Origin of the sequence: Providencia sp. PROV141 (assembly GCF_028481645.1) — a bacterium.
Taxonomy (GTDB): domain Bacteria; phylum Pseudomonadota; class Gammaproteobacteria; order Enterobacterales; family Enterobacteriaceae; genus Providencia; species Providencia rettgeri.
On the sequence record NZ_JAMPPR010000008.1, the window covers coordinates 115,343 to 173,013 of the forward strand.

At 38.0% G+C, this 57,671-nt stretch carries 60 protein-coding genes (2 of these 60 running past the window's edge); 27 read left to right on the forward strand and 33 right to left on the reverse strand.

What is annotated here, in order from left to right:
• Both PSF09_RS06880 and PSF09_RS06885 read right to left on the reverse strand, forming a co-directional pair.
• On the reverse strand, positions 1–376 hold the beginning of the coding sequence (locus PSF09_RS06880) for an amino acid ABC transporter permease (protein ID WP_102140354.1). The gene continues 389 nt to the left of window position 1, outside the view; 376 of the gene's 765 nt are visible here — the first part of the coding sequence; its start codon is at positions 374–376; the stop codon falls past the left edge of the window.
• Positions 377–442: 66 nt separating this feature from the next.
• Entirely contained in the window at positions 443–1,210 is a 768-nt protein-coding gene (locus PSF09_RS06885; RefSeq protein WP_371031681.1) for a basic amino acid ABC transporter substrate-binding protein, read from the reverse strand.
• A gap of 295 nt (positions 1,211–1,505) precedes the next feature.
• Here PSF09_RS06885 and PSF09_RS06890 point away from each other — a divergent pair, with 295 nt between their 5' ends.
• From PSF09_RS06890 to PSF09_RS06915, 6 genes are all read left to right on the forward strand, one after another.
• Positions 1,506–2,420 (forward strand): AEC family transporter, encoded by a 915-nt coding sequence (locus tag PSF09_RS06890; RefSeq protein WP_272664925.1) that lies wholly within the window; start codon positions 1,506–1,508, stop codon positions 2,418–2,420.
• 93 nt (positions 2,421–2,513) lie between these two features.
• Positions 2,514–3,974: an AMP nucleosidase gene (locus PSF09_RS06895; protein ID WP_371031718.1), complete on the forward strand. Its 1,461-nt coding sequence runs from the start codon at positions 2,514–2,516 to the stop codon at positions 3,972–3,974.
• Entirely contained in the window at positions 3,955–4,518 is a 564-nt protein-coding gene (locus tag PSF09_RS06900) for a GNAT family N-acetyltransferase (protein WP_210838820.1), read from the forward strand. The genes PSF09_RS06895 and PSF09_RS06900 overlap by 20 nt, the downstream gene beginning before the upstream one ends.
• Before the next feature lie 30 nt (positions 4,519–4,548).
• The gene (locus PSF09_RS06905) at positions 4,549–4,971 is read left to right on the forward strand and encodes a helix-turn-helix domain-containing protein (RefSeq protein WP_210838818.1); all 423 of its coding nucleotides are present in this window, start codon (positions 4,549–4,551) and stop codon (positions 4,969–4,971) included.
• A 105-nt stretch (positions 4,972–5,076) separates the two neighbouring features.
• On the forward strand, positions 5,077–6,036 hold the full coding sequence (gene accA, locus PSF09_RS06910) for an acetyl-CoA carboxylase carboxyl transferase subunit alpha (protein ID WP_210838816.1): 960 nt from the start codon (positions 5,077–5,079) through the stop codon (positions 6,034–6,036).
• 45 nt (positions 6,037–6,081) lie between these two features.
• Positions 6,082–6,972 carry a LysR family transcriptional regulator gene (locus PSF09_RS06915; RefSeq protein WP_272683660.1) on the forward strand — a complete coding sequence of 297 codons (891 nt, stop codon included), beginning with the start codon at positions 6,082–6,084 and terminating at the stop codon, positions 6,970–6,972.
• Here the strand turns inward: PSF09_RS06915 and PSF09_RS06920 are convergent, their stop codons facing one another.
• The 6 genes from PSF09_RS06920 to PSF09_RS06945 all read right to left on the reverse strand — a co-directional run bounded on the left by PSF09_RS06920 (position 6,973) and on the right by PSF09_RS06945 (position 10,562).
• Entirely contained in the window at positions 6,973–7,431 is a 459-nt protein-coding gene (locus PSF09_RS06920; protein WP_196718396.1) for an RES family NAD+ phosphorylase, read from the reverse strand.
• A complete protein-coding gene (parS, locus tag PSF09_RS06925) occupies positions 7,428–7,889 on the reverse strand; it encodes a type II RES/Xre toxin-antitoxin system antitoxin (RefSeq protein WP_004910826.1) in 462 nt (153 codons plus the stop codon). The genes PSF09_RS06920 and parS overlap by 4 nt, the downstream gene beginning before the upstream one ends.
• Positions 7,890–7,977: 88 nt before the next feature.
• On the reverse strand, positions 7,978–8,445 hold the full coding sequence (locus tag PSF09_RS06930; protein ID WP_272664922.1) for a DUF1456 family protein: 468 nt from the start codon (positions 8,443–8,445) through the stop codon (positions 7,978–7,980).
• Positions 8,446–8,636: 191 nt separating this feature from the next.
• On the reverse strand, positions 8,637–8,951 hold the full coding sequence (locus tag PSF09_RS06935) for an AzlD domain-containing protein (RefSeq protein ID WP_272683661.1): 315 nt from the start codon (positions 8,949–8,951) through the stop codon (positions 8,637–8,639).
• A complete protein-coding gene (locus PSF09_RS06940; RefSeq protein ID WP_272664921.1) occupies positions 8,948–9,649 on the reverse strand; it encodes an AzlC family ABC transporter permease in 702 nt (233 codons plus the stop codon). Before PSF09_RS06940 ends, PSF09_RS06935 begins: the two co-directional genes overlap by 4 nt.
• Before the next feature lie 58 nt (positions 9,650–9,707).
• Entirely contained in the window at positions 9,708–10,562 is an 855-nt protein-coding gene (locus PSF09_RS06945; RefSeq protein WP_272664920.1) for an AraC family transcriptional regulator, read from the reverse strand.
• A 485-nt stretch (positions 10,563–11,047) separates the two neighbouring features.
• Between PSF09_RS06945 and leuE the strand changes: the two genes are divergently transcribed.
• Positions 11,048–11,689, forward strand: a complete 642-nt coding sequence (leuE, locus tag PSF09_RS06950; RefSeq protein WP_272664919.1) for a leucine efflux protein LeuE — start codon at positions 11,048–11,050, stop codon at positions 11,687–11,689.
• 46 nt (positions 11,690–11,735) lie between these two features.
• Here leuE and PSF09_RS06955 read toward each other — a convergent pair whose 3' ends face one another.
• Positions 11,736–12,194 carry a GNAT family N-acetyltransferase gene (locus PSF09_RS06955; protein WP_272664918.1) on the reverse strand — a complete coding sequence of 153 codons (459 nt, stop codon included), beginning with the start codon at positions 12,192–12,194 and terminating at the stop codon, positions 11,736–11,738.
• A gap of 117 nt (positions 12,195–12,311) precedes the next feature.
• The gene (locus tag PSF09_RS06960; protein ID WP_272664917.1) at positions 12,312–13,196 is read right to left on the reverse strand and encodes a DMT family transporter; all 885 of its coding nucleotides are present in this window, start codon (positions 13,194–13,196) and stop codon (positions 12,312–12,314) included.
• A gap of 95 nt (positions 13,197–13,291) precedes the next feature.
• Between PSF09_RS06960 and PSF09_RS06965 the strand changes: the two genes are divergently transcribed.
• From PSF09_RS06965 to PSF09_RS06975, 3 genes are all read left to right on the forward strand, one after another.
• The gene (locus PSF09_RS06965; RefSeq protein WP_272683662.1) at positions 13,292–14,632 is read left to right on the forward strand and encodes an aminotransferase-like domain-containing protein; all 1,341 of its coding nucleotides are present in this window, start codon (positions 13,292–13,294) and stop codon (positions 14,630–14,632) included.
• Positions 14,633–14,710: 78 nt separating this feature from the next.
• Complete coding sequence (locus tag PSF09_RS06970) at positions 14,711–15,097, forward strand: cytidine deaminase family protein (RefSeq protein WP_272664915.1); 387 nt, start codon at positions 14,711–14,713, stop codon at positions 15,095–15,097.
• A gap of 56 nt (positions 15,098–15,153) precedes the next feature.
• Complete coding sequence (locus tag PSF09_RS06975) at positions 15,154–15,627, forward strand: NUDIX hydrolase (protein WP_272683663.1); 474 nt, start codon at positions 15,154–15,156, stop codon at positions 15,625–15,627.
• Positions 15,628–15,668: 41 nt separating this feature from the next.
• Here PSF09_RS06975 and PSF09_RS06980 read toward each other — a convergent pair whose 3' ends face one another.
• Entirely contained in the window at positions 15,669–16,283 is a 615-nt protein-coding gene (locus PSF09_RS06980; RefSeq protein ID WP_272664913.1) for a LysE family translocator, read from the reverse strand.
• A 151-nt stretch (positions 16,284–16,434) separates the two neighbouring features.
• Between PSF09_RS06980 and PSF09_RS06985 the strand changes: the two genes are divergently transcribed.
• Both PSF09_RS06985 and ddlA read left to right on the forward strand, forming a co-directional pair.
• Positions 16,435–17,319, forward strand: coding sequence for a LysR substrate-binding domain-containing protein (locus PSF09_RS06985; protein ID WP_272664912.1), 885 nt, complete (start codon positions 16,435–16,437; stop codon positions 17,317–17,319).
• Positions 17,320–17,452: 133 nt separating this feature from the next.
• Entirely contained in the window at positions 17,453–18,556 is a 1,104-nt protein-coding gene (ddlA, locus tag PSF09_RS06990) for a D-alanine--D-alanine ligase (protein WP_272664911.1), read from the forward strand.
• Between the two features lie 46 nt (positions 18,557–18,602).
• Here ddlA and PSF09_RS06995 read toward each other — a convergent pair whose 3' ends face one another.
• The 5 genes from PSF09_RS06995 to PSF09_RS07015 all read right to left on the reverse strand — a co-directional run bounded on the left by PSF09_RS06995 (position 18,603) and on the right by PSF09_RS07015 (position 23,329).
• A complete protein-coding gene (locus PSF09_RS06995; protein ID WP_272664910.1) occupies positions 18,603–19,154 on the reverse strand; it encodes an adenylate kinase in 552 nt (183 codons plus the stop codon).
• Positions 19,155–19,272: 118 nt separating this feature from the next.
• A complete protein-coding gene (locus tag PSF09_RS07000) occupies positions 19,273–20,046 on the reverse strand; it encodes a GNAT family N-acetyltransferase (protein WP_109912207.1) in 774 nt (257 codons plus the stop codon).
• 3 nt (positions 20,047–20,049) lie between these two features.
• The gene (locus PSF09_RS07005) at positions 20,050–21,150 is read right to left on the reverse strand and encodes an NAD(P)/FAD-dependent oxidoreductase (protein ID WP_272683664.1); all 1,101 of its coding nucleotides are present in this window, start codon (positions 21,148–21,150) and stop codon (positions 20,050–20,052) included.
• 190 nt (positions 21,151–21,340) lie between these two features.
• Complete coding sequence (locus PSF09_RS07010) at positions 21,341–22,501, reverse strand: MFS transporter (protein WP_272664907.1); 1,161 nt, start codon at positions 22,499–22,501, stop codon at positions 21,341–21,343.
• A gap of 27 nt (positions 22,502–22,528) precedes the next feature.
• Positions 22,529–23,329, reverse strand: coding sequence for an inositol monophosphatase family protein (locus tag PSF09_RS07015; protein WP_272683665.1), 801 nt, complete (start codon positions 23,327–23,329; stop codon positions 22,529–22,531).
• An 88-nt stretch (positions 23,330–23,417) separates the two neighbouring features.
• Here PSF09_RS07015 and PSF09_RS07020 point away from each other — a divergent pair, with 88 nt between their 5' ends.
• The 3 genes from PSF09_RS07020 to PSF09_RS07030 all read left to right on the forward strand — a co-directional run bounded on the left by PSF09_RS07020 (position 23,418) and on the right by PSF09_RS07030 (position 25,821).
• A complete protein-coding gene (locus PSF09_RS07020) occupies positions 23,418–24,188 on the forward strand; it encodes a DeoR/GlpR family DNA-binding transcription regulator (protein WP_272664905.1) in 771 nt (256 codons plus the stop codon).
• Positions 24,189–24,299: 111 nt separating this feature from the next.
• Complete coding sequence (locus PSF09_RS07025; RefSeq protein ID WP_272683666.1) at positions 24,300–25,220, forward strand: alpha/beta hydrolase family protein; 921 nt, start codon at positions 24,300–24,302, stop codon at positions 25,218–25,220.
• A 1-nt stretch (position 25,221) separates the two neighbouring features.
• Complete coding sequence (locus tag PSF09_RS07030; RefSeq protein ID WP_272664903.1) at positions 25,222–25,821, forward strand: LysE family translocator; 600 nt, start codon at positions 25,222–25,224, stop codon at positions 25,819–25,821.
• Positions 25,822–25,861: 40 nt separating this feature from the next.
• Here PSF09_RS07030 and PSF09_RS07035 read toward each other — a convergent pair whose 3' ends face one another.
• Complete coding sequence (locus PSF09_RS07035; RefSeq protein WP_272683667.1) at positions 25,862–26,464, reverse strand: GNAT family N-acetyltransferase; 603 nt, start codon at positions 26,462–26,464, stop codon at positions 25,862–25,864.
• 364 nt (positions 26,465–26,828) lie between these two features.
• On the opposite strand from PSF09_RS07035, the gene yqfB reads away from it, so the two are divergent.
• Positions 26,829–27,158 carry a N(4)-acetylcytidine aminohydrolase gene (yqfB, locus tag PSF09_RS07040; RefSeq protein ID WP_210838397.1) on the forward strand — a complete coding sequence of 110 codons (330 nt, stop codon included), beginning with the start codon at positions 26,829–26,831 and terminating at the stop codon, positions 27,156–27,158.
• Here the strand turns inward: yqfB and PSF09_RS07045 are convergent.
• On the reverse strand, positions 27,155–28,024 hold the full coding sequence (locus tag PSF09_RS07045; protein ID WP_272664901.1) for a LysR family transcriptional regulator: 870 nt from the start codon (positions 28,022–28,024) through the stop codon (positions 27,155–27,157). The genes yqfB and PSF09_RS07045 overlap by 4 nt on opposite strands.
• 96 nt (positions 28,025–28,120) lie before the next feature.
• Here PSF09_RS07045 and PSF09_RS07050 point away from each other — a divergent pair, with 96 nt between their 5' ends.
• Positions 28,121–29,026, forward strand: coding sequence for a DMT family transporter (locus tag PSF09_RS07050; RefSeq protein ID WP_272664900.1), 906 nt, complete (start codon positions 28,121–28,123; stop codon positions 29,024–29,026).
• 36 nt (positions 29,027–29,062) lie between these two features.
• Here PSF09_RS07050 and PSF09_RS07055 read toward each other — a convergent pair whose 3' ends face one another.
• From PSF09_RS07055 to PSF09_RS07075, 5 genes are all read right to left on the reverse strand, one after another.
• Positions 29,063–29,929 carry an SDR family oxidoreductase gene (locus PSF09_RS07055; RefSeq protein WP_272664899.1) on the reverse strand — a complete coding sequence of 289 codons (867 nt, stop codon included), beginning with the start codon at positions 29,927–29,929 and terminating at the stop codon, positions 29,063–29,065.
• Between the two features lie 28 nt (positions 29,930–29,957).
• Positions 29,958–30,479 carry a GNAT family N-acetyltransferase gene (locus PSF09_RS07060; RefSeq protein WP_272683668.1) on the reverse strand — a complete coding sequence of 174 codons (522 nt, stop codon included), beginning with the start codon at positions 30,477–30,479 and terminating at the stop codon, positions 29,958–29,960.
• Between the two features lie 130 nt (positions 30,480–30,609).
• A complete protein-coding gene (locus tag PSF09_RS07065; protein ID WP_272664897.1) occupies positions 30,610–31,599 on the reverse strand; it encodes a D-cysteine desulfhydrase in 990 nt (329 codons plus the stop codon).
• A 15-nt stretch (positions 31,600–31,614) separates the two neighbouring features.
• Positions 31,615–33,042 (reverse strand): Na+/H+ antiporter NhaC family protein, encoded by a 1,428-nt coding sequence (locus PSF09_RS07070; RefSeq protein WP_210838387.1) that lies wholly within the window; start codon positions 33,040–33,042, stop codon positions 31,615–31,617.
• A gap of 175 nt (positions 33,043–33,217) precedes the next feature.
• Complete coding sequence (locus PSF09_RS07075) at positions 33,218–33,760, reverse strand: GNAT family N-acetyltransferase (RefSeq protein WP_272664896.1); 543 nt, start codon at positions 33,758–33,760, stop codon at positions 33,218–33,220.
• A 153-nt stretch (positions 33,761–33,913) separates the two neighbouring features.
• Between PSF09_RS07075 and PSF09_RS07080 the strand changes: the two genes are divergently transcribed.
• The gene (locus tag PSF09_RS07080) at positions 33,914–34,768 is read left to right on the forward strand and encodes a helix-turn-helix domain-containing protein (RefSeq protein ID WP_272683669.1); all 855 of its coding nucleotides are present in this window, start codon (positions 33,914–33,916) and stop codon (positions 34,766–34,768) included.
• Positions 34,769–34,770: 2 nt separating this feature from the next.
• Here the strand turns inward: PSF09_RS07080 and PSF09_RS07085 are convergent, their stop codons facing one another.
• A complete protein-coding gene (locus PSF09_RS07085; RefSeq protein WP_272664894.1) occupies positions 34,771–35,670 on the reverse strand; it encodes a LysR family transcriptional regulator in 900 nt (299 codons plus the stop codon).
• A 116-nt stretch (positions 35,671–35,786) separates the two neighbouring features.
• Between PSF09_RS07085 and PSF09_RS07090 the strand changes: the two genes are divergently transcribed.
• Together PSF09_RS07090 and ada are read left to right on the forward strand one after the other, a co-directional pair.
• Complete coding sequence (locus tag PSF09_RS07090; protein ID WP_272664893.1) at positions 35,787–36,965, forward strand: MFS transporter; 1,179 nt, start codon at positions 35,787–35,789, stop codon at positions 36,963–36,965.
• Between the two features lie 170 nt (positions 36,966–37,135).
• The gene (gene ada, locus PSF09_RS07095) at positions 37,136–38,212 is read left to right on the forward strand and encodes a bifunctional DNA-binding transcriptional regulator/O6-methylguanine-DNA methyltransferase Ada (protein WP_272683769.1); all 1,077 of its coding nucleotides are present in this window, start codon (positions 37,136–37,138) and stop codon (positions 38,210–38,212) included.
• A 258-nt stretch (positions 38,213–38,470) separates the two neighbouring features.
• On the opposite strand, the gene PSF09_RS07100 is transcribed toward ada, so the two are convergent.
• The gene (locus PSF09_RS07100; RefSeq protein WP_210840014.1) at positions 38,471–38,608 is read right to left on the reverse strand and encodes a hypothetical protein; all 138 of its coding nucleotides are present in this window, start codon (positions 38,606–38,608) and stop codon (positions 38,471–38,473) included.
• 152 nt (positions 38,609–38,760) lie between these two features.
• Here PSF09_RS07100 and PSF09_RS07105 point away from each other — a divergent pair, with 152 nt between their 5' ends.
• The gene (locus PSF09_RS07105; RefSeq protein WP_272683670.1) at positions 38,761–40,170 is read left to right on the forward strand and encodes an aminotransferase-like domain-containing protein; all 1,410 of its coding nucleotides are present in this window, start codon (positions 38,761–38,763) and stop codon (positions 40,168–40,170) included.
• Between the two features lie 51 nt (positions 40,171–40,221).
• Here PSF09_RS07105 and PSF09_RS07110 read toward each other — a convergent pair whose 3' ends face one another.
• Positions 40,222–41,469, reverse strand: a complete 1,248-nt coding sequence (locus PSF09_RS07110; RefSeq protein WP_222959670.1) for an MFS transporter — start codon at positions 41,467–41,469, stop codon at positions 40,222–40,224.
• A gap of 532 nt (positions 41,470–42,001) precedes the next feature.
• On the opposite strand from PSF09_RS07110, the gene PSF09_RS07115 reads away from it, so the two are divergent.
• On the forward strand, positions 42,002–43,141 hold the full coding sequence (locus PSF09_RS07115; protein WP_272664891.1) for an MFS transporter: 1,140 nt from the start codon (positions 42,002–42,004) through the stop codon (positions 43,139–43,141).
• 62 nt (positions 43,142–43,203) lie between these two features.
• Here the strand turns inward: PSF09_RS07115 and ydeE are convergent, their stop codons facing one another.
• Entirely contained in the window at positions 43,204–44,394 is a 1,191-nt protein-coding gene (gene ydeE / locus PSF09_RS07120; protein ID WP_222959663.1) for an efflux MFS transporter YdeE, read from the reverse strand.
• Positions 44,395–44,860: 466 nt separating this feature from the next.
• Positions 44,861–46,018 carry an iron-containing alcohol dehydrogenase gene (locus tag PSF09_RS07125; RefSeq protein WP_222959661.1) on the reverse strand — a complete coding sequence of 386 codons (1,158 nt, stop codon included), beginning with the start codon at positions 46,016–46,018 and terminating at the stop codon, positions 44,861–44,863.
• Between the two features lie 432 nt (positions 46,019–46,450).
• On the opposite strand from PSF09_RS07125, the gene PSF09_RS07130 reads away from it, so the two are divergent.
• On the forward strand, positions 46,451–47,335 hold the full coding sequence (locus PSF09_RS07130) for a DUF362 domain-containing protein (protein ID WP_222959659.1): 885 nt from the start codon (positions 46,451–46,453) through the stop codon (positions 47,333–47,335).
• Between the two features lie 43 nt (positions 47,336–47,378).
• Here PSF09_RS07130 and PSF09_RS07135 read toward each other — a convergent pair whose 3' ends face one another.
• Together PSF09_RS07135 and PSF09_RS07140 are read right to left on the reverse strand one after the other, a co-directional pair.
• Positions 47,379–48,257: an alpha/beta fold hydrolase gene (locus PSF09_RS07135; RefSeq protein WP_222959657.1), complete on the reverse strand. Its 879-nt coding sequence runs from the start codon at positions 48,255–48,257 to the stop codon at positions 47,379–47,381.
• Between the two features lie 142 nt (positions 48,258–48,399).
• On the reverse strand, positions 48,400–49,584 hold the full coding sequence (locus PSF09_RS07140) for an MFS transporter (RefSeq protein ID WP_222959655.1): 1,185 nt from the start codon (positions 49,582–49,584) through the stop codon (positions 48,400–48,402).
• Between the two features lie 94 nt (positions 49,585–49,678).
• Between PSF09_RS07140 and PSF09_RS07145 the strand changes: the two genes are divergently transcribed.
• Together PSF09_RS07145 and PSF09_RS07150 are read left to right on the forward strand one after the other, a co-directional pair.
• The gene (locus PSF09_RS07145) at positions 49,679–50,602 is read left to right on the forward strand and encodes a LysR family transcriptional regulator (protein ID WP_262416978.1); all 924 of its coding nucleotides are present in this window, start codon (positions 49,679–49,681) and stop codon (positions 50,600–50,602) included.
• Positions 50,603–50,729: 127 nt separating this feature from the next.
• Positions 50,730–51,266 (forward strand): metallophosphoesterase family protein, encoded by a 537-nt coding sequence (locus PSF09_RS07150; protein WP_272683671.1) that lies wholly within the window; start codon positions 50,730–50,732, stop codon positions 51,264–51,266.
• On the opposite strand, the gene PSF09_RS07155 is transcribed toward PSF09_RS07150, so the two are convergent.
• The 3 genes from PSF09_RS07155 to PSF09_RS07165 form a co-directional block, all read right to left on the reverse strand.
• Positions 51,263–51,892: a helix-turn-helix transcriptional regulator gene (locus tag PSF09_RS07155; RefSeq protein WP_222959653.1), complete on the reverse strand. Its 630-nt coding sequence runs from the start codon at positions 51,890–51,892 to the stop codon at positions 51,263–51,265. The two genes, PSF09_RS07150 and PSF09_RS07155, sit on opposite strands and share 4 nt — an antisense overlap.
• 114 nt (positions 51,893–52,006) lie before the next feature.
• Complete coding sequence (locus PSF09_RS07160; protein WP_222959651.1) at positions 52,007–52,972, reverse strand: threo-3-hydroxy-L-aspartate ammonia-lyase; 966 nt, start codon at positions 52,970–52,972, stop codon at positions 52,007–52,009.
• A gap of 27 nt (positions 52,973–52,999) precedes the next feature.
• A complete protein-coding gene (locus PSF09_RS07165; RefSeq protein WP_222959650.1) occupies positions 53,000–53,389 on the reverse strand; it encodes a RidA family protein in 390 nt (129 codons plus the stop codon).
• 360 nt (positions 53,390–53,749) lie between these two features.
• On the opposite strand from PSF09_RS07165, the gene PSF09_RS07170 reads away from it, so the two are divergent.
• Complete coding sequence (locus PSF09_RS07170) at positions 53,750–57,484, forward strand: DUF4132 domain-containing protein (protein WP_272683672.1); 3,735 nt, start codon at positions 53,750–53,752, stop codon at positions 57,482–57,484.
• Positions 57,485–57,508: 24 nt separating this feature from the next.
• Positions 57,509–57,671: the 5' end (the start) of an ATP-binding protein gene (locus tag PSF09_RS07175; RefSeq protein ID WP_272683673.1), read on the forward strand. It continues 947 nt past the right edge of the window; 163 of the gene's 1,110 nt are visible here — the first part of the coding sequence; its start codon is at positions 57,509–57,511; its stop codon lies off the right edge, out of view.

A 57,671-nucleotide genomic window follows, 5' to 3' on the forward strand; every position in this document is an offset into this window, starting at 1 on the left:
CACAAGATAAAAATGCACCGTAATCGGACCGGAGCATTTTAGCCGTATCAACAGACATAATCCCTGAGGTAACAAATAAGCCATCACGCGGGTTAATAAATAGTGGAACTAAGGCAAAGTGAACAACCATTATTTGAACAAATAGCGGAGTACCACGAAAAGCACTGACATAGAAGCGAACAGGCCACTGTACAAAATAATGTAAAATAGGTTTCCAAATTCCTTGCTCAGCTTTGGCAGTTCTTCCTAAGCCGAGAGTTAACCCCCATAATGAGCCTAAAATAACGCAAATGATGGTTGCTTTTATCGTCATCATTGCGCCTTCAGCAAATAACGGAGCATATTCTTCAATTATTTCCCAACGAAACGCAGACATCTTAATATTTCACCCTGATTTATAACGTGAAAAAGCCATCCAAGGATGGCCTTAAGTTAGATTAAATTATTGTTTTGGTAATTGAGGAACATTTTCATCAAACCATTTCTGGTAAATTTTATTGTAAGTACCGTCTGCAATAATTTTATCTAAGCCATTATTTATTTTTTGCTGTAATTCGCTATTTCCTTTTGCGACAGCAATACCAAAATATTGTTTTTCGAAGTGGTTATCGTAGATCAGTTTGAATTTTTTCTCGGGGTGCGTTTTTATGTAATATTTAATCACACCAACATCACCAACAGCTGCATCAATACCATCTTCAAATAGCTCTTGTAATAAAAGCGGAGTATTGTCGAAACGTTTAATTGATGTGCTGTTTTTTCCGATTACATCAGAAACAACAATGTCACCTGTGCTGGAGTTTACGACGCCTACATTCAGGTCTTTTAAGCTATTTAAATCTTTTACATCAGATGTTTCGCTGATAACGATCGCTTGCTCAGCTGGGAAATAGGGATTAGAAAAATCAACCATATTTTTGCGCTTATCGGTAATTGTAATCCCCGAAATTAAAATATCTCTATCACCTGACGATAAAGTCGCAAAAATCCCTTCCCAAGGAGTATTGACAAGTTTAACGTCAAAACCTTCTGCTTCCGCGATGGCTTTAATGATATCAATATCAAAGCCTTCGAGTTGTTTTTGGCTATTTTCATATTCGAATGGACGGTAAGTTCCACCAGCACCAACCGTATAGCTTTCTTTTGCGTAAACATTCCCGGCGAAGGCTGCCAATGACATACAGCCAGCAAAAACTAATTTTTTAAACATATCAACCTCTTTAATTATGCATTTATAGTGAATAAAAATACATAATATTGCTGTGGTAAGCAAATGATTTTTATATGCCTAAGTGAGATAATTTTAGGGTTCAGTTTTTGTGTGGAAAAAATATTTATTTAAATATAAACAAGAGATAATCGATTAAATCTTGATTGATGCAAAAATGAATAGGAGAAAAGCCAAATATTGAAATAGAGCTTTTTTTACCTATCTGTCACAAAAACTTAACGATAGACTGATTAATATACTTAATTAATACTTCGATAAAACAGATGACGTTCTCATGGATAAGATTTTATTAGTTTTATGGCCATTATTTGCTCTGATTGCAATGGGATTTGTATTACGTCGTTCGACAATAGTTACCACAGATTTTTGGCCGAGTGTTGAAAAGTTAAATTATTTTATTTTATTCCCGGCATTATTAATTAACAGTTTAGCAACAGCACCATTGGATAACCCTAAATTACCCTATTTAGCGAGCGCCATTTTGTGTGTTTTAGCGATGAGTTCCGCGTTAGTTCTCGGTTGTAAATATTTATTCAAAATACCTATCCCACGATTTGGTGCTCACATCCAAGGAATTACGCGTTTTAATACTTATTTAGGGTTGGCCATTGTTGCAGATTTATTTGGTAAAGAAGGCATTGCTATCGCTGCAGTCATTATGGCTGTTTTAGTACCAAGCTGTAATGTCATCGCTGTACTTTCATTATCTTCTGGGCAACAAGTCTCCGTTAGGCAAATTTTATTACCGATCATAAAAAATCCATTAATCATTTCTTGTGTTGTTGGGGTGTTATTAAATATATCGCCTGTCGGGTTACCGTTTGGCTCCGATCAATTTTTAAAATTACTCGCAGCCGCTAGCTTACCGTTAGGCCTAATCTGTATTGGAGCCGCATTACAAACCTCAACGCTGAGAAATGAATTTAAACCCATCATGACATCGACATTATTACGCTTACTTCTTATGCCTATTTTAGCGGTAATAGTGGCGGGTTTATTTTCATTGCCAAACCTTGAAACAACCTTATTAGTGCTATTTTTTGCTATTCCCACTGCACCAACCGCTTATATTTTAACGCGCCAGTTAAATGGAGATAGTCAGTTAATGGCCGGTATAATTACCTTACAAACCGTGGTTGCTGTGTTCACATTACCCATTGTTTTATCTTTTGTAGTACATTTATCGTGAGTACATTAATCTCGATATATTTTGCAACTATCACACTGATACTCTATGTTATCGGAGATGATTTTATCTGATGATAAGGAGTTGTGTGTGTCTTTGGAAAAATGCCAGAAATATGAAAACTTATCTATTGAAGATGTTTTGGATAAACTTTCGTTGTTATATAGCAATGCGATAGACTCATTAAGGGACGCTATTGCTATTTATGTAAAAGAAGGCCGCATACCAGATATTACAGAAAGGGAAAATGGGTTATTCGCTTACCCCGAGCTATGTGTAACATGGGAAGGAAAAGTCGATCATTGTGAAAAAACACGTGCTTATGCACGCTTTGTTAAACGAGGTGATTACACCATTACGGTGACTCAACCAGAGTTATTTCGTGCTTATTTAGTTGAACAGCTGTCTATTTTGCAACAAGATTATGATGTTACTTTTGCTGTTCGCCCTTCAAAAATTGAAATTCCTTATCCTTTTGTCATTGATGGCTCAGACTTAATGTTGGATAGGAGTATGAGCAGTAATTTAGCTGCACATTTTCCTATAACCGATTTATCTCACATTAGTGATGATATTACCGATGGCTTGTATTCTGCTACGGATGAAATGCCACTGTCTCATTTTGATGCATTACGTGTGGATTTTTCATTAGCGCGTTTGAAGCATTATACCGGAACCCCACCTGAACATGTTCAACCTTATATTTTATTCACCAATTATAACCGTTATGTTGATGAGTTCGTGAATTGGGCATGTGAACAGGTACGTGATCCTGAAAGTCGTTATATCGCATTATCTTGTGTAGGGCATAATTATTTAATCGCTGAGAATGCAGACCCACAAATTGCCATTTCTGATTTAACATGGAAAAAATTTCAAATGCCTGCATATCATCTAATCGCTAGGGATGGTGCAGGGATTACTTTAGTGAATATCGGTGTTGGGCCTTCAAATGCAAAGAATATTTGCGACCATTTAGCGGTTTTACGACCACATGCTTGGTTGATGATAGGCCATTGTGGTGGATTAAGAGAAAGCCAAAAAATTGGTGATTATGTTTTGGCACATGCTTATTTGCGTGATGACCATATTCTTGATGATGTATTACCGCCAGATATTCCTATTCCAAGTATTGCAGAAGTCCAACGCGCGTTATATGACGCAACGAAACAAGTTAGTAATATGCCTGGGGAGTTGGTAAAACAGCGACTACGAACAGGAACCGTTGTTACAACAGATGATAGAAACTGGGAATTACGCTTTTTTGCAACGGCTCGCCGTTTTAGTTTAAGTCGCGCTGTTGCAGTGGATATGGAAAGTGCCACAATCGCAGCACAAGGTTATCGTTTCAGGGTTCCCTACGGTACGCTTTTATGTGTTTCGGATAAACCTTTGCATGGTGAGATTAAATTACCGGGCCAAGCAAACAGTTTTTATGAAGGTGCAATTTCTGAACACTTACAAATAGGTATTCGTGCTATTGATTTATTGAGGCAAGAAGGGGATAAATTACATTCAAGGAAATTAAGAACGTTTGATGAACCCCCATTTAGATAGCAAGGAGATGCAATCAATGGCTGTAATACCTGAACTTGAGACAGACAGATTAATATTAAATAAACACCAAGTGAGTGATTTTCCTGCACTTGCGAAGTTATGGGCGACCGAGTCGATGGTTCGCTACATTGGCGGTATGCCATCTAGCGAGCGCGAGTCATGGATGAGAATGTTAGCTTATGGTGGCTTATGGCCATTATTAGGCTTTGGTTATTGGGCTGTCCGCGAAAAAGTAAGTGGCCAATATATTGGTGATTTGGGGTTTGCGGATTTTCATCGCATGGTCGAACCCCAAGTTAAAGGCATTCCGGAAGCGGGCTGGGTCATTGCACCTGAATACCAAGGAAAAGGCTATGCAACAGAAGCGATGCAGGCTGCATTGTCTTGGCTGGTAAAAGAAAATAAGTTTCAGCAATCTATTTGCTTTATTGAGCCGAGGAATTTGGCATCTTTACGCGTGGCTGAAAAGTTGGGTTACGTAGTTGATCGTGAAATTTTTATGAACGGCACAATTACGGTATTATTACGGCAACAACTAGCTTGAGTTGTGAATGTTAGAGCGGGTTATTATTTCATGCATGATGAACTGGATATTTCTCAAGTTAGCCAATTATCAGGTTTAGCGGCATCAACCTTACGTTATTATGAAGAAAGAGGGTTGATTAAACCGATAGGCCGTAAGGGGCTAAAACGGGTTTATCATGGGAAAGATGTTATGACCCGCTTATCTTTAATTGCATTAGGGCAGGAAGCTAAATTTTCACTCGACGAAATTGCTATCATGCTCAATCATAAGGATGGCCCTAATATTGAACGTGGGAGCTTACTCGAAAAAGCCGAGGAGATTGAACAAACCATACAGGGGTTATCTGCATTAAAAAAAGGTATTTTGCACATTGCGAATTGCCCTGAAAAAAACCACTTTTTATGCCCTAATTTTCAAAAAATCATGGAAAATAGTTTAAAATCAAATCAATTGAAGAAAAATCAGCGCTAAATAACTATCCCACTTTTGGTAATAATCAATCCTATTTTTAGGCATGGAATGGGATTGATTCTCTGGTTACACTCCTAAGATTGCAGTTACCATTTTAGGAACGATATGACTCACCATTTTCTTGCATTTGAGAAACCCATTGTTGAACTCAATGACAAAATTGAAGCGCTTATTGCCTTCAAACAGAAAGGGCACCCTTCAGAAATTAAATTAGAGGAAGAAATCCAGCTCTTGAAAAAAAAGAGTCATTCTCTGACAAAAACGATATTTGCATCTCTTGGGGCATGGGAAATTGTTCAATTAGCAAGGCATCCATTAAGGCCTTATCCTCTTGATTATATTTCATTAATATTTACTGAATTTCAAGAATTAGCCGGTGACCGTGCTTTTGCTGATGATAAGGCGCTGGTGGGAGGGCTTGCTCGTTTGGATGGTAGGCCGGTTATGGTGCTGGGGCAACAAAAAGGGCGTACAACAAAAGAGAAAGTTATGCGTAATTTTGGTATGCCATCGCCAGAAGGCTACCGCAAAGCACTCCGTTTAATGAAAATGGCGGAACGTTTCCACCTACCTGTATTGGTATTTATTGATTCTGCGGGAGCTTATCCTGGCGTTGGTGCTGAAGAGCGCGGACAAGCAGAAGCCATTGCACGCAATATTATCGAAATGTCGCGCTTAAAAACGCCCATTATTTGTGTCATTACAGGTGAAGGATGTTCTGGTGGTGCGTTAGGTATTGGTGTGGGGGATCGTATTAATATGTTGGAATACAGTACTTATGCAGCGATATCCCCGGAAGGTTGTGCCTCTATTTTATGGAAAGATTCCCAAAAGGCACAAATAGCAGCGGAAGTGATGGGAATGACTGCTCCACGGTTAAAAGAGCTAGGCATTATCGATACCATTATTTCAGAGCCTTTGGGTGGAGCTCATCGTGACTATCAGTTAGCTGCAGAACAATTAAAACAACAATTACTCACTGATTTAAATGAGTTAATTCAATTAGACATGGAAGTATTGCTAGCAGAGCGGTATCAAAAAATAATGGATTTTGGATACTGCTAATGCTATTAGTTCAGATTAATAGAGAGTGAACTGTAGGGATTAGAAATGGCTGTTGACCTGAACTTATTGAAAGTATTTATTGCTGTTGCGACACAAGGAAATTTTGTCAATGCGGCAAAATTACTTTCAATGCCAACATCGAATGTGAGCCGTTATATTAAACAGTTGGAGCAACAACTTAACAGCCAGTTAATTGAACGAACAACCCGGCAAATGCGGCTAACTGAAACGGGAAATATTTTATTTGAGCAAAGCCAAAAGCTAGTTAGTGAATTAGAGCAGGTTGTGCTGCAAATTTGTCATCCACAACAACTTACCGGAACGTTACGGCTAACTATCCCCAGTGAATTTGGTAGTCTACTATTCGCGGATTTATTAGCGAAGTTTGCATTATTACACCCACAATTAAATATTCACTGTGATACACAATTAATGCCTCAAGATGTTATTAGTGATGATATTGATTTATTACTCACATTTCATCGTGGTCACCTTGAGGACAGTAGCTATCACTCACGTTTAATCAAATCATGGCAAAGTGTTGTAGTTGCCGCTCCCCAATTAATTGAACAAGTAGGAAAACCGCGTTCATTTATGGAATTAGCTAATATGCCGTGTATTTCAAGCTTGAGTGCATTGCAGGGGCAACCATGGATATTTATTGATTCAGAGGGGTTACAGCAAAAAGTGATAGTTAACAGTAACTATCGCGTAAATAGTGGCATTCTAGCTCACGCTGCCGCAATGAGCGGCGTTGGTTATGCCATCTTGGCATTAGAAGGGTGTGCCGAACAGATTACACAGAATAAATTAGTACAAATAGAATTCGATGAGGTATCACCAGCCCCAATAGAACTGAGCGCGGTTTATGCGAGCCGTAGTGCATTATCACCGAAAATAGACACTTTTTTACAGTATTTGTTAGCAAATACTTAACTATGCTAAGCGTGGGTCAACACTAAAATCCAGCGGTTTAACGGTATGTATAGCTTTTTGAAATTGCGGATGCAACGGGTTGATAATTGCATTGTATTCGTAGGGAATAATACAAGAGGGAATTAACAATACTAAGCTATCTTGGTTATTTAGCCATGTAGTACCAATATCCATGGTAGAGGTTGGTGCTGGGTCTTGCTGCCAATCTGTTGGAAGGTGGTCTAACGACAATTTCATTACGTATCTGTCATTGATATCGATGGACAGCAAGCTGAACTGGTTTAACAGTAAGTCTTGATTGATGTGAACGAGTATTTCAAGGGTGGCTAATGAAATACTCGTTGAAGTATAAACAGCGGGAGTTCCTTTATGATTCCAACGCCCGCCGTAGAGCATGGCTCCTTGGCCTGACCATGCATCATGTACAAAACTGGATTTAACCAATCGATACAAAATCATGAAAACACACCATGCTCAATGCGGCCAATCAAATCAATCACCTCAATGGCTCCACTTTCTGTCGCAATAAGCTCAATAGGGCGTAAATGGCCTAACCCTTTAACTGGGTGATTAAGCCAATCACCTGCTGCATGTTTATCTCCATTAAATAAACGCACTGCCGCATCGAACACGCGTACTAGACGAGCAATTCGTTCGCTTTCATCAGCATTAAGGGGTTGGCCTGCATTTTTGCGACGAGCAATATTGCGTTCATTAATACCGGATATCCGTAATAATTCAGTTTTGCTCATTCCTGACCATTCCTGGATATTGTCTAAAACAGAGACAGACAGCCCTTGGCGTAAGAAGTGGGTCAATTCAATACCACGCTCAGCGGGTAACCCTACATGGCGCCATAGTGGTTTAAAAGATGAAGCAGTCGGTTGAAGTGGGGTTGTGGGGATATAGTTTCTCATTTGAATCTCCTGACATTTGTCATCTTCATTATAGACAAATGTCAGAAAAATGCAAAATAAACGAACAAAAAACAAACAGAAGAAATGGTTATTTATCACCACGTAGACGAATTGTCAGGCCTTTTAGGAAGTAACGCAGTAATTGGTCTCCACATTCGCGATAGTTTTTATGTCCAGGCTTACGGAAAACAGCGTTAAGCTCAGGTTTGGATACGCGAAAATCAACAAGCTGATAGATTTCAATCATATCTGTATCTTTTAATTCAAAAGCCACACGTAATTTTTTGAGCATAATATTGTTATTAATGCGGCTATCAACGTCAGGTGCGGGATGATTTTCATCTTTACCACGGCGGTGATAGATTAAACCATTCAGAAAATGCCCCATTACATTGTCATTGCACTCAACATATTCAGGCTCATTGTCTTTTTTTAACCAAGTCACCATTTCTTCTTTTGTAACAGCCAAATCTGCGAGTTTTACGATTTTAACCATTTGGGCATCGCTTAAATCCAACATATAGCGAACACTACGTAAAACATAATTATTAAGCATGGTATTGTATTATCCATTATCTATAAAAGTTAATTGGCTATTTATTGAGTAAGTAAGGCCAATAAAGTATTCACTATGACAATCAATGACAGGGTGAAATTGAAAAGGAATGTATTTTGAGAGGGCCATATTATGAGGGATTAACCAAGATAAAGCAAAGCGTTGAACGATGCTTTATCTTGAATATTAAGTTAACCGATAAAATAAATAAGGGAATAGAAAAATACTAAGGTAAGACCGACAGTTAACAGCATATTTTTCAATACTGAGGCAACAATGACACAGAATAACGCCCCCCATAAATAAGGATTATCTGGGAAGGAGCGTAGATCATGGTTTTCTAATAGGATAACAGGGGCACAAATTGCAGTTAGCAAGCAAGGTGCTGAGTACCCTAGTGCTTGGCGAAGCACGAGGGGAAGACGTATTGGCAACTGTGGTATTAGGAAAATATAACGTAGAGTAAAAACAACCGCTGTTAAGGTAATAATTAAAAGCCAAATCATTTTTCCTCCTTCAATAAACGTGAAACGGCCACTGACACAAACATCCCACCCACACCAGCGATAACAATAGCACTACTGAAGGAGTACATTGAAAGTACGATAGCGACAACGAGTGAAAAAATAACACCACAAAGCGTACTTATTTTTCTTGTTAGTGGAACGACGATTGCAAGTAAAGTTGCAACCACAGAAAAATCGAGATGTAAGCGACTCAAATCGCCCACAATATTGGCCATCGCAATCCCACAAAGGCTGGTGATTAACCAAACCAGATAAAAACTAAACCCAGCACCAAAGAGATAGGGAAAACTTAAGCTTTGCCGTTTAGCTGCGCTAATCGCAAACAATTCATCTGTTAATAAAAAGCCGATACTAAGACGTTGAGGCGTTGTAAAGTCCTTAACTTGGGGGCGTAATGTCAGCCCATAAAGTAAGTGTTGGGAAGTGATAAAAAAAACAGAAATAACAATCGTGATATAGCCTGCACCTGAGTTAAGTAATCCAAGAGTGACTAACTGTGCTGCGCCTGCAAATACCATCGCAGACATCGCCACACTTTGCCAGAAATCGAGACCAGTTTCGACCGCCATTGAGCCTGCTAATACCCCCCATGGAATAACCGCAAGGTTAAGAGGAGCGGTATGAACAGCTCCTGTCATCATTGCTTTTTGCCATTGATTACTTTGTTGTGATGCCATTTAAACTAACCTTGTTGTAATTATGAACACTTTTATAATTTGATTGATTTTAAAGAGATTAAATATTAGTAGATAGAATAAAATTGCTCTTTTCACCGATCCGATGCCGAATAAAATTCCCAGGGGTAACTCCAAGGGCTTGTTTAAAATGCCGAGTGAAATGACTCTGGTCGGAAAAACCACATTGGTTTGATACTTCTGCGGGTGAATTTCCTGCTAATAACAGTTTTTTTGCCTTATGTAAGCGGGCTTGTACTAAGAATGCGTGCGGTGTAATTCCTGTATGCAATTTGAACTGTCGTAGAAAGTGCCATTGGCTAAAACCTGATATTTCAGCTAATTGGCTTAATGAATGTTCTTGTTCGCAGGTGTTTATGAGCAAATCACAAATTTGTTCTATGCGTTTCTTTGCGGGTGTTATTTCTGTTAATTCAACTTTAGTACGGTTGTAACGTAAGGTCAGCCAACTTAAAGAGGATAACAACAAGGTTTCTTTGAAAAGGGTATTACCTGGCTGAGGTAATAGACTAAACAATAAGCGGAGTTGGGCGCTAAGCCCTGCATCCTGTATCACCGCAATAGGAAACCAGGGTACTAGCCCTTGGTGTTCTGTTGTTAAACCTTGTGTGAGTTGGGTAAAAAGTTCTGGAGTAGGGTAAATAGCCTGATAAGACCAGCCATTTTCCATTGCTGATGAGCCTGTGTGAATTTCATCGGCATTAACTAAAATTATATCCCCTTTAGGGGCGTAGTGGTTTTCGCCAGTACGGAAAAATTGTTGTGCGCCTTCTTCGATAACACCAATGCAAAACCCTTCATGACTATGGCGAGAAAATTTTTGTTGATGATAACGAGCTTTGATCATTTCAAGGCCATTGAGTTCCTCTAGATGAAAATAGTTAGCGCTTTCCATGGAATTCCTAAAATAATAGTTATTAATAACCCAATATTTTTTAATAAAATGTTAAAAGAAAATAATCTTAGCTTGCTATTAAATGGGGTGTTTTAATTTCATGCAGTTTTTATCCAACGTTACTTTTAAATAGCACCGACGTTTATGTTATAACGCGAAATCTCACTCAAATCACTATTACTATTTCATTTGTTTTTGTGGTGTTAAATTCTTAATTATCGAAAAATATTAGCATTAATTACTGCTTTGTTCGGTGTTTGTAGTCTGCTTCTGATTAAGCTGATTGATATGGTTTATTATTCCAATTTTACGTGTTGATTCATTCATATAAAACCAGTTTATTTTAATTTATTGAAATTATATTTTGTATTTACATTATTCATTGGTGATATCTTTTATAGGGTAAATAAAGTCTGTATCATAATAGATATAAAGAAACGATGTGAATTTTTTGTTATAACTTTTATTGAGTTAGCGGGTTTCCTATGCTTGAAAATCTCGGTATTACAAACTTATGGACTTATCTTATCGGTGTTATTTTTATTACACTGGTACCAGGCCCTAATTCTTTATTTGTTTTAACTAGCAGTGCGAAATATGGTGTGAAAAATGGTTATAAAGCGGCATTAGGTGTCTTTACAGGAGATGCTATGCTCATTTTTCTATCATTTTTAGGGGTTGCATCTTTAGTGAAAACATCGCCTATCTTTTTTAGTGTTATAAAATACGCAGGGGCGGCTTATTTATTTTATTTAGGGATTAAAACCTTATATAGCGTATTGCATAAGAAAGAAAATACAGGTGATGTTGATTCAATTACTTTAGAAACCAAGAGTACCTATAAAAAAGCCGTTTTTTTAAGTTTACTAAATCCTAAAATGATCATTTTTTATGTTTCATTTTTTATCCAATTTATTGACCCAGCTTATCCAAGCGCGGGTGTGCCATTTTTTATTCTTGGCGCCATTTTAGAAGTCTGTAGCATGATTTATTTATCACTATTGATTTTTGGCGCGGTTGCCGTAACGAATATGGTTAAACATAATAAAAAACTATCTAAATTCTCTAATAGCTGTATTGGCGCTGTATTCTTGATGTTTGGAGCAAAACTGGCACTAACCGCATAATAGTTTTATCAGAAATAGCCGGCCCATGCGCTGGCTATTTTTACCACTAACGTTTCATTACGGTTACCCACTCACCATTCACTAACCTCTGTTCAGCGTCTTCCCAGCCCATTTGGCGATATAGTGCTTGCATATCTGGCGTGTATAAATACAAAGGGGCAATGTTGAATCTATGGTAATACTGGTAAAGTTGTTCAATCAGTTTTGTGCCAATTTTTCTCCCACGAGCAGATGGGATCGTGAGAACTTCGCCTAACCACCACTGAGCACCTGAAACGTCTGGAAGCTCATGCAAAATAATGCTTGCACAGGCAAGTAATTGCCCATGTTCATCAACAAAGCATGACAATATTTGAGGGTTATCTATGTGGCTACGGTTAAATAATCGTTCTTTTATAATGGAAATGTCAGACCACGGCGTTAATGTTGCCCATTCTTGGTGTAATGCAGAGCTGATTTGATCAATTAATTGTGTATCTTGCTGCTGGACAATAACAAATTGCATTTTTAATCATTCCTTGCAATTAAAGAGGGAATTTACAGTCAATTGCTGCCAACTATCATACGATAATTTATCTTCTCTAATCGCGCTTCGAATGCCCCATGTTTTTCAATAAGGAACTCACCCTGCAAATCTTTTGGATGCTGCAACACAAAAGATCACACCACAAGTTGAAATGACCATTAATATATCTACAGTTTCGTGTAGTAGCCATGCTGACAACAACAAACCAATAAATGGCTGTAATAACTGTAACTGCCCTACACCAGCAATACCACCTTCAGCTAAGCCTCTATACCAAAAAAAGAAACCAATGAGCATGCTAAATAATGAAACATAAAGTAAACCTCCCCATGCCTTGCTCGGCACTGCCATTACATTTCCCGGCCATAAGGTAATACACAGCACTAACATAATGGGCAAAGAGATAACTAATGCCCAACAAATCACTTGCCAGCTACCAAGGTGTTTTGACAGTACGGCACCTTCTGCATAACTCAGGCCACATAACAAGATAGCGATTATCATATAGAGGTCACCAAGCAAGCTGCTTTCTCCACCTTGAAATAATGCGAAGCCGATAACAAATAAACTTCCTATTACTGAAAACAACCAAAACATTTTGCGAGGGCGCTCGTGGGCACGCAAAACGGCAAAAAAAGCGGTTGCGAGAGGCAGTAAACCTATGAATACAATTGAGTGTGCGGAACTTACATACTGTAATGCCAAAGCGGTTAACAAAGGGAAACCAATAACCCCACCCATAGAGACAATGACTAAAGGGAGAAAAGTGGCTTTATTAGGGAGTTTTTGGCGTAAAAACAGGAAAATAATGATAGAAATAATGCCTGCAATAGTAGCACGTGCAGCGGTTAAAAAATCTGGACTGAACCCTTCTATAGCCATTTTCGTTGCTGGTAAGGAGCCACTGAAAATAACGACACCAATAAAACCATACAACCAACCTCGTGTAGAAGAGGGTTGTGTTGATACTGTTTGTTCCATAATTTCCTCATTAAATGAATAGGTAAATATCTTGAGTTCGAGAAAATTAATGCAGATAATCATGACAATCAAAAAATTGTCATAGGTACAATCACATGGCTCAGGCACGTTACCAAAAATACGTCGATAAAATGGCAGGGCAGATTTCTCGTGGGGAGTTGAAGCCAGGAACTCGATTGATGACCCATCGCGCATTTGCTAAGCAGGAAGGTATTTCATTGGTGACAGCGTCACGGGTGTATCGTGAGCTTATTGAAAAAGGCTTAGTGAGTGGCGAAACGGGTAGAGGAACTTTTGTCAGGGATATCCATCTGCTACCCGCATTGAGCATTGAACAAGATGTAACACCCGAAATGTTAGATTTAAATTTTAGTTATCCAATTGCAAAAGAGCAAACAAAGTTATTACGAGACTCGTTAAGAGAGCTTTCTATCGGTGGTGATTTGGAGGGGATCTTATATTATCAGCAACATACAGGCCGTCATCATGAGCGAATTGTTGCGGCTAATTACCTAGCACAACAAGGTTTTTCCAACGTATCACCTGATACTATTTCTTTTGTAAGCGGTGCACAGCATGGCCTAACGACTATTATCTTGGGGATGTTTAGCCCAGGAGATTCGATAGCTGTCGACGCTCTTACTTACCCAGGCTTTAAAGCATTAGCTAAGACATATCATATTGAATTAATTTCAATACCGGTATTAGAGGGGGGGCCTGACTTAGCTGCTTTAGAGCAACTGTGTTTGCAAAGAAAAATTCGTGGTTATTATACAATGCCTACAGTGCATAACCCTTTGGGATGGGTTATGTCTTTATCAGCACGTAAGGCTTTGGTAGCAATAGCAAAAAAATATGATTTATTACTGATTGAAGATGGCGCGTATGCGTTTTTGCAACGACCATTGGCAATTCCATTAGCTGTGTTGGCACCAGAAAGAACGTTTTATATCGCGGGATTTTCGAAAAATATTGCTACAGGCTTGCGTGTTGGTATCGTTTTAGCGCCACAACAATACATATCTAACATCGAAAAAGTTATACGTATAACGACGTGGAATACGCCAGCATTAACCACGGCAATTATTTGTGATTGGATAAAAAAAGGGGAAGTTGCCAAAATTGAGCGAAACAAAAGGCAAGATGCGAGAAATAGACAAAAAATCGCTGAGCGAATTTTCACGGACCTCCCTTATATAGCCCATCCCAATAGTTATTTTCTTTGGCTACCGTTGCCTGAAGGCGTCCGTTCAGAGCCAGTGATTAGCGAATTGGCTAAACATCATATCGCTGTGAGTAGTGCTAGCTCTTACTCGACAGCAGTAGCCGTTCCTCAAGCTATTCGTGTCGCCATTAGTACCGTTTCTGATGAGGAGCTTGAAAGCGCGTTGAAAACAATAAAATCAGTCATTCTTTATATGGTGGACTTAGAATAAAGCACAAAAAAATTGATATTATTATATCTAGTTAACGTCTAATACGAACATATCAATAGAATAGTTAGCGGAGAAGTAATGTTAAAACACTTAATTGAAGTAGCAAAGAAATATGCTAAACCTGCAACCTTTAATGGTTATGTAGAAAGTGGTTATGTCGCTTCTGCATTAGAAACAGAAGATGGCGAGATTTATAGTGGCATCAGTATTGATTCTGCCTGTTCACTTGGCTTTTGTGCGGAACATGCTGCAGTTGCGGATATGCTTAAAAATGGTAAATCAGTCATTAAAGCTATTGTCGCCATTGATGCTTCAGGCTGTATTGTTCCGCCTTGTGGGCGCTGCCGGGAATTGCTAAGCCAGTTGTCAGATAAAAACCAGTCAACAGTCGTTGCAGTCAATGAAAACACGCAGGTGACATTAGCAGAGTTAATGCCTTATGACTGGAAGGCCGCAAGGTGTTAGGCTCGAAATAAAAATACAATGTAGAAATAGTAAAATAGAAAAAGGGCAGTGACAGGATGAACGAGGAAGTTAAACATTTTACGGCAACAGCAATGATCCGTAATGAGCATGGTGAGTTTTTATTACACGAGCATCAAAAGCTTGGTTTTTGGTTACCACCGGGTGGCCACATCGAAGTGAATGAAGAGCCACAGCATGCTGTTTTTCGAGAAGTTCTTGAGGAAACGGGGTTAGAGTGCCAAGTAGTCAGTTGTGGTTTCCCGTTTGCATCACAAATCCATGATTCACCCCATACACAAGTACTGCCGCTGCCTATCGCTATCTTAAAAGAATTTATTGTCGATAAAAAGAAAGGCAACCATTGGCATATTGATATGATTTACTTATGTGAGTTATTGCCTTCATCACAACCGCCTTTTGCACCATTTGAATGGGTGCCATTTGAGGCGCTCGCCAAACTCAACATTCCAGCTGATGTGATTGAGTTGGCGAAAGTAGTCAATGAATGTTATCGGTTGCAAGGTAAATAATTATCATGAATGTGGGCATAGGTAGGGGTGTAAGTACAAGATTAATTTACATTAAAGAATAATAAAGATAGTCCCAATAGAATGAGTAGTGTGCCAATTGTTCTATCCATAATAAATTGGTAGTTAAGGATTTTGTTTCGTACTACGGGGGTTGCAAAGAAAATCGCAATTAGACTAAACCAAAGCCAATGAGCGAAAGAAATAAATAGGCCATAACTTAAGTTTAACCAAATTGAGTTCTGTGTACTGATAACTTGGCTGTACACAGAAACCACAAAAAACATGGTTTTTGGGTTTAAAGCATTCGTCAAAAAACCATTTTTAAAAGCATTTAAGGCAGATAATGGCCTTGATGCTGCATTATTCGAGGATATTTTTACTTTATTCGTTAATGATTTAAATCCGATATACACCAAGTAAAATACCCCAATAAGTTTAACAATTAAGAATAATGTTGGTGAATTCATGATGACTAACGTGATGCCAAAAACGGTATAGAACACATGAACCTGTACCCCAATAGCGATACCTAGCGCACACAGTAAGCCTGTTTTAATGCCATAGGTATAACTATTGCGAGTTACCATAGCGAAGTCAGGCCCCGGACTAATAACGGCTAAAATGGTGATGGTCGCAACTGCAATAATTTCATTCATATTAATTTCCTGAAAGGTAATAGAAACAGACTAAAAATGTATTTTCTTTGAAATAATTTGTTTATTTATTGTTTTTATTATCAATGGATTGAATAAAACTAAAAAGCGATTTATCCTGACGCAAATCTGTCAGTTTTTATTACCTATATATATGAAACTACCACCGTTAACATCATTACGTTTTTTTGATACTGCTGCGAAAGCAGGCAGTTTTGTGAAAGCGGCACAAGAGCTAAATGTGACTCATAGTGCGATTAGCCGACAAATTCGTTTATTAGAAGAATACCTTGGTGTTGAGTTATTTGAACGAAGGAACCGAGCTGTTTTTTTAACGGCTAACGGACGAATATTGTTACAAACGACTAGTTCGATATTTGAGCAGCTTAAAGACGGTGTTGAAAAGATAAAAAATAGCACGTTTCCTGATGTTGTTAGCTTGTCATGCGAACCAACAATTGCAATGAAGTGGTTAATTCCTCGACTTACGCATTTTTATCAACAATATCCTCATATTACGGTACATCTAGTTGCAGCAGGTGGTGTTATTGATTTCACAAAAGCGAATGTTGATTTAGCATTGAGGCGTAATGATTTTAAATGGAGTGACAATCTTTGTGCAGTAAAAGTCTGTTCAGAACGTATGGGGGTTGTGGTTCGGCCTGAACTTGATCTTAAGAAAAATTTTGCTCACATACCACAACTGTCGACGACATCTAGACCTAATGCATGGGCAACTTGGCAGAATATAAAAAAAGTTGCTCTTCCAAATAGTAAAACCATTACATATGAGCATTTTTACTTGTGTATTCAAGCTGCATTGGCGGGGCAAGGAGCTGCGCTTGCATCATTTTTGATGGTTGCGGATGAAGTGCAATCAAAGCAATTAGCCGCACCATATGGTTTCATTGAAGATAATTCTGCGTATTATTTATTGTCATCGAAACCTATTGAGCGAGGCAGTGCAGCAGCTACTTTTACCCAGTGGTTAATCGAACAGGTAAGTATCAGCATTGAAACCCTGATTGATGAAAGATAATTAGGCATCAAAAAAAGACGGTTTGATTATAAAGCCAGCGAACCCTAATGAAAAATAAATAATTTATGTCATAAGCATTTCTTTGCGTGCTATATTTCTCTGCTAGGTTTGGTGTTTTATGTCGGAGCAAATAATGAGCAAAATACGAGTAGGTGTTATTTTTGGTGGTCGATCAACAGAACATGAAGTTTCGCTACAGTCCGCTAAAAATATTATCAATGGATTAGATCGTAATAAATTTGATGTATGCCTTTTGGGAATTAATAAAGAAGGGCAATGGCATGAATATAACGAATCTGATTATTTATTGCATGGTGATGACCCGTCTCGTATTGCATTGAATACACCAAAACGTAGCATTGCACTTGTTCCGGGGAAAACTCGAGAGCAATTTATTTCCCTTGAAGATGCGAAACCATTGCCGCAAATTGATGTCATTTTTCCTATTGTCCACGGTAATTTAGGTGAAGACGGTTCGCTGCAAGGCTTATTGCGCATGGCGAATTTACCATTTGTCGGGCCGGGGGTTTTAGGTTCGTCCGCCTGTATGGATAAAGACGTTACCAAAAGATTACTTAGAGACGCAGGCTTAAATATTGCCCCGTTTATTACGGTGCTTAAAAATGAACGTACAACAACGGAATATGAAGCCACAGTGGCACAGCTAGGCTTACCACTATTCATTAAACCTGCAAATCAAGGTTCATCTGTCGGGATCAGCAAAGTCAGCACTAAATCGGAATTTGAAACGGCTCTTGATTTTGCCTTTTTATTTGATACTAAAGTCCTTATTGAAAGTGCAGTAAAAGGGCGTGAAATTGAGTGTGCAGTATTGGGTAATGAAGTACCTCTTGCCAGCCCTTGTGGTGAAATCGTGTTGCACGATAGTTTTTATGCATACCATACCAAATATATTGATGAGAATGGCGCATCTGTCGTTGCTCCTGCACAATTAGATGAGGCGGTGAGTGATAAAATTCGTGAGATTGCTTTATCCGCATACCGCGCATTAAATTGCTATGGAATGTCCCGTGTGGATGTTTTCTTAACGGAAAATAATGACGTCGTTATCAATGAAATCAACACATTGCCTGGTTTTACGAATATCAGTATGTATCCGAAACTATGGCAGCAAGGCGGTATGACCTATCAGCAATTAATTAGCCGCTTAATCGAGTTAGGAATTGAAAAATTTCAACAAACAGCGATGTTGAAAACGGCATGTGATGAGCTTTAATTGCTGAATAATACTATCTCGGTAGTTTTTATGACTGCCGAGATGTTTATTTACTCTGAACTTGAGCCTTCATCTGTTGTAAAAATAAGTTTGTTTCTTTTGGTGAGGTGAGCCGAACAAACTGAATATGGCGTAAATTGAGATTTGCCATATGACTTAGGTTTCTTTCCTTATTTGGATAGTAAGTCTTTAGCAGCCACAAAATTATCGAATCGCGACTGAAAAAGGCATTTTTCCAACGTTCTTTGTTGCCTGTATTTTCCCACAGCTCTTGTCCAGAACGAATGCGTGCTAATGTGCGCGTAATCGACTGATAAAGGGTTCGAGGCAAGGAGTAATCCAACCAAACCACCATGTCGACTTCTTTCCATTTAATGGGTTGAGTCCGTGTATAGTTGCCATCAAGCACCCATCCAGATACCGCTTTATCTAATGCAGCGGTAAGTTTCTGGTTAAGCTCATCATCCGAAGAACCTTGCCAATTTGTTAGCCAATATAAGCTATCTAACTCAATAGAAGGGACATTTAATAACAAAGAAAGTTGCTGGCACAGGGTACTTTTACCGCTGCCACTAGTGCCAATAATATTAATTTTCATATGTAAACATCAGACAATTTTGTCACTAGAGTTGATCTGGAAATGGCTGAATTTGGAACCATTGTATGAACAATGATCCCAGATTAGATGCCTCTACAAATAACACTATTGCTTTAAATTATTTGCACCAGACATAATTGATATAGCGAAATAATGGCTCAAAACCAAATTTTTTATACAGGTCAAATCCTGCTTCTGAAGCATCAAGGAAACAGTGCTCTACACCTTGCTGGCGGCAAAATGCTAAAGCATAATCAATGAGTTGTGATGCATAACCATTACCTTGATGGCTTGGCTCAGTACCAATATCATCAAAACGGGCTAACGTTCCTTCAATTGTCACGGTCATTGAGGTCGCTGGTTCTCCGTTGACGAGCAACACAAGGTGAAATTGCGGTGCACCTTGTTGCAAAGCATCCTCATGATAACGCACATATTCTTTAATAACTTGGTCGTGCTCTTCAGATAAATAAAATGCGGAAACAAGTGGCTTTGCCCACAAAGACAAATCGTGATTCGCTAAAACGATATCGACTTGGTTATCAGGCAGTTCAACCTCATTTTGTTTTGCTAAGGTCAATGCCATTGCAGTGGTGACGCTGTCACGTTTGTAACCTAGTGACTCAGCCTCAGTAACCACCTGCTGGAGCATCTCTTCGGGGATCACTAAGGTATGGTTTTTCTTCTGTGAAACAAACAGGTTGTGAGCCTGCATAAAGGCGTGACTGGTCGAGTCAGGCTGCAAATAAATGAAGTTAAACGCCGGTGAATTAAGGGGCGTTAAATAGCAAATGGTGTGTTGTGCAATCTGGATACTATGTTCACAAATAGATGTCCAAAATGTTTTTTCAATCGATTGATAATGTCTTAAATAGTACAACGGAATATTCATTTGTCAGTTACCTGATACAAAACGAGTTAATCGATATGAGCCTAATGCAGCTTGTTCAATTCCATGCAAGATTTCATCTTGAGCCAATTGGCATATCAAAGGCGCTAGCGTAATCGCAGCGTGCATACTGATAATATATAAACCTTCAAAATCAGCAACTTTTCCGACAATTGGCATCTCATCTTTAGGCATAGGTCGCATTCCTATGAAAGCGTTTTCAAGATTTAACGTGTTACTACCTATAAATGAATTTTTAATCGTTGTAAGGGCGTTTTGTGCGATAGCCACTGCACTGTGTTCGGGCTTTTCGCTAATATAATCTTCAGCACAGAGTATTTTACCTGAACCTGCCGGTCGTAGCTCCATTTGTGGTGTTGAAATGATATGTTGAACCAATGTTTGTTCGGTAGAATCATTGATGTGCGCAATGATAGAAGGAGAGGCGGTAACTGGTAATTCAACATTAAGTGATTGCATAAGGGCAGTTGCGTCTGCGCCAGCAGTCACGATAACCTGTTCAGCTAAAAACGTGTTTTTATGGGTATTTACGCCAATTATGCGTCCATTTTCCTGCAAAATAGTGTGAACTTCCTGCTGAGGTAAATAGACAACACCTTGTTCGATAGCAAGGGATAGTAACGCTTTTGTTGCATGAATCGGGTCAACACTACCTTCATCTGGGCAAAATGCAGCAAGTTCAGGTAAAGCAGACAAGAAAGGTTCCATCTTGTGTACGGTTGATTTGTCCAATAATTCGACATTAAATCCACTTTGTTGGTAGTGGTAGACATATTCTGCAGTTGCTGAATCTGTTTCCTGCCAACTGAGAGCGCCTATCCATTGGATATTTAACTTTCCATTTGTGTGTTTATCGAGTTCATGCCATGCCACGAGGGCTTGTTGTCGAAGTTGATTATATGCATCAGGCCTTCCATATGACACATTCAACCAAGCGAAAGCGTGCTGTGTGACACCTTGGCCAGCGTGTGCTTTATCAAGCAAAATGACCTGCGTATCAGATTGTCTTGATAGATACCAAGCTAATGTTGTACCCACAAAGCCAGCACCAATAATAATAATCTTTTTTTTATGAGTAGGGTTCATTTAGCCTCAGTGTATATATGGAAGTCGCTAGTAGAAAAATCAGATGGAATTTTAATAGTTTAATGAATAATTATATATATGGAATCTATAAATAGAGCACGATTGTTCCCATTTTTATCAGATATGAACAATTGATGAGGGAAAATGGAGTGTAAGGCTACAACGCAGTAGCCTTAAGAGATTCAAAAAATTACACGCGAATAAAACGAGTTACAAAAGCAATAATAACTAATAATGCAGAAATTAATAATAATGCAGTTGCCAAGGATAATTGAAAAGCAACAAAACCAATAGCTGCAGGTCCAGCCAAAATACCTAAATAGCCTAAAGTTGAAATTGCGGGTACAGCAAGAGCCTCTGGCATCGTTTTTTGCTTCCCTACAGCAGAAAACATCACTGGGACTATATTAGATGAACCCGCACCGACTAATGCAAAACCTATGATGGCAAATATGAGATGAGGAGATAAAACAGCAATAACAAAACCAAGGCAAGCGAGTAAAGCACCTAAAAATACGACACGAGCAGAACCGACTCGCATAACAATTTTGTCACCCAATAATCGGCCAATAGTCATGGTTGTGGCGAAAGCCGCAAACCCTAAACCGCCTAAAGTTTCTTTTAATCCATGGTGTTCAATTAAAAATACAGCTCCCCAGTCAAGAACTGCACCTTCAGCAAGAAAAACGGCAAAACAAACAATCCCAATAACTAAAACAATGCCTTTCGGAATAGCGATAAGGGGGCCAGTTGGGGCGTTAGCGTAAGGGATTAAACCGTTATAGCAAGCCGCTAATAGAACCACCGCAACAATTGAAATAATGATTGATGCCATTGTCGCGGAAACACCAAGTAGCAAGATCAAACTCATGGTACCTGCACCTGCTATACCTCCGACACTATAAAAACCGTGAAAACCAGACATAATTGGCTTGTCGGATGATTTTTCAACAATAACAGCTTGGATGTTCATCGCGCAATCTGTTAACCCAATGAAAATTCCAAAAAATAACAAAGCAACGATGATGAAGTTAACTTGCGATAAAGAAGATAAAATGGGGAATAACAAACAAAAGGCGATAGTGGAAAAAACCATTAAACGGCGGCAGCCATACTTGGCCGCTAATGCTCCGGTCACCGGCATAGCAATAAGTGCCCCTCCACCGAAACATAATAGTAGCATGCCAAGGGTGGCATCATTTGCTCCTGTGTTAAGTTTGACATAAGGAACAATGGCTGCCCAAGCCGCGGTAACAAAACCAGCAATAAAAAAAATAATTCGAGTAGAAACTTGCTCCCTTTTTGCGGGTATTAAGGAAACATGGCTATTAACTTGTTGAGTAGATTGCATTTTATAGGGCTTCTTAAAAAGATAAAATTAACTACCTGTATTTAAGATAGTCAGAATTTGTTCATGAAGGTATGGGCAACCCGTGGCTACAACAGCACCGCCTGCTTCAGCTCGGCTGCCATCTAATGTAGTCACTATGCCACCAGCACGTTCTATAATAGGGATTAATGGAACAATATCATAAGGTTCCAGTGCGAATTCGACACAAATATCGATTCTACCCGCTGCTAGCATTGCCATTGCATAGCATTCTCCCCCATAGCGAGTCATTAATACTTGTTTCTCAAGCGCCATAAAATGAATGTCTGGCCGTGCTGCTATAGGCTCAGGCGATGTGGTATGCAAGATGGCTTGTTCGAGTTTGACGTGTTTGCGAGTAGATAAGCGATATTGTCCGTGAGAGCTACTAGTCCAACTCCCGTGTTGGTCTGCCCAAAAACGTTCGCCAATATAGGGTTGGCTCATCATTCCCATAACCGCTTTGCCATGCTCAGTTAGGCCTATCAAGTTTGCCCATAAAGGGAGCCCACAAAGGAAAGGGCGGGTTCCATCGATGGGATCAAGTACCCATTGAATGGGACCTGTACCCGTTATTCCATATTCTTCACCCATGATAGAATGCGTTGGATAATGTTTAGATATCAGTTCTCGCATGGCTTTTTCTGCGAGCTTATCCGCTTGAGTGACTGGGTCGAAGCGATAGTTGGCTTTGGGTTTGTTTTCAATAACACTAAGTTCATTTGTTCGATAGTATTCAAGAGAAATTTTACCGGCAGTATTGGCAAGTTCATGTAAGAAAAAGCTATCTGGTAACTGAGAGTGTGTCATTTAGTTGTCCTCGAGTGCTGAACAAGATAGTGTTTGACATCTTTTCTTGCTCGATTATGATTGCTAAAAAAAGTTAATGAGGAAGTGTATGCTCGATTATGTCGCTTTTCCAGAACAAAGGCAAAATAAAATTCGCCAGTTACTACAAGATGAAGGGCGTGTGGTTTGCACGACGTTAGCCCGTGAAATGCAAGTATCAGAGCATACTATTCGCAGGGATTTAAATGAATTAGCACAAGAAGGCGTTTGTCGTCGAGTCCATGGCGGTGCGGTCAGTATGCTTGAGGAAAAGGGCACATTCGAGCAGAGAACGACACAAAACCAAGATGAAAAAATCAAAATAGCGAAGGCTTGCAATAAACTAGTCAAACAAAATACCTGTATTTTTATTGACTCAGGTTCAACTAACTTAGAAATCGCTCGTTATTTACCTTCAGAACTATCGTTGACGGTTGTGACTCATTCTCCAGCAATAGCATTAGAACTAATGAAGAAGCCACTATGTGAAGTGATTTTAATTGGTGGAAAATTAAACCGCCAAGTTGGCGCGAGTATTGATATTTCTGCAGTAAATCAAATCAATCAAATCCATTTTGACCAATGCTTTATTGGTGGCTGTGCTTTAGATCCACAAATGGGGGTTTCGATATTTGATTATGAAGAGTCTAAATTTAAGAAAATCCTTTTTGAACGCAGTAATCAAGTCATTATGGGAGTGACCGCAGACAAATTACCTGGAGTCGCGAGGTATAAGATTGCCAATTGTGAACAAATTTCAATCTTAGTTATGACAACAGAATTGAGTAAACAAACGACTGACTTGTTTACTAATATGGCAATAAAGATTGCTCAAGCATAGGTTATATATGTAATTTTTATTTTGTATCGTGAGGGCATTTTAGGTGCTATTTGTTATAAAAAAATCAATATAATATCTTCGAAAGGCCCTTATAGACATGATGAGTGCGCGATGAAATTAAAAATGACTACCTTGTTACTTTCACTTTATTCATTGGGTGTATTTGCTCAGGATTTATCTGTGAATATGCAAACCATGCACTTTGCAGGAAAAGAAATAAACTATTACTTAATCCAAAAACAAGCCGAAAAATCAAAGGATTTATTAGTTCTATTACAAGGCTCTGATTGTAAAAGCGTCATTAATAATCCAAACATGCTGAAAAATTTCGGTGTGGTATTTCCTGATAATGATATTTTATTAGTTGAAAAAACAGGGCTAAACAACCTAGTGGGGGCTAATGATGAAGAAGCTTCGGAAGAAGAATGTCCTGTTGACTATATGTCGAAAGATTCACCATTAGAACGCGCCAATAATTATGTGGCAGTATTACAACAATTAAAAAATGATTACCAACACATAGTGCTATTAGGCGGAAGTGAAGGTGCACTGGTAACTAATTTAATTGTTGCACAAGAAAACTTTATAACCGCATCCGTTGCATTGAATGTCGGCGGCCAATATTTTATTAATGATGTTCTGTATAGTATTGAAAATAATACACCTAAAGAAAAAATTGCTAACTCAAAAGAAGGTTTTAAACAATTTGCAGAAGCAGTAAAACAAAAGCAATTAAACAACGACCAATTTGTCAGCGGTCATGGTCCGAAATGGTGGTATGAGATGCTCACCATTGACAATTTAAAACTTATTCAGTCAGTTAAAACTCCACATTTGGTGATACAAACGATGGCGGATACCAACGTGGATGCTCATGGTACAAATAATATGATGAAACAAATCCGTAATCCCCATGTCAGCTACCGAACATATCAAGATTTAGACCATTTTTTTAAAGATAAAGATGGGCAGTTACATACCGAACAAATTGTGACAGATATTCAACATTGGTACCAAACGGTGACAAAATAAAGTGGATATACTCGGATTTATCGTTATATTATTTCCCATTGTCGTGTCACCGGGAGCAAGCTTTGCGATTGCTTTAAATAGTGTATTAAACCAAGGTATTAGAGGGCTGTTCATACCTATTGTTGGAACAGGATTAGGCATTTTAACTCATGGTTTTTTAGTTGGAATTGGTTTAAGTAAAGTACTGGTTTCTTACCAGTGGGTAATGAATTTAATTGGCATTTTAGGTACGTTATATCTATTGTATCTTGCAGTTTCATTGATCATCTCAGGGGTTAATGCCGGTAAAATAGAAAGCTCTCAAGAAATAAAAAAAATCACGGTCAAAGATGCTTATTTAGCTAATTTACTTAACCCAAAAGCGATTATTTTATATTTAGTTGTTGTTTCTAAATATGCAGGAGCAGACCCGTCACTCGCTAACTTTCTAGTATTATCACTTATCCATATTATCATGATGGCGTTATGGCTGCTGGTTTCTTGTTCCGCTTTAATTATTTCTTCTTCCTCCCTTAAAGTCTCAACATTACGAAAATACATTAATATTGGAGGGGGAGTCTTGCTATTAGTGATTACATTCGAGCCTTATCTTTTTAGGTAAAGTAAAATGCACCTTGTTTATTAAGATGCATTTTATAAAATCACTCCGAAATATAGCTGTAGTAATTAAATATAGGTACAAAACCCAGTTTTTTGTAGATAGATAACCCTTCACTGGATGACTCCAATACACACTGTTTAACCCCTTGTTGATGGCAAAGGTATAGCGCATGTTTAATAAGTAAAGTCGCGAGCCCTTTACCTTGGTATTGAATATCGGTGCCAATATCATCCAGTCGAGCCGTCTTATTATTAAATGTCATAGTTAAGGTTGAGACTGGTTGCTGATCTGCAAATAAGACTAAGTGTACCATATTAGTTTGTTTATCAAGTGCTCTTTGGTGATAACGAATATACTCGTCGGTAACAGTTGAGTCATCTTCATTTGTATCAGCATCGATAGGGAATGCAGTAATTAAAGGCTGAGCCCAATCTTTGAGTTGATTATTGCTTAACACAACCTGAAAACCAGCATTAAGCTGCGGTGGTGAATTGTATTGAGATAGAACGTCTTGCGGCAAAATCATTGCGGTTGATTCACCATCGTAGATTAATCCCCGAGCTATTATTTCTGACTCAAATAGTGAATGTATTTGGTCATGAACAATAAGTACATAAGGCTTAGCTTGTTGTTTGAACAGCATTACAGCCTTCTCGTAATCTGAAATGAGCGCGCCTTGGTGGAGGTAAATATAATTAAATATAGGTAATGGTAGCTCAGAAAAGTAAGCACTAGTTTGGTTGCTGATTTTCACTACATTTGCACATATAGCAGACCAAAAGTAGTGTTCTTGTTGATAAAACAAATTTTCATTGTTATCCATTATGCGTACTCAGTTTATAGTCGTAGATAATATTTTTATGGCTTGATTGTATATAAAATGGAATGTTCGCTATAGCATTCGTATAATTGAAAGCACAAAAAGAACCATTTTATTGCAATTTATTGGAGTTATAAGAAAATAGGCCTTCCTAGAGAAGACATGGTATAAAAATAAGAGAATTATTATGAATAACACACCAGACACGATAACCTTTTTTGAACGTTTACTTCCATTGGTGGTTTCCGGTAAAAAAATTATCACTATCCGTGATAAAAGCGAGAGTGATTATGTTCCTGGGACTATTGTGAAGGTATATGCGTTGGAAACAGGTGAATATTATACTGATATTAAAATACTGTCGGTAGAGCCCATTTCTTATGATGACATTTCTGAATACCATGCTAAGCAAGAAGCCATGAGTTTAGAGACGTTGAAAGCGCTTATCAAAGAAATTTACCCAAATGAGCAATATTTATACGTAATCACTTACCAATTGCTGAATAGCACTGACTAATCACAATATAGTTTTTTGGCAATTTGTAAAAATGCCTTTGTTGCAGGTGATGCTTGGTTTTCGTTATTAACAGCAAAAGCAATACTGCGCTTAACTGGTGGGTTAAGGGGTTTAATCACGATGTCTTGAAGATGCGTAGGAATTGCTAGTTGTGCAACAATAGAAATAGCTTCTCCCCGAGCAACGAGTGTAAAAGTACTTAGCAATTGTTTTGTTTTAAATTGAATTTTTGGCGTTAATTTTTGTGCATGAAATAAATCTAGAACGATTTTTCCAGAACCTGCTTGGGTTAAATTAAATGGATAATCACAAAGCTGTTTCAAAGAAATAGACGATTCATTTGCCAGAGGATGGCCTAATGGCAGTATAGCAACCATTTGGTCGTCTTTGACTTTAAACGTATCAAAGCGTTCATCGGGTAAAACGACAACACCAATATCAATTCGCTTTTCTTGTAACCACTGTGTAACGGTTTCATCATCACCTTCATCAACCATAATATTTATCAATGGATATTTTTGGCGAAACCTATCGAGTAATGGAGGTAACAGCCCTAAAGATGACCCGGGACCAAAAGAACCAATTCGCAGAATACCCGCCTTCAGACCATTTGCAGCAAATGCTTCTTGCTTCATCGCCTCCTGAATATTGAGCATATTATGAGCTCTTAATAAGAGCTTTTTCCCTATCTCAGTTAACGTGGTTTGATTTTGTTCTCGAGTGAATAACACGACACCAAGATCTTTTTCAAGGGATTTTATCGCGTGTGAAATGGCTGACTGAGAGATGTTTAATTTCATTGCAGCAAGCGTAAAACTTTTGAGTTCGGCAACAATTGTGAATATTTCAAGTTGGCTTAATGTCATGAGTAAATGCTCATTAGGATATGACCTAGCATTAAGGTTAGCTTATCCATCATGTAAAGAGAAGATAAATATGAGTTGATAACAGGGAATACATGGATGAGCAATATAACAGTAATGAAAAGACGACCAAGTAATTTTATATTTTTCCAAATGGTATTTGTATCTGTCATTTGGGGGGGAACATTCATTGCGGGTAGGGTTATTCAACCTGAAATTCCACCGTTATTATCCGCGACGGTGCGTTTTCTTTTTGCCAGTATTTCGTTGGTTCTTGTCATTATACTCGGTCGATTAGGTTGGAAACGAATAAATAAAAGGCAGCTATGGCAGATTATGTTATTAGGGGCCAGTGGCGTGTTTATCTATCAAATTTTATTTTTTTATGGTTTACAAATTATCCCTGCGTCAAGAGCCGCATTATTAGTCGCCATTAACCCTGCCATGATAGCGTTCATTTCTTTTCTTCTTTGGCAAGAAAAGGTTTCATTGAAAAAAGGTGTTGGGATTACGTTATGTGTTGTTGGGGCAATAATTTTGTTGTCAGAGAAAACACCGAGTAGTGATATTTTTATGGTTAGTAAAGGAGATCTAGCAATTTTAGGATGTGTAATCAGTTGGGGGATTTATACTGTAGCAGGTAAAAACGTTATTAAAGAAATTGGAGCATTACATACGGTAACTTACGCTGTGTTATTTGGGACCTTGTTATTGATAGTAACGTCATTGTGTCTAGATATCACATTAGATACTGTATCATTATTTTCTCTAAAAGATTTAGTGAGTTTGGGCTATTTGGGTATTTTGGGGTCTGCAATAGCTTACGTTTGGTATTATCAGGGAGTCTCACAATTAGGGGCTGCGGGTGCAGGGGCATTTATTGCACTAAATCCGCTGAGTGCGGTTATTGTGGGAACTCTATTTCTTAATGAGCAAATCAGTACAGTGATTTTTATTGGCGGAATATTAATTGTTTTGGGAATACTTATTGCGAATAAAAGATAATATAAAAATAGGCCAAATTAGAGGCCTATTTTAAATTTACTTAAATTTTTCTTGATGTTTTAAAATAAATTCTTTTAGTGATGTTGGTGCTTTACCCGTTATTGCTTGAAAATTATCAAAAATCATCCCTGAACGGTCTAATTCCCCATTGGTAAAAGCGACATAATGGTCATAGATACTTTTCATATAAGCGAGTTCTAAATTATTTTTAAGGGCATGTTGCCAAAACTCATTGGGATTTTCTGCCTGATAGCTGAAAGGGATCCCCAATTGTTCTGTTAATAATTCAGCTATTTGTGTGTAATTTTTGTTTTCATAACCAAGACGATAAATTTGTCCTGTATGTTGTTGCGGGTTAAGTAAGCAATAAGCTGCTAGCTCAGCAACATCGGCACAGTCAACCCAGCTGAGTACCGCATTGCCAAAATAAGAGCGCAAGACACCTTTTTGTAAGTTCTCATCCCCTTGATAACCCAGTAAGTTTTGCATATAAGATTCGGGACGAAGGTGAGTAAATTGTATTCCTGACCATTCAATATAGCGTTCAATAAGCTGGTGCCATGCCCAATGTGCCACTTGAGCGCTATCATCCCCACAGGCACCTAAATGTACGATATATTTCACGGACGATTTTTTTGCAATATCAATGAAGATCTTACTTTGTACAAGCATATCAATGGTATAGCCCGTCATCATGAAAACGGAGTCTATACCTTGTAAAGCGGTTTCAATAGTATCTGGCTTATCATAATCCATAACAACAGTTCGATAAGGTGTGTTTTTCAATTTAGCAGGATCTCTAACCGCTAAAACAATATCATGATAGCCTTTGTTCTGTAATGATTGGATAAGGTAATGACCAACCTGGCCTGTCGCACCAGTGATAAGAATTGTATTTTTCATGAATATCCTATAGTTACAATATATACAGTTAAAGTTTTTTGCTCATAATATATTCAAGAGATTGCTGAGTTTCGCTTGTAAATAAAATTTCTTTCAGAATGTGCATATCGTTTGACTGATAAAATGTCATTGCTCGAGTGTTACTTGCGAGGACATCTAGCCATAGCAAAGAGTCACCTTGTTGTTTTGCGAGCGCTTCTATTAATTTAAATACGGTTTTTCCATAACCTTTACCTGTAGCGCCAGGAGAGAAGTAAAGCTTATTTAACAAAGTACCAACTAAATCAGTTTCAGGTATAGAGGAGTGATAGGTTAGTTTTACTAAACCGATTGGGCTCGTATTTTCAATAACATACCAATCAATATGTTGTTGATTAAGGTCCTCAGTGATTTTAGATGTGCTATATTCTTGATTTAAATATTTGTTAAGTTCATTTTGGCTATTCCATAATGTAGCAAAATGATGCAAATAACTTTCCGTACCTATTTTATGTAGTAATAACACGTCATGTTTCGTTGCTTTTTTTAGTATATGGGGAACTTGGTTCATAAATGTTTTCTCCTGTGCTTTATCAGTGTATAGCAATCAATTGATAAATGTCATAGAAGAGGAAAAGTAGAGCATTTTTGGTATTAGAGAGAAGATAAAAGGACTATTTAGCCCTTTTATCTGATGGTAATTATTTAATTGCTTGGCTAATATCTGAATAAGCAAATAACGCTTGGGCTCCACCTGTATGAACAAATAGAATGGGTGTTTTTTCTTCAGAGTTTTCTAAGTAGTCAATTAATCCAGCCATGGCTTTACCGGTATAAACTGGGTCTAATAAAATACCTTCTTGCCTCGCTAATAAACTGATTGCAGCGAGGCCTTTTTGGTTTGGCATTCCATACATGGGGGCAAAGAAGTTATCCCATAGCTGCACTTTAGGTGTTTTAGTTAGATCCAACAATTGGGTCAATTCGGTTTGTAATTTCTCAACTTTAGGGGCTTGGTCTTGTTGTTTTCTTGATACGGTTACACCAATCACTTGACTTTGTGGTAATAGTTCTTGCAAGCCAATAGCAAGCCCTGCATGTGTTCCAGCACTTCCTGATGCAACAATAACTTTGTCAAATTCAATATGTTCTGGCTTCTGCTGAGCTATTTCAATAGCGCATTGAATATAGCCTAAGGCACCTAATGCATTTGACCCTCCTACAGGGACAATATAGGCATCTTTAAGAGAAAGGGTTTTAATTAATTCTTCCAGTTGAGATTGAGGATCGGTTAGTTCATCACACATAACACAACGAGTGGCAAATAAATCAGTTAATAATTTATTACCATTATGAAGAAAATTAGGGTTATCACTTTGAATTGGATTTTCTAACAATGCAACGCATTCAAGCCCATACATAGCGACAACCGCGGCAGTTTGGCGGACATGGTTTGATTGAATTGCCCCCGCAGTAACAATAATTTTTGCTTTTTTGGCTAATGCATCGGCCATTAAAAATTCTAGTTTACGCAGTTTATTTCCTCCCATGGCAAGGGGGGTCATATCATCACGCTTTATATAAATCTCACGACCAAATGTATGCGATAAATTATTCAATCGATTAAGTGGAGTCGATGCGTTAAGTAAATCTATTTTTGCAAACTGTGCTAGTCGTTGTTGAAGAGACATCTAAACTCCCAATAATTAATAAGAGAAACCAAGGTAAAGGTAAATAGCAAGAACAATACTGGCAGTCACTAATGCATAAGGCATCTGTGTTCGAATGTGCTCAATATGTTCGCAGTCTGTTGCCATTGAAGCAACAATAGCATCCGCAGAAATTGGAGAGGTCATATCGCCAAATATTGAGCCAGAAATTGCGGCACCAATCATATATTCCACAGGCATTCCTACAGATAAACCTAATTGAACTCCGATAGGGATCATTATTGCGAAAGTTCCCCAAGAGGTACCTGTTGCTAAAGACATAATGGCGCTAATTATAAAGATAAAACCAATAGAAAAACCTGGAGCCATAACGCCTTGAGTGACTTCAGCAATATAAGCGCCTGTGTTTAACTCAGCAGAAACATTTCCCATTAAGAATGCTAAAATCATAATGGAGCTAATTTTTAGCATATTGGCGTAGCCGATAAATAACTCTTTAAAGAACGCATCAATATTTAGTAGCCGTCGACCGATAAACCAACAGAAAGATACCACGGTACCAAACATGACTCCCCAATATACGGAGGTCGAACCGCTTCCTTTGCTAAAGTCACCGTCACCTGTGATGTATAGTGCGATAGGGACCATTAATACCGTAGATAAAATAGGTATAAAGAAGTTTAATGAAGAATGAGCATTAGGGTGATCAATAATCTCTTCTTCGTTCTCTTGGCTTTGTAATTGAGAAATATTCCCAGCAATAAAATTTTGTCGGTATGTATCTTCTGCTTTTTTCATGGGACCCCATGAAATGTTAGTAAATACATAGAATAGGATAGTTATAATGGATAGCCATGCCATTAAATTGTAGCCAATCGACGTAATTAAAATATCAAAAGGCTCGCCTTGAATCAGTCCTTGGGATATTTGTACCCCAATTAACCCCATTATTACCGCTCCCCAACCATTGATGATGGCCGAGGAACAAACAGAAACACACGCTGTTTGGATAATATAGGACATTTTTTCAGGGGCAACACCATATTGCCGTGCTAGATTTTTAGTTGAGGCGCCGGCGACTAATTGGTTAATTGAGCTTTCAATAAAAATAAGAGAAGTAATGATAATAGCAAGCAACTGGGTAGATTTACGGTTTTTAATTAATTTTGTCTTATTGGTAAGTAACTGAACTAACGCACGAACACCACCGGTAACCACAACAAGCCTCATGATCCCACCGATCATAACCATAAAGACAATTGTTCGCGTATTCCCTGCAGATGAAAACGTATCAATAATACCATCAACGGTACCTTGAACACCTAATAATACGTTGTGGTCATGAATGACAGTAAAACCAACGAGTATTCCTAACATTAATGAAAGCATGACTTGGCGAGTTAATATCGCCAATATTATAGTCACAATGGGAGTGATAACGGTCCAAATACCATAGTCCTGCATGTGTTTACCTGTGATCTGAGAGAAAATATGAATTTTATAATTATTGAAAAATCATAGCATTAATAGGAACACGGTAGAATAATTTTATGTAGTTTGAAATGGGTTGTGACAATAAATTAATAAGAAAAAGGCCAAACAGATAAATGTTGGCCATATGTATAGATAGAATCAAATATTACTGTCGAGCTTGCCACTCTTTAGCCGTTATTTTACTAATATCTTCTGTTTTAGTTTCACCAATTAATTCAATAAATTGTGGTTCAAGAGTTGCATAGTATTTGAAGCCACATTTTTCTTGAGCAATTTTAGATTGTTCGTTGCCTTGAAAGTAACCGCACCACAAATTATCTAATTTCAAATCAGTGAAAGCATGGTGCATGATGGCGTTAATTGATTCTGGAATAATACCTTTTCCCCAGAACGGTACACCTATCCAATAGCTAACTTCTGCATCATTTTCACCAATAGAAAAATTACTTTCATGGCTGAATGATAAACCAATCAAGCCAATAGCTTGGTTCTCATTTTTTAACGTTACAGCGTAAATTTCATCACGCATAAAAATATTCTTGATGATAGAAAGACTCTCTTCTTCGCTTTTGTGTGCAGGCCAACCTGCGATTGGGCCAATTCTTTCATCTTTTGCATAGAAATATAAATCAGCGGCATCTGTTTCTTGCCAAGGACGCAATACTAACCTATTTGTTGTAAGTACCATTTTATCATCTCCTCATTATGGCATCTCCTAACTTGAAAGCTATTTTAGGTATTTATGGAAATAAAATAAGGGCATAATTTGTTCATTTTAGGTACTTATGACAACTTATTTGTTATGGTAGTGCGATATGGTGCAAATTAAAGTGCAACGATCATGCTACATTTAAAAAATTATCAAATTGATTTGCCTGAAGTCATTCGGATTGGTGAAAGCAATATGGATGAAATGCAATTTAAACCGATTAAAACATCTTATGTGGCGGTTTGTGTATGCAAGCAAGGATATGCAATATTCAATATTAATTTCAAACGGTATTCAGTACGAAAAAACGACATAATCGTTTTGTACGATGATTCCTTTGCAATGCTACAAGCCAAATCACGCAAATTTCGTTTGGAGTATTGGTTGATTGACAAAAAGCTAGCAGTAGAAATTGCATATGCATTACCACATAAACTTTTTGCTTTTTTTAATGACTTCCCTGTAATTTCAACGCCATTAGAAAAAACTGCACTATTTGAAAACTGGAGATATATTCTTTTAACTATCGTGTCAAACTGGAGTGGACATGGGTTATTGCAATTAAAAAACCATTTGCAAAATTTATTTTTAGAAATTAGTAATCACGTTCAACACACTTCTATTCAACCAGAAAATAACAGCCGCCAAGAGAAACTGTGCTGGCGTTTTTGGGACTTAATCAGCACTTACTGTAAACAGCATAAAGAAGTGAAATTTTATGCAGAGCAATTGTCGATCACACCATTTTATTTATCTAAAATTAGTCAAAGTTTTTTTAAAGACTCACCAAAAGCATTGATTGATAGGCAAGTGATTCTAGAAATAAAGGCATTATTAGAAATTGGTAATTTATCCATTAAGCAAATTGCGGATGAATTAAACTTTGAAGATACATCTTATTTATGCCGCTACTTTAAACGGCATACAGGGATGACATTAACGGGATTTAAAAAACGCATTGAACAAAAAGAGCGGAAAAATAAATAATATTAATGTGGTTCAATTTTTGTTGAGTATTTTTTTATAAATTCAATGAAACAGCGTAAGCGTGGTGAAACAGCTTGATTACGATAGTAAACGGCATTTATAGGTTGGCGAATTTTAATGGTTTTCTTTTCTAATACTTGTACTAATTCACCACGAGCGAAAGCGTCTAGTGTGACGAAATCAGCTGAACATAAAATACCTGCACCTTGAACGGCAAGGTGGAATAAAACTTCACCGCTAGTACCTGAAATATCAGGTGAAACCTTAAATAAATCCCCATTTTGAGTTTTTACTGGCCAGATATTTAATGAATCAGGTTGAGTGAAGCCTAATAAACAGTGTTGTTCTAATTCTTCAATACTGTGTGGTACGCCATATTTTTCAAGATAAGCAGGGCTGGCAACGAGTCGTTGTCGACTAAAACCTAATAAGGTGGCATTGAGTGAAGAATCTTTGAGGACTCCAATACGAAAAGCTACATCAATCCGTTTTTCTAACAGATTAGTAATTCCTTCATAGTTATGGATCTCAAGTTCGATTTGCGGATAAAGTGCATAAAATTGTGGAATTAACGGGGCAATAACATGGGTCAAGAAGGGCGTTGATGCATCTATACGTAACTTACCTGAAGGAACAGCCTGTCGTATTGAGAGCATATCTTCAGCTTCTTGAGCTAGTTCAACTATTTTTCGCGATTTCTGCAAAAATGCAGCGCCTTCATCACTAAGTTTAATCGAACGCGTTGTTCGGTAAATTAATGTCGTATTTATTTTTTCTTCAAGCCTGAGTAATAAACGACTTACTGTCGATATTGTCATGTTTAATTGTTCTGCTGCTGCGGTGATAGAACCACAATCTACAACGCTAATAAAGGCTTGAAGCTCTTCAAAAGTTATTTTCATTATTGCATATCCGGCAAAAGTTATTTTCACCTTAACGCCTTTTTCATTGAGTATCAATGTGAAAAAATTCTGCTCATTAATAAAAATGTTAATAAATTATTTCAATAAGGTTTTATATGAAAATTAACACGGCATTACTAGCATTAGCGATAGGGGCTTTTGCTATTGGAGCAACAGAGTTTTCACCAATGGGAATGCTTCCTTATATTGCTGATAATCTTAAAGAAGATATTCCTTCTGTGGGAGTGATAGTGGTTATTTATGCCCTTGGTGTTATGGTTGGTGCACCTATTATGACGTTATTGTTAGTCAAAAGGCGCCCTAAAATAGCATTAGTATTTTTGATGTCGATCTTCACTGTTGGGAATGTATTATCGGCAATGTCACCTGATTTAGTGACCCTGTCACTTTCTCGTTTTATTACCAGCTTAAATCATGGTGCATTTTTTGGATTAGGCGCAATTGTTGCGGCAAGTGTGGTTCCTCCAGGAAAACAAGCGAGTGCAATAGCGGCTATGTTCATGGGGTTAACAATAGCCAATATCGGTGGCGTCCCTTTGATGACGAAATTAACACAAGTCGTAGGATGGAGGCAGGCGTTTTATTTAATTTCAATTTTAGGCATTTTGACGATTATGAGTTTAATTTGGGCTTTACCAAATAACCTAATGGGGACAAAAGTAAATGTAAAAAATGAATTGCGTATTTTACGTCGCCCTCAAGTCTTGTTAGGCATGTTATCTACTGTATTAGGTGCGAGTGCAATGTTTACGTTGTATACCTATATTACACCAATGTTAATGAATGTCATCCAGGCTTCAGACCAAATGATTACGATGATGTTAGTGATTATCGGTGTAGGCTTTACTATTGGTAATTATATTGGTGGATTATTTGCAGATAAGTCGCTTTTTAACACTTTAATAATATTTTTCATTATGTTGGCATTAAGCATGGCTATATTCCCATTTATTGCGGTAAATGCATTTGGTGCGGGTGTCGGCTTAATGATATGGAGTATTTTTAGTTTCGGTATTGTACCGCCAATTCAAATGTTAGTCATGAATGCAGCAAAAGGTGCGCAAGCCTTAGCGTCCTCCGTTAATATAGGTGCCTTTAATTTAGGAAATGCCATTGGTGCAGCAATTGGCGGAATAGTTTTATCCTATGGGTATAGCTATTCAATGATTAGTTTTATGGGAGCACTAGTCGCTGTTTTGGGAATTATGATCATTCTGGTTATTTTTCGCAAAAAATCCGATACTAAAATGGAAACTGAGATTGCATGCAACTAATTTTATTGCACTTATTCTTCATTTGATAATTAATGTAAAATCACCGTTAAGTGGATTAAAAGGATTTCCCGTACGGGATAAATAAAACTTGAATTAAAAAGCAATGTTCGGAGTTTTTTGCAACTGTAGTTTGTCATAATTAATGCAATTAACTAAAGAAGGGCGATATGATGACAACTAAAAATTTGTGGAATACGCCAGAACAGAGATGGCAAGCGGTGATTGAACGGAATAAAGCCGCAGATGGCTATTTTGTTTACGGTGTAAGAACCTCTGCTATTTATTGCCATCCGTCTGCAGCTGGCCGTTTACCAAATAAAGATAACGTTGAGTTTTTTGATAATGAGCAACAAGCTATTAAACAAGGTTATCGTGCTGGAAAACGCTTCCGGACAGAAACATCACAATTAACCCAATTTTATCAAGAGCAAATTGAGAAAGCTTGTCGTTATATCGAGCAGCAAGAACAAACGGTGAGTTTGGCAGTGTTAGCTAGCTATATTGGTATGAGTCGCTACCATTTCCACCGTTTGTTTAAAGCGCAAACAGGGTTAACACCAAAAGCCTATGCGGATGCATTTCGCCATAAAACCTTGCAACAACAGCTTCAAGAAAAAAAACGAATTACTGATGCTATTTATGATGCGGGTTATCAATCAAATAGCCGCTTTTATGAAGCCTCATCTCAACGACTAGGAATGACGCCGAGTGAATGGAAATCAGGAGGGGGAGGCAGTAAAATTTATTTTGCTCTTGCGGTTTGCTCATTAGGAACATTACTCGTTGCACAAAGTCCGATAGGTGTTTGCGCCATTTTGTTAGGGGATGACCCTGAGCAGTTATTGAATAATTTACAGGATAAATTCCCAAAAGCAGAGCTGATTGGAGGAGATGACGGCTTTGAGCAACTGGTAGCTCAGGTGGTGGGTTTTATTGAAGCACCTGAAATTGGTTTAAATTTACCATTAGATATTCAAGGTACTGCATTTCAACAACGCGTCTGGCAAGCTTTACGTAATATTCCAGTAGGAGAAACAGTAAGTTACAGTAATATAGCAGAAAAAATTGGCAAGCCTAGTGCCGTCAGAGCAGTAGCTAATGCCTGTGGTGCAAATATGTTAGCTGTCGCTATTCCCTGCCACCGAGTGGTTAAGAGCAATGGTGACCTTTCAGGCTATCGTTGGGGCATTGACCGAAAACAAGCGCTATTATTAAAAGAAGCCCAGTATAAGGCAGATAATAGTTAATGATAGCTAAGGGAATCACGGGTAACCATAGTATTCATATAATTATGTCTAATGAAATACCTTAGCTAGAATATTTAAGATAAACAGCACCTATATTAATATATAATGGGTGCTGTTTAGTAAATACAATATAATATCTAAAACTAAAATTTTACTTTTAGAAGTAACCATCTTCATTTATTGATATGTGAAAAATCCATTATATATCCATTAAAAACTATCCAGATTATATATTTTTTTATCCGATTGATAATAATACTATATTTTTTGCCCTTTATATTTTTCATGTCTTTTTTTTTGAATAAAAATATTTAATTTTTTAAATAGCCAAATAATGGGTTGCAATAAGATAAATTTAGGGTGTGGTTTCCCGCTTATGTTTTTTTCATATTCCATAAGTATTCCTAATAAAGTACGAATTTATATTTAGAATTGCATGGAGAACATTTTTAAAAAAGTGACAGATTTGTTTTTTTACAAAATACAGATCAAATTCAGTCATTTTTGTATTACATTATCCTTACGGGGAAAATGATAAGGGTTTTGGTGTGTTACTGTACAAACAAATAGCACAAGAGCTGCAGGAAAAAATTAAACAGGGTGAGTTTCTTAGCGGTGAAAAGATGCCGTCAGTGAGGGATCTTGGGCGTACTCATCAAGTCAGTATCACAACGGCACAACTTGCGTACCGTGAGCTGGAACGTTTACAACTGATTTATGCAGTACCCAAATCAGGGTATTTTGTGATACCAGAAAAAACAGAGGCTCTTTTGCCTAAAGTGGCAAATTATATTCAAAACCCCGTACAAGTTGCTCAATGGAACCCAACAATGGATTTTCTGCGTGTATCCGAGCGGCATGGTGTTACATCATTATCTTGTGCCGTCCCTAATATAGAAGATAAAAGTTTAGAGCCACTATGGCAAGAAATGACCATGGTTGCACGTCGTAAACATTCCCTAACTCTGGAATATGATAGCTTGCAAGGGCTCGCTTCCTTAAGAGAGCAAATTCATTTAATTTCGGATGATCGTCATCTTTTTACGCTCGATGATATTGTGACCACGACGAGTGGTCATCAATCTTTATCAATTGCCTTGCAAGCTTGTACACAAGGTAATGATGTTATTGCAGTTGAATCGCCAACGTTTCCAGGATTATTACAAACGTTGTATGGGCTAGGCCGGAAAATTATTGAAATTCCTATTGACCCTGAAACTGGAATGGACCTCGATAGGCTAGAGGAAGCGTTCGAACGCTGGGAAGTAAAAGCTGTTGTTGTAACACCAAGTTGCAATAACCCAATGGGCTGTATTATGCCTGATAATAATAAACAACGTTTATTGAATATTGTTGAAAAACATCATGGAACAGTAATTGAAAATGATTGTCTCGCAGGGTTGGCGTATCAATATCCAAGGCCTTCGACAATACAATCGCTAGATAACAATGGGCATGTTATTTTATGCAGTTCTTTTTCAAAAACGGTTGCACCAGGTACTCGTACGGGATGGATAATCCCCGGGAAATATAAAGAGAAAGTTCTACATTTAAAATATTTATCTCACTGCTCTGGTGAAATTTTTATGCAGCAAGTTATGGCAAACTTCTTAAAGGAAGGGCATTATTTTTTGCATTTGCGCCGAATGAGACAGCATTACAGTGAACTACAATGCCAATATAAAGAGTTAGTTGAAACCCATTTTCCTGTTAATACTCGTATTTCACGGCCACAAGGAGGATTCTCATTGTGGGTTGAACATCTACCGGCTGATAATCGTAAATTACTCGACATTCTACATCGCAATAAAGTCACTGTTCTAACCGGGGAACATTTCTCGACTGGCGGATGTTTCCCTAATCATTTGCGAATAAACTATGCGCTCCCATTAATTGCAAGGCGACGCAATGCAATTAAAATATTAGGGGAAGCATTAAAAGTCACAAGCTTAAAATAATATAAAACCCCTTATTCAGTAAATATGAGTCATGAATAAGGGGAATAAGAGCTATTGAATGGCGGCTTTCGGTTGACTATTTTTAGAATAGAATAAGTAAATTACATAGAGAAGCGTAAAACTGGCGGTGTAGCCTGTAAAAATCATCCAGAAAGTTTTCCAATCAACTACACCATCGACGGTATTCAGCTCGATAACCCATCCACATAATACCGCGCCTAAAAATGTACCAAATCCATTGACTAATGTGGTGAATACACCTTGCGCTGTTGAACGAAATTCGGGTGCAATTTCTTTTTCCAAAAATAGTGCTCCTGCGATATTAAAGAAATCAAATGCACAGCCGTATACAACCATGGATAAAAATAATGCCAGTGTACCAATCGCAGTGAAATCACCATAAGCAAATAAGCCTAGCCGTAAAATCCACGCAATCATACTCATAAATAAGATGGTTTCAATTTTGAATTTTTTGAGTAACAGCGGTAAGAGTAAAATAAAGACAATTTCTGAAAATTGTGATATCGATAAAAAGATAGTGGGGTATTCAGAAAAAACCGAACCTCTAGCCTCAGGCATTAATGCCATATCCTGTAAGAAGGGAACGCCAAAGGTATTGGTAATTTGTAAGACAGAACCTAATAGCATGGCAAAAAATAGGAATACTGCAACTCGCCCTTTTTTAAAGAGTAAAATAATATTTTGACAACTAAAACTAGATTTCTGTTCTTTTTTCTCAATTTTACAGCCCTGTGTTGAAATAAAGAAAATAGAAAAGATACTGAGGGTTACGGATGCGATTGCACCTACATATAATTGATAAAAACTCATTTCCAACTTTAATAAGCTAATTGTCCACATAGCGACAATAAAACCTACAGTGCCGTAAACGCGTATTTTGGGAAAATAAACATCCGAATCGAGTTTTTTTGCGCTTAACATCTCAAAAACAATGCTATTACAAACGGAAATAGTTGGCATATAAAACATTAGGTGAACTAATGTCATAATAAATAGCAAAGTTATTGAATCACTATGAGCCATTGCGATCAAAAATACAGCAGAAATAATATGCGAAGCAATATACACCAGTTTTCGATTATTAATTTTATCTGCAATAAATCCAATAATAATCGGTGAACATAAAGCTGAGATACCTAATGTACTAAAAATCAGGCCAATTTCACCGCCTTTGAAATGTAATGTATTGAAGAGGTAAGACGCAAAAGTAACTAGCCATGATCCCCAGATAAAAAATTGTAGAAATGAAACGAATTTCAGCCGAGTTGTGATATTCATGTTTATACACCTTCCGTTAGCCTAAACATGCTTTAATGTAATTATTAAATAAACTGTTCTTTTCAATTGATTTAATAACCAAACATGGAAGCACTTATCTTGTTATTGTTTGAGCATTATAAAATAGCTAACCTGAATTTTTTTTGATATGGAAGTGGCTAATCATCGATTAATAGTAGAAATTAGTGTCTTTTTATCGGGATTGTTACGTATAAAAAATACAGATACGCTGAAATTAGCGGAGAATTAATTTTTTCTGAATTCAAGATGATTAAATAATAGTTAATATATATTTAACTTAGTAGGTATTACTTGAATTTAATTAACGTTTAAGATTTAATAGACAACTCTCCAGTCTCATACTTCCAGTCTGCTATCCCAATTAATTATCTCAATATTTCCAGCTTGACTACACCCTAGCAATTCACAACCCAAAAAACTTACCTCAACTACCTTTTTAAAATTCAAATTTTATAAGTACCAATCATAAACAATGATTGGGAAATTCATTGTATATCAAGACGAGAATATTATGGTTTCGACTCATTACCTACTGCTTTTATCGGCAGTAGCGGTATACCTTGTGGGTACCGCAGAATTCATGTTGTCAGCGATTTTATCGCCGTTAGCAAATGTTTTTCATGTTCAGCCCGACCAAATTGCTTGGTTGATATCAGCTTATGCGTTGGCCTATACCTTGACGGCGCCTATTATTGGTTTTTTATCAGATCGAATTGATAGACGAAAAATTGTACTCATGGCTCTTTTGTTATTATCACTTGATAGCTTGGTTATTATTTTTGCACCTAATTTATTGATTGCACTAGTTTTAAGAGGATTTGGTGGTTTAGCTTCTGCCGCACTTGTTCCGGTTATCTTTGCCCTTATTGCTGATGTGATGAGTGAAAGTAAGCAAGCTGCAGCAATGGGAAGCATTATGATGGGAATGACTGTCGGTATTATTACCGGGCCTATCATTGCTGGGGTATTAGTTCAGTATTTTGCGTGGTATGCCCCATTTATTTATACCGCGATAGGGTGCTTAGTGGTATTCATCATAGCGCTATTTACGCTACCTCATTCACAAAAAGTAGCCAGTAAAAAATTATCTTTTATAGCAATTAAACAAAAAGGCATTGCCCGACTTATATTAGCGAAAGGCCTATGGAATGGGGTATCAGTCTGTATGTTTCTGCTTGCAGGTGAAATATTAAGGCAAAGATCACACTTAGAAAGTGTTGAAGTTGGCAGTTTAATGGGATTATTCGGGTTCGGATTATTATGTGGCAATGGTTTGGTTGCAAAAATAGAGAGAATTAAGACGTCAAATAATACAAAGCTCATTGTTATTATTTTAATAATCATGGTTGCGATTATGTTATTTCTTAGTGGGTGGCTTTCGTTAATTGGTCATGGTTTGTGCTTAACTATTCTTGGGGGGATGTTGGGATTAGCATCTCCTATAAGCACCGCAATGTTAGCAAGGCAAAGTGCAGAGAATAAAGGTTTTGTCTTGTCGATATCCGAGAGTGTTAACAACTTGGTTTTATTATCTGCACTACCAGTGTTTTCTTTGTTTTTTTCCAAAGGCCACCTGGTGATTTCTGTGGTCATGATTGTTGCACTCTTGAGTTCAGCTATTTTTTTAGTTTCCCCGACAAGACAGAGATGAAAAAGGCAGTAGATTGCTTATTTTTCTCCACCGAAAATGGTTTTTCAGTGGAGAAAAGAGTGCTATTGGGTAATTAATAATTGTTTCTTTCTTAGACGCATTCCATTTAGCATAGACAACCAAGCTAAAAATGTAATAAACATAAGAATAATAAAAATAAAATAGGCTGGAAGTTCTGTTAATACAACCCCCGTCAACATCGGATTAAATGCACCACCAAGTAGCCCTAGAGATTGGGCCGAAAAGTAACTGGCCTTCATTCCGTCTGGTGCAATACTATCTATCAGCATATATTCACCAGGGGCATAAATTAATTCACCCAGAGTGAAAATAAAGGCACCAAGAGCCCAAAGGTACAAATTTTCATGGGCATACATAAAAGTTGCCAACCCTAAAATAAAAAATAGGCTGCCTAGTGTCATTAATTTTCTTAAATTATCTGGGGTGATGCGTTTTCCGACGGTATATTGCAACGTCACCACGACAATCGCATTGACAGGCAAAATAACACCAATAACCACTTGAGCGAAATTACTGTCCGCCACAGTAATGGCATATTGGGATATCCAAGTGGTAAAAGTACCGAAAACTAATGAGCCTAAGAACGTTGATAAAATAAACCAAGCCAGCACTTGGTCTCGTAGCATAGCGACAGGGTTCCATTTACGGATTTGGCCTTCTCCTAATGGTGTCGGCTTTATGCTCTGTACAAACCTTTGTATAAAAAAGATCGGAAAAGCGGCAGAAATTGCAGCTAAATAGAATGGCAAGTTAATACTATACATTAATAACCAAGTACCAATTGGTGGGCCAACGGTCCAGCCTATATTAATAAAGGTATAGTTTAAGGAAAATATTTTTGCTTTTAATGCAACGGTGAGGGTATCTGCGAAATACGCTTTTAGTACCGTAGAGAATACGGAATAAGAGCAGTTTATTAGTGAAAAGAAAATAATAACTAAAATTGCATTATTAACGATAGGGATTGCAATAAACCCAAAAATAAAGGCGATAACAGCAAATAACATACAGCGTTTTTTGTCTACGCGGTCAGCTAGCATGCCAAAAGCCATGCTAAATAAAACACCGACTACCATAGCCATTGACATTGCAACACCGACAATATCAATAGCCATTTTATATTCACGGGTCAGGTAAATAGCCATGAAGGGCAATGTCGCACCACGCCCAATAGTTAAGAGCAGTGACGATGCAAGTAATGCACTGTTTGATATATTAAATTTAGATAACATGGCCCACAACCTAACTCATTAATTGTTGTTATAGATTTGCTTCAGACGTTCTGTAAGCTATAAAATACCTAAATTTACTGCGGTGAGATATGGTGATTAATGCTCAAAATTGAAAACAATATTTTGCTAATGCTAATGTACCATTCGCAATTAAAAATCTGGTAATATGAAATACAATCTTGATAATTAAATGTTATATGCTGTTGTAATAACCAAGAAATTAAAGTGAATTATAAGGCGAAGGATTCTTGATGTTAAAACAGAAAAAGGTGTAATTTTGCACCTTTCAGACTGCAGACAAACATATTATGTTTGGCGGCAAGTCTAATAGGTTTTGAAAATAAACGAGAAAAATCAAATTATTGATTTTCGGCTGATAACACAAAGCGGGAAAAACCACGCTTTTATCCCGCTTTGTCAATAACCTCAAAGGTGCAATTTTGCACCTTTTCGAAATAAGTAAACCTTATAAAGCGGCAGTATATACTCGGCGGCTAATATCTAAATTAATATCTTGGTGCTCACCTAATTTCACCATACCATGTGCAGCCAAGCTATTGACTAAGGGCTCAATAACATCTTGATTCAGCTGGTAATCACTAAAACGAGTACCCACATGCATTTTTTCAAAGAACTCTCGAGTTAACTCAATGGATTTGAGTGCTTTCTCTTGTTCTGTACCTGACGTAATTCCCCAAACTTGTTCGGCATATTGCACTAATTTGGCCTGTTTTTGAGGTAATTTTTCTGTCAGCATGGACGGTAGAACAATCGCGAGTGTTTGCGCATGATCCAAACCATACAGCACAGTAATTTCGTGACCTAACATATGTGTAGACCAGTCTTGTGGAACACCAACACCGATTAAACCATTTAAAGCTAATGTGGCTGTCCACATTAAATTAGCCCGAATATCATAATCTTTCGGAGTCTCAAGAGCTTTAGGTCCAATTTCGATTAATGTCTTCAATAAACCTTCTGCAAATGCATCTTGTACATAGGCATTTACTGGATAAGTTAAATATTGTTCAATCACATGAACAAAAGCGTCGACGACACCATTACTGATTTGACGGGCCGGTAAAGTATAGGTTTTGACTGGATCAAGAATAGAGAACTGAGGAAATACGTGGTCACTCATAAACGCAAGTTTAGAGTGTAGTTCTTCACGAGTAATCACAGAACCTTTGTTCATTTCAGAACCTGTAGCAGGTAATGTTAATACAGTTCCAAACGGTAGCGCAGTATTTATGGTAGTGCCTCTATTGGTGACCACTTCCCACTTATCACCTGGATAATTTACCGCAGCCGCGACAAATTTAACGCCATCAATGACCGAACCGCCACCAACAGCTAGTAAGTAGTCAAAACCTTCTTTTTCAATTTTATCGACCGCTTTTATTAAGGTTTCATAACGAGGATTGGCCTCAATTCCACCAAAATGATCGAATGTTCGAGATCCCAGAGCCTGCTCAACTTCACCTAATGTTCCCGTTTTTCTCGCACTTTCACCACCAAAAAGAATGAGAACTTTTGCCGTTTTCGGAATTAATCTATCAAGCTCAATGATTTTACCTTCGCCAAAGATAATTCGAGTTGGGTTATAAAATTCAAAATTATTCATAGATAAACCTTAGTTTGTATGGAGGGTGAGCGGTACTAAAATATCACGTATATAAACTAATATGATTGATATAAGACTAACAGGTTAATATTATAGATTAAAACTATATGATTATTTATCATAAATATGCGTTATATATCACTCGTTACATTTACTTATAATGAAATTATTGCATATTAAATGAGTGGCTAATTATTAAAATGAATATGAGTGTGTGGGGTATGATAGCTGGGGATATTATTCTGTTAACTTATTGAATTTATAATGATGAATTATTTTTTACCCATTACTTAGCCCAAGTCATCTTTATGGACAAAAGGTTGCTGTAAAATAAAATATAACTTAGTGATAGAATTAAAGTATTAAGTCTGTGAATGTGGTTTTTTTCATTATTATGTTGGTTGTTTTTGCAACGATGAGAATAAAAGAGCGATGAGACGTTTTATTAGTTTAGAGCTGCCGCCTGAGCCCATAATTAATGGCCAGTGCGTAAGAAAACGCCTGAAAAATAGCATCTGTGATAATTGTGCCAGGAGTTGTCCTGTGGGTGCGGTATCGTTTAGCCCTATGAATGCAGAAATTAATAATGAATTGTGTTTTCAATGTGGCAATTGTTTATTTGCTTGCCCTGTTGATGCGATTGAAAATATCAAACCTCACGAACGTAGCTATCAAGGGGAGTTTCTGATAGTAAAACATGACGAACCCATTGCGAATGCGGACGAATTGATTGTTTGGCACCGGCAGTATGGTATTCGTGGAATGCAAATTGCTGAACCATGGGTTGATAAGTGGTTGCCAACGATTGCAGCATTAAATTTAAAACTCAAAACGTTACAAGAACCTGTTTGGCAATTGCGAATTGTTCAGCCGGAACAAGTCGATAGTGGCCGTCGGATGATGCTATTTCGTCAAAAATTGGATTCGAAGCCTCTGGATAAGGGGCAGGTGAAAACTGGGTTAAATGCGAGAAAGCAATTTTACCCTGAAGATAGTTGGTTTAAGGTCGAGTTAGATACAGAAAAATGCATTCTGTGCGGTGCTTGTGCCAAAATGTGTGATGAGCATGCGATTGAAATTGAGAATAACCAATTTTTGATTGATGAAAAACGCTGTACAGGTTGCATGAGCTGCCAAGTCGTTTGTTTCCCTAAATCCATTCATGTACAAACATATACAGCCAAAAATAGCGTACCAAAAATTTTCCATTATTATGATGCGCAGTGCCATACTTGCCACTTACCATTTTCTTCTTGGGAAAAAGACACTCATATTTGCCCAATTTGTGCGCAACATAAGAAACAAGGGTGGTTATAATGGTAACTAAGGCCCATTTTCAGAGCCTTAGTACGCGAATTTATTAATTTAAATGATTAATTATCAGTTTAGCGATTTGTGGATTAATCATTGGTGGTGTTTCATGCCCCATACCTTCAATCACTTCCAGTTTTGCATTAGAAATATTGTTAGCAATATCTTGCCCTGCGGCTAATGGGAAGAGCGGGTCGATAGAACCATGAATAACTAATGTGGGTACATTAATGTGCTGTATATAAGAACGCAAATCTCCGGTGACGGCAACAGCCACAATTTGGCGTTTAGTGCCTTCTGGTGAATGGTTGCGTGCGAGCGATTGCAGTATATATTCACGGTAATAATTTTCATCAAATGGGCCGAATGTTGAGCTTATCCGACGATAAAATGCGAGTTGTCCTGACAAATACCCTTCTAAATCCTCTTTGGGATTAGCACTTGGGCTCATTAGCATTTGCATAACATCGGGAGCACTTTGTGGCAGAGTCGGGTTTCCAGTCGATGACATAATTGCACAAAGAGATAATGTACGTTTAGGAAATTTCGCTGCCACTATTTGGGCTATCATCCCTCCCATGGAACGACCGATAAAGTGGGCTTTATCAATAGATAACGTATCCAAGAGCTGGATAATATCTTCAGCCATATCGAATAAAGTATAAGGAACAGCAAAAGGCTCACCTTGTTGCATTTTTTCAATCAATACCCCTAAATCAATAGGTGGGAACTCATTGATATGATGAGATAAACCCGCATCTCGGTTATCTATACGTAACAGGTAAAAACCGGCATCTGCAATTTCCTGACAAAAGTCTGACGTCCAACTAATGTTATGGCCACCTAAGCCAGGAATGAGGACTATAGTAGGGTTATTTGGTGAACCAAATGAATCATAAAAAAGTGGAACTGAATTGGTTTTGGTCATTTTTCTTCCGGTATCTTCATTAATAGTACTATTTATATGCCGTAGTTTCGTTGCAATTACGAGCCATAAAAAATGGCAATGATTACCTATGATATAAACGAAGTTTATCATGGTAATCATTTTATTGATGAAGAATGTCAGATTAATGTGTTTTAAATTGATAAATAGCGAGTGCCAGCAACGCTATTGTGAGTAATAAAATTGCGATGATGAGATTAGTAGATAACCCATATAAGAAGACAACCATGCTGCCTAAAGCAGAACCCAAAGCAATACCCGCATTAAAAAAAGCAATATACAGAGAACCCGTAATTTCAATATGTTGAAGACTGTGCGTAATCATCCATGTCATCAATGTGACGGAGACTCCACCATAAGCCATTCCCCAAGCGATAATAGTTAGGCCGCCAATTAATGTTGTCAGGGGTAAAATAGCAAGCAAAAATAAGCAAGCAATAATGATTGTTATAATGATAAACAAGGATAAATTAAGCTTTTTCCCCGCCGTTAAGCCAAAGATAAAATTCCCCAAAATGCCCGCGATACCATAAAAAAATAGCATAATGCTAAGTTGTTCACCTGTTGCATGAATATTAGCGACTAATAGCGGTCTAATATAGGTAAACACCATGAAATGCCCTGATACCAAAAGTAAGGTAATGGCTAACCCAAGTAATATTGTTGGGCGTTTTAATTGTGCAATAAAAGCGTTAGCAGAAGGTGGTGTGACCGTCGGTAAAGAGGGTAAAAGTACTACCATTAACAATAATAAAATACATGATAAGGCGCTCATTAAGAAAAATGCGCTGCGCCAATCCCACCATTCACCCATAAAAACGCCTAATGGAATCCCCACTACCGAGGCAGCAGCCACTCCACCAAAAATCATTGATGTTGCTAAATTAACATGTGCTGATGCCACTAAACGCGGTGCTATTCCACCTGCGATCGCCCATATAATGCCAATACACAAACCAATAAATAAGCGGCTAATTAATAGCAATGTAAAATGAGACGTGATTGCCGCAAGCAAGTTACATACAACGAGCAGTAGCGCACCCAAAATCAGCAATTTTTTACGATCAATTTGTTCGGTAAATAAAATGACCAATGGTGAGCAAATTGCGGCCACAACAGCGGGCAAAGTCATAAGTAACCCGCTCAAACCGATAGAAATAGAAAATTGATTGGCAATAGGGGTTAATAGGCCGACGGGTAACATTTCGGTGGTCACAACGATAAATGTGGCGAGAGTTAAGGTCAGTATTGCCCCCCATGAACGAAGCGTACTGATGCTATTTGAATGTTTAATGCATTGTGAAGACATAATCTACCTAACTAAAAATAAACTTGTTGAAATAGCATATAGGGGACATGATAGGAGATAAATATATCAAATGTGGCAATATTGGGGATGAAACGTGTCTAATTCAGCGTCTCTAGTGATGGATAACTTACTTGATTTAAAAGTCTTTGTGGATGTTGTTGAAACACTGAGTTTTACGAAATCAGCCGAACGGCTAGCGCTATCACGTTCAGCGATTGGGAAATGTATTGGACGACTAGAACATCGTCTACAAACTCGCTTATTACATCGAACGACACGAAGTATTCATTTAAGTGATGAAGGTCAAGTGGTGTATGAATCTGCCATTAACATATTGCAAGAGATTGAAAGAGTTGAAAATACATTAAGCCAAGGCCAGCAACAACCAAAAGGGTTATTAAGGATAACGGTACCTGTGGTATTTGGAAAACGTTTCATTTTACCTCTTGCTCAACGTTATCTAGCACAATGGGAACAGGTTGAGGTGGATGTGGATTTTAATGATGACTATTGTGATATTGTGCGCGATGGTTTTGATATTGCGATCCGTATTGGCGGAATGGATGATAACCGTTTAGTCCGTAAAGTCTTAGCCCCACATCGGTTAATCACGTGCGCATCCCCTGAATATCTCCAGCAACGAGGTGTGCCAGTAAACCCACAAGCATTGCAATATCACAGTATGCTGGTGTTTAGGCACCGAGGGTATAATGTGTCATGGAAGTTTAAAATTAATGGGCATTTGCAAAATTATCCAGCTCAAGGGCGTTTAGTATTAAATGACACCGAGGCTATTCTCGCCGCAGCTATAGAAGGACAGGGAGTGTGCCAGTTAGGTGCATTTTTAGTGAGTGAGGAAATCAAAAAAGGCCGATTAGTGCCAGTGCTAACCGAGTTTTCCCTGCCTGAGTCACCTATTTGTGCGCTATATCCGACAAAACGTTATTTACCCCCTAAAGTTCGTGAGTTTTTAGCGCTAATTGATGAGTGTTGGGAAGGAAGGGCAATTTGGGAGTGATTATTACGCTAAATAAGCCTGTTTTCAGTCAATTCCGTAAAGCAATTAAAAATCATTGAGATATGATAAATAGTAAGCAAATGGTTTGCTTGAGTAGAATTATTATTAATATATTTTTAGGTTTTATATGATTTACTTTATTTCAGATACCCATTTTTGCCATTCAAATATTATTAACCTATGTGACCGACCGTTCAAGAGTACCAGTCACATGAATGATACGTTGACTCATAACTGGAATGCGTATGTTACTGAGCATGATGAGATCTACATACTCGGTGATTTTTTATACAAGGGGAATGGTGCGGATGCGAATAAAATATTACGTCGCTTAGCAGGGAAAAAATATTTGATCCGCGGCAATCATGATAAATTTTTGGACGACCCTGAATTCGACCAATCGTTGTTTGAATGGGTTAAAAGTTATTACGAGTTGGAATATCAAAAACAAAAATTAGTGTTATTCCATTACCCAATATTAGAATGGCAAGGCTTCTTCCGTGATGCGATTCATTTATACGGCCATGTTCATAATTCAGGGAAAGACCCAGAGCAGTTTAAGCGCTTAGCGGTGTTAGGGCCCCGTGCTATTAATGTCGGCGTGGATGTAAATGATTTTTTCCCCATCAGCATTAAACAGATATTAAAAAAAGCCAATCGTTAACTGTCTTTTTTCGCATACAAATAAACTGAGGCTCTTGATACCCCTAAGTGCTGAGCCACCGTTTCCATGGATTTTTTGATATCTAACAGGCCTTCATTGCGTAGTACTTCAATTAAGTTTTTTCTTTCATCTACTTTCAATGTCCGTGGTGTCGCAGCTAAGGTGGCAGCATATTGGTCAATACGCATGCGGATGGCTTCTGCACCGTTAGGCTCAATATGCTCTTTTATTGGGCTATTACCTACGTCAATAAATTGCGATAACATACTTTGCATACTTCTAAATAATGTCATATCCAGGTTTAAGCACAATGCTGCAATGTATTGCCCTGACTCATCTTTAATACCAATCGAAGTGCTTTTTACTGGGCGTCCATCAGAAAATTGATTGGCGTAATTGGCAATAATGTTCGGAAAATCTGCAGATTCAATTCTTGCATGGCCGAGTTCGGTAGTTGGCTCACCAACTTGGCGACCAGATAAGTTATTATGAATAGAAAGGATCGAGTGTTCCGGATTTTTAAGGTCGTGTACCACCACTTCACAAAAAGGGGCAAATGTTTCACTAAGACCTTTCGCAATAATTTCAACTTGAGCCAGTACTGAATTATCTTTTTGATCTGACATGCTGTTTCCCTTCATCCATCAAGTGCTAATCCCTAATTTTAACCTATTTTTAGTATTGCTAACAGATGAAGGGCGGTGATCACTGTGAAACTAATTCTTTATAAAACTAGTTACTTATGAAACTAATTGTGCAAAGTGCTGAATATCAACATTACCACCGCTGACAATGATCCCCACACGCTTACCTTGAAACTGTTCTTTGTGGGCAAGGGCAGCAGCATAGGACAAGCAACCTGTCGGCTCAACGATAATTTTCATGCGTTCAGCATAAAATTTCATGCGATCTATAAGTTGCTCATCGGTTACAGTGAAAATATCATCAACCTTGTTTTTGATAACAGCAAAGGTGTAGTTACCTAAATGTTGGGTTTGCGCACCGTCTGCGATGGTTTTTGGCGTATCAATGTGCACAATTTCCCCTCGACGAAATGATTGTTGCGCATCATTGCCGGCTAAAGGTTCAACCCCATAAATTTGGCAGTTAGGTGATAATTTTCTGGTTGCAATGGCACACCCTGAAAGTAGGCCTCCGCCACCTAAGCAAACAAATAGGGCATCCAATTCACCCACTTCTTCAATCAGTTCTTTGGCTGCGGTACCTTGGCCAGCGATGATATCAGGGTGGTCATAAGGAGGAATAATCGTTAACCCTTGTTGAGTAGCGAGTTGTTGACAAAGCACTTCTCTGTCTTCTTTATAGCGATCAAAACGGATAACGGTGGCACCGTAACCTTGTGTAGCAGCCACTTTCACCGCAGGTGCATCATTGGGCATAAGAATGGTGGCTGGAATGTGTAAAAGTTGTGCCGCTAAAGCGATACCTTGCGCATGGTTACCGGAAGAAAATGCAATAACGCCCGCTTTTTTCTGTTCGGAGCTTAACAAACTCAACGCATTAAAGGCTCCTCGGAATTTAAACGCCCCCATACGCTGAAAGTTTTCACATTTAAAAAACAGTTCGCCCCCAAATTCTTTATTTGCGGTGGTTGATGTGAGAACAGGGGTTTTATGTGCAAAACCCGCAATACGTTGTGCTGCTGCTTCTACATCTTGATAGGTCGGTAATATTAATTCTGACATGATATAACCCCAATGAATAATAAGTAATTAAGCAGATATCGCAACGGCTTCAATTTCTAATGCTGCACCAAAATGAAGTTCAGCAACGCCAGTGACAGCACGGGCCGGGCGGTGATCGCCTATCCACTTAGCATAAATCTGGTTAAACAACGGCCAATTTTCCATATTTGTTATATAAACTCGAACTTGAACCAAATGCGCTTTGCTACAATTAACGGCATCTAAGCATGCTTGTAAATTAGCAAGCACAAGTGTGGCTTGCTCTTGGAATGCTACGTCAGTCATCGCATTGCCAAACTTATCAACGGGTAATTGCCCTGAGATAAAAACCAATCCATTTGCAGTAACACAGTGTGAATAATGCCCTTTTGGAGCAATGAGTGTCGGTGCATTCACACATTCAATAAGTTGATTCATATCTACCTCACCATGCACAAAATACGTTAGTTAGATTTTTAGTCTAATATTAGACTTAACGTTTGGTCAACGTTTTTCTTCGCGAATAAATTTGATGTAAATAGCAATAAACTGTTATCAGAATTATCGTCAACATAATAAAAAGAAAAATAGAGGTATAAGGCAGTTAATTAAATAATTCATTGGGTAAAGGTTAATTATAAAGAGTAAACCTATAGCTATATCCCTATAGGCAGAATTTAAAATCGCAAGACAGGTTTAATGATATATCTTAATTAAAAATGATTAAGAATAATCAAATTGTGACGATATCATTAAAATGATAAGAAGTTGTTATATAAATACTTTTAGGGATATCAGATGGCAAAGTTCACATTTAATCTTCTTTCAATTTTTGGGAAAAAAGAATCACCCGTTGCAGAACAATATTTACAAGAAGCGCTTTTACCTTTGTCTGTCTTAGATGAAGAACTACCTAAAACCGTTTTAGAGTATGTATTAAATGGAAAATCGCCAGAAGTATTGGTTCAATTAAGCCAATTGGATACCGAAAAAGCGGTTATTTTGCTCGATAAACCCGGCACCGTAGATTGGTGGTGGGGAGGGAATAGCTTTAATTCGAGCCAATATAATAAATTAATTCGCCAAGGGGCAAATGCAAGACATAAACTATATTCGAAAGTGGGCGATGGGATTACTTCATCACAAATTGCCCGTTTTGCTAAAGTTTTAGCGGCGGCATGCCAAGATATTAACATCAAAGTATTAACGCCTGAATTACCGTCGTGGGTAAGTTATTTAATGGGTGATGCATTTGCAAAAACCTATGATAATTCGCGGGATACTAAGTTAGAACACCGTAAACATTGGCATTTTGACCTACTAACGGAAATCATCGAACAAGAGACAGATAAACCAGCTAACACTATTTTATATATCATTTTCGATCGCCATCATTTATCTGATTACCATTATGATAACTTAAATCGGTTATTTGTCATTCCAGGATTCAAAGCGTATTTAATTGCAGAACAAGCGTTTATTAAGCAGACGTTAGCGAATAATTTATCTGCTGCAGGGCAAATACAGTTAATCAATACACTGAAGAAAGACGTTGAGCTTTATACGCTTTTTGCTGATGTATTAGTTTCTTTTGCTACTAGTTCGTTAAAAACAGTGCGTGCAGCCGCGGAACCCACAATGGCAATTTTACCTGCACAATCGGTAACACAACATTTAACACAAATTTTAACAGGAGGTACGCCAAAACAGCGTACCCAAGCTGCGGATTTGTTTGCCCGTATAGGCGAACACAGAGAGATATTAGCAGCGGCATTGACAACTGAAACCAATAAAACCGTACTGAAAAGTATTGAAAGTGCAATTTCGAGATTCTCAGTAATGGATACAGCCAGCCAAGTTGAAGAGGCTGAGTTGCCTGAGTTCGTTGAACTAGAAGATACACCACTGCCTGAAAGTGCAAAAGATATTTTAGTTAATAATTTCAATGAAATGCTGCAAAAGGCAAAGGAAAATGCAGAGAGTGAAATTGAAGAAAACAAAAAACAGAAGCACAGCTACAATTGGGCACAACGACATTATAAAGAATTCCAAAAACTCAATGCGCAAGCCTGCTGTAAGGTGATTGATAAGCTGAATTCAGGTAAGGAAATTATTACTGACCATGAATATAGCGTGGTGAAATTTAAAGAACGTATTACTAACTTGCCCGAATATACCTTATTCCATGCATTACGTCTTATCAGCCATAACCGAACAAATGAAGAACACTTATCCCATTATCATCTTACACGGGAAGTTCCACCGCGAATTCTTGGGCAAATTGAATTGCGCCAGCTAGAAAAAACGTTAACACAATGTCATTTTAAAAATGCAACACGGTTGATTGCAGACCTTTGTTTACGTTCATATGCTAATGGGTTAGCTATTTTTAACCAGCCAGCACAAGTTTGGCCGTTTTTCATTCAATATCCAGATTTTATTGCAGAAGCATTAGGTTTAATTCCTCAACAAGAAACGCAGCGTTATTATCAAGAATATGATGCGGCGAGTGGAATTGATGTCCTTGCAATGTTGCCGACCATTCCAGCGCGTTTTATTCCACGTATTATGGAGTTGGCTCTTGGGGAAAATAAAACCCATCGTCTGAGTGCGCAAAAACTACTAGAGACATTACCGAATATTCACCTTAACGCGGCAGAAGGGTTAGATTCAGGCAAACAAGAAATTCGTGTCACCGCCATTGAATGGTTGGCTCGTTTGAAAAATTCAGAGTCATTAAAACCACTCTATGCCTTATTAAAGAAAGAAAAACGGGAAGTTGTACGGGCGGCCTTGTTAACTGCACTGGAACAATTTGGGGAGGATATTTCCGGCTATCTTGCGCCTAAAGTGTTATTAGCTGAAGCGCAAAAAGGGCTAAAAGCGAAAGCGCCTGCCAGTATGGCATGGTTTAATCTCGATTCTTTGCCGGCATTAGCTTGGCAAAATAATAAACCCGTAGAAACAGATATTATTCGCTGGTGGGTAATTCTGGCCGTTAAATTAAAAATGCCAGCTGGTAATGGGTTACTTCAACGTTATATTGGTTTACTTTCGATAGATAGCCAAAAGAAATTAGGCAGTTTTATTTTAAATAGTTTTATCGGACAAGATATTGCTGGGCCGTCATTAGAAATGGCAATGGCAGAAGCAGAACGTGATGCTCCAAAACGCTTAGCTAATTATCAAGATTGGGTTAAACGCTGGCCTGAATATTATAGTCAGTATGAAAACTATACTTTAGAACAGACGTTTAATGAGATAAAAAATGAAGTTCTGCGCCGCTATTTAGGTTCCGCCATTAGTGATAAAGGGATGTTAGCGCTGATTTGTGGTATTGAAGGGCACCTTGCCGTAACCACATTGCGCAACTATATGCGTGATCATTACCAACGTCGCGCACAAATTGAAGCCATGATTGATGCAGTGGCGACAAGTAATGACCCTCTCATCATTCAATTACTGTTGTCTCTTTCTCGCCGTTATCGTACCGCGTCAGTTCAAGAAAAAGCGCGCGGACTTGTTGCTCAAATTGCTGAACGTAATGGTTGGAGCGCGGATGAACTTGCAGACAGAACAATACCGACTGCCGGAATGGATGAAACGGGTATTTTGGCACTTGAATACGGTGACCGTACGTTTACTGCGAAGCTGGACGCACAGCAAAAATTAGTTTTATTTAATCCCGAAGGCAAAGAAATCAAGGCATTACCCGCTGCACGTAAAACCGACAATGAAGAATTGGCTAAAGAATCTAAAAAGCTCTTCACTGCGAGTAAAAAAGAACTCAAGCAAGTCATTGAACTGCAAACGGCACGTTTATATGAAGCGATGTGTGCAGAGCGCCTTTGGACAACCGCAGATTGGCAGGAATATATCCAAGCGCACCCGGTGATGCGTGGCCTTATCGAAAAATTAGTTTGGATAGAAACGAAAGAGAACAATACCCTGAATGTATTTCGTCCATCGGATGATGGCAGTTTATTAAATTTAGATGATGACGAAGTGACGTTATCTGCTGACTCTTACATCAAATTAGCCCATGCCGCATTGGTCAGTGAAGATGAGCGGAAAGCGTGGATAACGCACTTTAAAGATTACAAAGTGAAATTTTTATTTTCACAAATGGAACATAAAATCCCTGATCTGGATCTGAAATTAACTGAAATTGAAGATCGTAAAGGGTGGTTAACCGACACCTATACCTTGCGTGGCGTCTTGACAAAAATGGGTTACCAACGCGGGCAAGCAGAAGATGGTGGGAGTTTTACCCATTATGCAAAACACTTCGCCAGTTTAGGTTTTTATGTCTATATCGAATTTAGTGGCAGCTATGTGCCAGAGGAAAATATCCCAGCGGTCTTGTTTTCATTAAGCTTTGAAAAATCACAACAAAGCTCATGGAACCGCAGCTATATCGAGTTAAAAGATATCCCACCTATCTTATTAGCTGAAAGCTATGCGGATTATTTAAAAGTTGCGGATGCGTGTGCAGGTTTTGATCCCGAGTGGGAAAAGAAAACACCTTGGTAAGTGGGTTTAACGTAGGATTTTAGAATGACTAAAAATAAAACAACAGAAGGGAATATTCTGCGTGAAAGCGCAGAAATTCGTTTTGCCGATGAATTGGCACGTTTAACCGAAGCGGATAAACAGAACCCGAAACCACAAGGGTGGTTGCGCTCACCTCGTGTTGTTAGGCAATTTATCTTAGGTGATG

Excerpts from the sequence above, each read along its gene's own strand:
- PSF09_RS06885 (WP_371031681.1), bottom strand. The coding sequence starts at position 1,210 with ATGTTTAAAAAATTAGTTTTTGCTGGCTGTATGTCATTGGCAGCCTTC.
- PSF09_RS06890 (WP_272664925.1), top strand. The coding sequence starts at position 1,506 with ATGGATAAGATTTTATTAGTTTTATGGCCATTATTTGCTCTGATTGCA.
- PSF09_RS06900 (WP_210838820.1), top strand. The coding sequence starts at position 3,955 with ATGAACCCCCATTTAGATAGCAAGGAGATGCAATCAATGGCTGTAATA.
- PSF09_RS06905 (WP_210838818.1), top strand. The coding sequence starts at position 4,549 with ATGCATGATGAACTGGATATTTCTCAAGTTAGCCAATTATCAGGTTTA.
- accA (WP_210838816.1), top strand. The coding sequence starts at position 5,077 with ATGACTCACCATTTTCTTGCATTTGAGAAACCCATTGTTGAACTCAAT.
- PSF09_RS06915 (WP_272683660.1), top strand. The coding sequence starts at position 6,082 with ATGGCTGTTGACCTGAACTTATTGAAAGTATTTATTGCTGTTGCGACA.
- PSF09_RS06920 (WP_196718396.1), bottom strand. The coding sequence starts at position 7,431 with ATGATTTTGTATCGATTGGTTAAATCCAGTTTTGTACATGATGCATGG.
- parS (WP_004910826.1), bottom strand. The coding sequence starts at position 7,889 with ATGAGAAACTATATCCCCACAACCCCACTTCAACCGACTGCTTCATCT.
- PSF09_RS06930 (WP_272664922.1), bottom strand. The coding sequence starts at position 8,445 with ATGCTTAATAATTATGTTTTACGTAGTGTTCGCTATATGTTGGATTTA.
- PSF09_RS06935 (WP_272683661.1), bottom strand. The coding sequence starts at position 8,951 with ATGATTTGGCTTTTAATTATTACCTTAACAGCGGTTGTTTTTACTCTA.
- PSF09_RS06940 (WP_272664921.1), bottom strand. The coding sequence starts at position 9,649 with ATGGCATCACAACAAAGTAATCAATGGCAAAAAGCAATGATGACAGGA.
- PSF09_RS06945 (WP_272664920.1), bottom strand. The coding sequence starts at position 10,562 with ATGGAAAGCGCTAACTATTTTCATCTAGAGGAACTCAATGGCCTTGAA.
- leuE (WP_272664919.1), top strand. The coding sequence starts at position 11,048 with ATGCTTGAAAATCTCGGTATTACAAACTTATGGACTTATCTTATCGGT.
- PSF09_RS06955 (WP_272664918.1), bottom strand. The coding sequence starts at position 12,194 with ATGCAATTTGTTATTGTCCAGCAGCAAGATACACAATTAATTGATCAA.
- PSF09_RS06960 (WP_272664917.1), bottom strand. The coding sequence starts at position 13,196 with ATGGAACAAACAGTATCAACACAACCCTCTTCTACACGAGGTTGGTTG.
- PSF09_RS06965 (WP_272683662.1), top strand. The coding sequence starts at position 13,292 with ATGGCTCAGGCACGTTACCAAAAATACGTCGATAAAATGGCAGGGCAG.
- PSF09_RS06970 (WP_272664915.1), top strand. The coding sequence starts at position 14,711 with ATGTTAAAACACTTAATTGAAGTAGCAAAGAAATATGCTAAACCTGCA.
- PSF09_RS06975 (WP_272683663.1), top strand. The coding sequence starts at position 15,154 with ATGAACGAGGAAGTTAAACATTTTACGGCAACAGCAATGATCCGTAAT.
- PSF09_RS06980 (WP_272664913.1), bottom strand. The coding sequence starts at position 16,283 with ATGAATGAAATTATTGCAGTTGCGACCATCACCATTTTAGCCGTTATT.
- PSF09_RS06985 (WP_272664912.1), top strand. The coding sequence starts at position 16,435 with ATGAAACTACCACCGTTAACATCATTACGTTTTTTTGATACTGCTGCG.
- ddlA (WP_272664911.1), top strand. The coding sequence starts at position 17,453 with ATGAGCAAAATACGAGTAGGTGTTATTTTTGGTGGTCGATCAACAGAA.
- PSF09_RS06995 (WP_272664910.1), bottom strand. The coding sequence starts at position 19,154 with ATGAAAATTAATATTATTGGCACTAGTGGCAGCGGTAAAAGTACCCTG.
- PSF09_RS07000 (WP_109912207.1), bottom strand. The coding sequence starts at position 20,046 with ATGAATATTCCGTTGTACTATTTAAGACATTATCAATCGATTGAAAAA.
- PSF09_RS07005 (WP_272683664.1), bottom strand. The coding sequence starts at position 21,150 with ATGAACCCTACTCATAAAAAAAAGATTATTATTATTGGTGCTGGCTTT.
- PSF09_RS07010 (WP_272664907.1), bottom strand. The coding sequence starts at position 22,501 with ATGCAATCTACTCAACAAGTTAATAGCCATGTTTCCTTAATACCCGCA.
- PSF09_RS07015 (WP_272683665.1), bottom strand. The coding sequence starts at position 23,329 with ATGACACACTCTCAGTTACCAGATAGCTTTTTCTTACATGAACTTGCC.
- PSF09_RS07020 (WP_272664905.1), top strand. The coding sequence starts at position 23,418 with ATGCTCGATTATGTCGCTTTTCCAGAACAAAGGCAAAATAAAATTCGC.
- PSF09_RS07025 (WP_272683666.1), top strand. The coding sequence starts at position 24,300 with ATGAAATTAAAAATGACTACCTTGTTACTTTCACTTTATTCATTGGGT.
- PSF09_RS07035 (WP_272683667.1), bottom strand. The coding sequence starts at position 26,464 with ATGCTGTTCAAACAACAAGCTAAGCCTTATGTACTTATTGTTCATGAC.
- yqfB (WP_210838397.1), top strand. The coding sequence starts at position 26,829 with ATGAATAACACACCAGACACGATAACCTTTTTTGAACGTTTACTTCCA.
- PSF09_RS07045 (WP_272664901.1), bottom strand. The coding sequence starts at position 28,024 with ATGACATTAAGCCAACTTGAAATATTCACAATTGTTGCCGAACTCAAA.
- PSF09_RS07050 (WP_272664900.1), top strand. The coding sequence starts at position 28,121 with ATGAGCAATATAACAGTAATGAAAAGACGACCAAGTAATTTTATATTT.
- PSF09_RS07055 (WP_272664899.1), bottom strand. The coding sequence starts at position 29,929 with ATGAAAAATACAATTCTTATCACTGGTGCGACAGGCCAGGTTGGTCAT.
- PSF09_RS07060 (WP_272683668.1), bottom strand. The coding sequence starts at position 30,479 with ATGAACCAAGTTCCCCATATACTAAAAAAAGCAACGAAACATGACGTG.
- PSF09_RS07065 (WP_272664897.1), bottom strand. The coding sequence starts at position 31,599 with ATGTCTCTTCAACAACGACTAGCACAGTTTGCAAAAATAGATTTACTT.
- PSF09_RS07070 (WP_210838387.1), bottom strand. The coding sequence starts at position 33,042 with ATGCAGGACTATGGTATTTGGACCGTTATCACTCCCATTGTGACTATA.
- PSF09_RS07075 (WP_272664896.1), bottom strand. The coding sequence starts at position 33,760 with ATGGTACTTACAACAAATAGGTTAGTATTGCGTCCTTGGCAAGAAACA.
- PSF09_RS07080 (WP_272683669.1), top strand. The coding sequence starts at position 33,914 with ATGCTACATTTAAAAAATTATCAAATTGATTTGCCTGAAGTCATTCGG.
- PSF09_RS07085 (WP_272664894.1), bottom strand. The coding sequence starts at position 35,670 with ATGAAAATAACTTTTGAAGAGCTTCAAGCCTTTATTAGCGTTGTAGAT.
- PSF09_RS07090 (WP_272664893.1), top strand. The coding sequence starts at position 35,787 with ATGAAAATTAACACGGCATTACTAGCATTAGCGATAGGGGCTTTTGCT.
- ada (WP_272683769.1), top strand. The coding sequence starts at position 37,136 with ATGACAACTAAAAATTTGTGGAATACGCCAGAACAGAGATGGCAAGCG.
- PSF09_RS07100 (WP_210840014.1), bottom strand. The coding sequence starts at position 38,608 with ATGGAATATGAAAAAAACATAAGCGGGAAACCACACCCTAAATTTATC.
- PSF09_RS07110 (WP_222959670.1), bottom strand. The coding sequence starts at position 41,469 with ATGAATATCACAACTCGGCTGAAATTCGTTTCATTTCTACAATTTTTT.
- PSF09_RS07115 (WP_272664891.1), top strand. The coding sequence starts at position 42,002 with ATGGTTTCGACTCATTACCTACTGCTTTTATCGGCAGTAGCGGTATAC.
- ydeE (WP_222959663.1), bottom strand. The coding sequence starts at position 44,394 with ATGTTATCTAAATTTAATATATCAAACAGTGCATTACTTGCATCGTCA.
- PSF09_RS07125 (WP_222959661.1), bottom strand. The coding sequence starts at position 46,018 with ATGAATAATTTTGAATTTTATAACCCAACTCGAATTATCTTTGGCGAA.
- PSF09_RS07130 (WP_222959659.1), top strand. The coding sequence starts at position 46,451 with ATGAGACGTTTTATTAGTTTAGAGCTGCCGCCTGAGCCCATAATTAAT.
- PSF09_RS07135 (WP_222959657.1), bottom strand. The coding sequence starts at position 48,257 with ATGACCAAAACCAATTCAGTTCCACTTTTTTATGATTCATTTGGTTCA.
- PSF09_RS07140 (WP_222959655.1), bottom strand. The coding sequence starts at position 49,584 with ATGTCTTCACAATGCATTAAACATTCAAATAGCATCAGTACGCTTCGT.
- PSF09_RS07150 (WP_272683671.1), top strand. The coding sequence starts at position 50,730 with ATGATTTACTTTATTTCAGATACCCATTTTTGCCATTCAAATATTATT.
- PSF09_RS07155 (WP_222959653.1), bottom strand. The coding sequence starts at position 51,892 with ATGTCAGATCAAAAAGATAATTCAGTACTGGCTCAAGTTGAAATTATT.
- PSF09_RS07160 (WP_222959651.1), bottom strand. The coding sequence starts at position 52,972 with ATGTCAGAATTAATATTACCGACCTATCAAGATGTAGAAGCAGCAGCA.
- PSF09_RS07165 (WP_222959650.1), bottom strand. The coding sequence starts at position 53,389 with ATGAATCAACTTATTGAATGTGTGAATGCACCGACACTCATTGCTCCA.
- PSF09_RS07170 (WP_272683672.1), top strand. The coding sequence starts at position 53,750 with ATGGCAAAGTTCACATTTAATCTTCTTTCAATTTTTGGGAAAAAAGAA.